Annotated in this window: 50 protein-coding genes and 1 rRNA gene; 28 read left to right on the top strand and 23 right to left on the bottom strand. The window is 67.8% G+C overall.

The features are described 5' to 3' along the window. The first annotated feature begins 34 nt into the window (after positions 1-34). The 4 genes from rrf to GOHSU_RS12930 all read left to right on the top strand — a co-directional run bounded on the left by rrf (position 35) and on the right by GOHSU_RS12930 (position 2,795). Positions 35-151 (top strand): 5S ribosomal RNA (gene rrf, locus GOHSU_RS12945). Positions 152-380: 229 nt separating this feature from the next. After that, entirely contained in the window at positions 381-800 is a 420-nt protein-coding gene (locus GOHSU_RS12940) for a hypothetical protein (RefSeq protein ID WP_155821243.1), read from the top strand. 44 nt (positions 801-844) lie between these two features. After that, the gene (locus GOHSU_RS12935; RefSeq protein WP_024332965.1) at positions 845-1,696 is read left to right on the top strand and encodes a hypothetical protein; all 852 of its coding nucleotides are present in this window, start codon (positions 845-847) and stop codon (positions 1,694-1,696) included. A gap of 334 nt (positions 1,697-2,030) precedes the next feature. Continuing rightward, positions 2,031-2,795, top strand: a complete 765-nt coding sequence (locus GOHSU_RS12930; protein ID WP_029760119.1) for a TetR/AcrR family transcriptional regulator — start codon at positions 2,031-2,033, stop codon at positions 2,793-2,795. On the opposite strand, the gene GOHSU_RS12925 is transcribed toward GOHSU_RS12930, so the two are convergent. The 3 genes from GOHSU_RS12925 to GOHSU_RS12915 are packed head-to-tail and all read right to left on the bottom strand — an operon-like array spanning position 2,699 to position 4,974. After that, a complete protein-coding gene (locus GOHSU_RS12925; RefSeq protein ID WP_005942464.1) occupies positions 2,699-3,922 on the bottom strand; it encodes a Dyp-type peroxidase in 1,224 nt (407 codons plus the stop codon). The two genes, GOHSU_RS12930 and GOHSU_RS12925, sit on opposite strands and share 97 nt — an antisense overlap. Then, entirely contained in the window at positions 3,919-4,434 is a 516-nt protein-coding gene (locus GOHSU_RS12920; protein WP_005942461.1) for a copper chaperone PCu(A)C, read from the bottom strand. Before GOHSU_RS12920 ends, GOHSU_RS12925 begins: the two co-directional genes overlap by 4 nt. A 42-nt stretch (positions 4,435-4,476) precedes the next feature. Then, complete coding sequence (locus GOHSU_RS12915) at positions 4,477-4,974, bottom strand: hypothetical protein (RefSeq protein WP_005942459.1); 498 nt, start codon at positions 4,972-4,974, stop codon at positions 4,477-4,479. A 121-nt stretch (positions 4,975-5,095) separates the two neighbouring features. Here GOHSU_RS12915 and GOHSU_RS12910 point away from each other — a divergent pair, with 121 nt between their 5' ends. The 10 genes from GOHSU_RS12910 (at position 5,096) to GOHSU_RS12865 (ending at position 14,621) form a co-directional block, all read left to right on the top strand. Next, on the top strand, positions 5,096-6,097 hold the full coding sequence (locus GOHSU_RS12910; RefSeq protein ID WP_024332963.1) for an oxygenase MpaB family protein: 1,002 nt from the start codon (positions 5,096-5,098) through the stop codon (positions 6,095-6,097). A 58-nt stretch (positions 6,098-6,155) separates the two neighbouring features. After that, entirely contained in the window at positions 6,156-7,013 is an 858-nt protein-coding gene (locus tag GOHSU_RS12905) for an ABC transporter permease (protein ID WP_005942453.1), read from the top strand. A gap of 4 nt (positions 7,014-7,017) precedes the next feature. Then, the gene (locus GOHSU_RS12900; RefSeq protein WP_005942451.1) at positions 7,018-8,040 is read left to right on the top strand and encodes an MlaD family protein; all 1,023 of its coding nucleotides are present in this window, start codon (positions 7,018-7,020) and stop codon (positions 8,038-8,040) included. Further along, on the top strand, positions 8,037-9,056 hold the full coding sequence (locus GOHSU_RS16920) for an MlaD family protein (RefSeq protein WP_005942449.1): 1,020 nt from the start codon (positions 8,037-8,039) through the stop codon (positions 9,054-9,056). The genes GOHSU_RS12900 and GOHSU_RS16920 overlap by 4 nt, the downstream gene beginning before the upstream one ends. Beyond that, positions 9,044-10,018, top strand: coding sequence for an MCE family protein (locus tag GOHSU_RS16915; protein ID WP_005942447.1), 975 nt, complete (start codon positions 9,044-9,046; stop codon positions 10,016-10,018). Before GOHSU_RS16920 ends, GOHSU_RS16915 begins: the two co-directional genes overlap by 13 nt. Next, positions 10,018-11,067, top strand: coding sequence for an MlaD family protein (locus tag GOHSU_RS12885; protein WP_024332962.1), 1,050 nt, complete (start codon positions 10,018-10,020; stop codon positions 11,065-11,067). The genes GOHSU_RS16915 and GOHSU_RS12885 overlap by 1 nt, the downstream gene beginning before the upstream one ends. After that, entirely contained in the window at positions 11,064-12,089 is a 1,026-nt protein-coding gene (locus GOHSU_RS12880; RefSeq protein ID WP_005942443.1) for an MlaD family protein, read from the top strand. Before GOHSU_RS12885 ends, GOHSU_RS12880 begins: the two co-directional genes overlap by 4 nt. Beyond that, positions 12,086-13,033, top strand: coding sequence for an MlaD family protein (locus GOHSU_RS12875; RefSeq protein ID WP_024332961.1), 948 nt, complete (start codon positions 12,086-12,088; stop codon positions 13,031-13,033). The genes GOHSU_RS12880 and GOHSU_RS12875 overlap by 4 nt, the downstream gene beginning before the upstream one ends. Positions 13,034-13,101: 68 nt before the next feature. Further along, a complete protein-coding gene (locus GOHSU_RS12870) occupies positions 13,102-13,803 on the top strand; it encodes a hypothetical protein (RefSeq protein ID WP_005942438.1) in 702 nt (233 codons plus the stop codon). Beyond that, positions 13,800-14,621 (top strand): MlaE family ABC transporter permease, encoded by an 822-nt coding sequence (locus GOHSU_RS12865; RefSeq protein ID WP_005942435.1) that lies wholly within the window; start codon positions 13,800-13,802, stop codon positions 14,619-14,621. Before GOHSU_RS12870 ends, GOHSU_RS12865 begins: the two co-directional genes overlap by 4 nt. Positions 14,622-14,649: 28 nt before the next feature. On the opposite strand, the gene GOHSU_RS12860 is transcribed toward GOHSU_RS12865, so the two are convergent. Then, positions 14,650-15,372 (bottom strand): TetR/AcrR family transcriptional regulator, encoded by a 723-nt coding sequence (locus GOHSU_RS12860; protein ID WP_005942433.1) that lies wholly within the window; start codon positions 15,370-15,372, stop codon positions 14,650-14,652. A gap of 83 nt (positions 15,373-15,455) precedes the next feature. Between GOHSU_RS12860 and mfd the strand changes: the two genes are divergently transcribed. Beyond that, positions 15,456-19,031 carry a transcription-repair coupling factor gene (gene mfd, locus GOHSU_RS12855; RefSeq protein WP_005942431.1) on the top strand — a complete coding sequence of 1,192 codons (3,576 nt, stop codon included), beginning with the start codon at positions 15,456-15,458 and terminating at the stop codon, positions 19,029-19,031. Between the two features lie 31 nt (positions 19,032-19,062). Here mfd and GOHSU_RS12850 read toward each other — a convergent pair whose 3' ends face one another. From GOHSU_RS12850 to GOHSU_RS12840, 3 genes are all read right to left on the bottom strand, one after another. Continuing rightward, positions 19,063-21,465 (bottom strand): DUF262 domain-containing protein, encoded by a 2,403-nt coding sequence (locus GOHSU_RS12850; RefSeq protein WP_005942429.1) that lies wholly within the window; start codon positions 21,463-21,465, stop codon positions 19,063-19,065. A 162-nt stretch (positions 21,466-21,627) separates the two neighbouring features. After that, a complete protein-coding gene (locus tag GOHSU_RS12845; protein WP_005942427.1) occupies positions 21,628-24,717 on the bottom strand; it encodes a DEAD/DEAH box helicase in 3,090 nt (1,029 codons plus the stop codon). A gap of 49 nt (positions 24,718-24,766) precedes the next feature. Then, positions 24,767-25,018 carry a hypothetical protein gene (locus GOHSU_RS12840; RefSeq protein WP_005942423.1) on the bottom strand — a complete coding sequence of 84 codons (252 nt, stop codon included), beginning with the start codon at positions 25,016-25,018 and terminating at the stop codon, positions 24,767-24,769. Between the two features lie 151 nt (positions 25,019-25,169). Here GOHSU_RS12840 and GOHSU_RS12835 point away from each other — a divergent pair, with 151 nt between their 5' ends. After that, on the top strand, positions 25,170-26,435 hold the full coding sequence (locus GOHSU_RS12835; protein WP_005942421.1) for a nucleoside triphosphate pyrophosphohydrolase: 1,266 nt from the start codon (positions 25,170-25,172) through the stop codon (positions 26,433-26,435). 104 nt (positions 26,436-26,539) lie between these two features. Here GOHSU_RS12835 and GOHSU_RS12830 read toward each other — a convergent pair whose 3' ends face one another. From GOHSU_RS12830 to GOHSU_RS12810, 5 genes are all read right to left on the bottom strand, one after another. Then, a complete protein-coding gene (locus tag GOHSU_RS12830; RefSeq protein WP_005942418.1) occupies positions 26,540-27,514 on the bottom strand; it encodes an alpha/beta hydrolase family protein in 975 nt (324 codons plus the stop codon). Further along, the gene (locus GOHSU_RS12825) at positions 27,514-28,377 is read right to left on the bottom strand and encodes an ABC transporter substrate-binding protein (RefSeq protein WP_162138716.1); all 864 of its coding nucleotides are present in this window, start codon (positions 28,375-28,377) and stop codon (positions 27,514-27,516) included. The genes GOHSU_RS12830 and GOHSU_RS12825 overlap by 1 nt, the downstream gene beginning before the upstream one ends. Positions 28,378-28,447: 70 nt before the next feature. After that, positions 28,448-29,572 carry an SRPBCC family protein gene (locus GOHSU_RS12820; protein ID WP_005942414.1) on the bottom strand — a complete coding sequence of 375 codons (1,125 nt, stop codon included), beginning with the start codon at positions 29,570-29,572 and terminating at the stop codon, positions 28,448-28,450. Further along, entirely contained in the window at positions 29,569-30,789 is a 1,221-nt protein-coding gene (locus GOHSU_RS12815; protein ID WP_024332958.1) for an oxygenase MpaB family protein, read from the bottom strand. The genes GOHSU_RS12820 and GOHSU_RS12815 overlap by 4 nt, the downstream gene beginning before the upstream one ends. Before the next feature lie 32 nt (positions 30,790-30,821). Continuing rightward, positions 30,822-31,430: a TetR/AcrR family transcriptional regulator gene (locus GOHSU_RS12810; protein ID WP_029760114.1), complete on the bottom strand. Its 609-nt coding sequence runs from the start codon at positions 31,428-31,430 to the stop codon at positions 30,822-30,824. A gap of 101 nt (positions 31,431-31,531) precedes the next feature. Between GOHSU_RS12810 and GOHSU_RS12805 the strand changes: the two genes are divergently transcribed. The 5 genes from GOHSU_RS12805 (at position 31,532) to GOHSU_RS12785 (ending at position 35,712) form a co-directional block, all read left to right on the top strand. Beyond that, on the top strand, positions 31,532-32,281 hold the full coding sequence (locus GOHSU_RS12805) for a lytic transglycosylase domain-containing protein (RefSeq protein WP_005942407.1): 750 nt from the start codon (positions 31,532-31,534) through the stop codon (positions 32,279-32,281). Positions 32,282-32,344: 63 nt separating this feature from the next. Next, complete coding sequence (eno, locus tag GOHSU_RS12800) at positions 32,345-33,622, top strand: phosphopyruvate hydratase (RefSeq protein ID WP_005942403.1); 1,278 nt, start codon at positions 32,345-32,347, stop codon at positions 33,620-33,622. Between the two features lie 163 nt (positions 33,623-33,785). Then, positions 33,786-34,271, top strand: a complete 486-nt coding sequence (locus tag GOHSU_RS12795; protein ID WP_005942400.1) for an FtsB family cell division protein — start codon at positions 33,786-33,788, stop codon at positions 34,269-34,271. Continuing rightward, positions 34,268-34,783, top strand: coding sequence for a DUF501 domain-containing protein (locus GOHSU_RS12790; protein ID WP_005942397.1), 516 nt, complete (start codon positions 34,268-34,270; stop codon positions 34,781-34,783). Before GOHSU_RS12795 ends, GOHSU_RS12790 begins: the two co-directional genes overlap by 4 nt. Next, positions 34,780-35,712 (top strand): Ppx/GppA phosphatase family protein, encoded by a 933-nt coding sequence (locus tag GOHSU_RS12785; RefSeq protein WP_005942395.1) that lies wholly within the window; start codon positions 34,780-34,782, stop codon positions 35,710-35,712. The genes GOHSU_RS12790 and GOHSU_RS12785 overlap by 4 nt, the downstream gene beginning before the upstream one ends. On the opposite strand, the gene GOHSU_RS12780 is transcribed toward GOHSU_RS12785, so the two are convergent. The 6 genes from GOHSU_RS12780 to GOHSU_RS12755 all read right to left on the bottom strand — a co-directional run bounded on the left by GOHSU_RS12780 (position 35,705) and on the right by GOHSU_RS12755 (position 42,238). After that, positions 35,705-37,039, bottom strand: a complete 1,335-nt coding sequence (locus GOHSU_RS12780) for a trimethylamine monooxygenase (protein WP_005942393.1) — start codon at positions 37,037-37,039, stop codon at positions 35,705-35,707. The genes GOHSU_RS12785 and GOHSU_RS12780 overlap by 8 nt on opposite strands. A gap of 66 nt (positions 37,040-37,105) precedes the next feature. Continuing rightward, positions 37,106-37,600 (bottom strand): DUF4395 domain-containing protein, encoded by a 495-nt coding sequence (locus tag GOHSU_RS12775; RefSeq protein ID WP_035740277.1) that lies wholly within the window; start codon positions 37,598-37,600, stop codon positions 37,106-37,108. A 140-nt stretch (positions 37,601-37,740) separates the two neighbouring features. Then, positions 37,741-39,549, bottom strand: a complete 1,809-nt coding sequence (recQ, locus tag GOHSU_RS12770) for a DNA helicase RecQ (RefSeq protein ID WP_428829742.1) — start codon at positions 39,547-39,549, stop codon at positions 37,741-37,743. A 14-nt stretch (positions 39,550-39,563) separates the two neighbouring features. Further along, a complete protein-coding gene (locus tag GOHSU_RS12765) occupies positions 39,564-39,794 on the bottom strand; it encodes a hypothetical protein (protein ID WP_005942387.1) in 231 nt (76 codons plus the stop codon). A 138-nt stretch (positions 39,795-39,932) separates the two neighbouring features. Next, positions 39,933-41,132 carry a fatty acid desaturase family protein gene (locus tag GOHSU_RS12760; RefSeq protein ID WP_005942384.1) on the bottom strand — a complete coding sequence of 400 codons (1,200 nt, stop codon included), beginning with the start codon at positions 41,130-41,132 and terminating at the stop codon, positions 39,933-39,935. Positions 41,133-41,161: 29 nt separating this feature from the next. Next, the gene (locus GOHSU_RS12755) at positions 41,162-42,238 is read right to left on the bottom strand and encodes a ferredoxin reductase (RefSeq protein ID WP_005942382.1); all 1,077 of its coding nucleotides are present in this window, start codon (positions 42,236-42,238) and stop codon (positions 41,162-41,164) included. Positions 42,239-42,381: 143 nt separating this feature from the next. Between GOHSU_RS12755 and GOHSU_RS12750 the strand changes: the two genes are divergently transcribed. The 4 genes from GOHSU_RS12750 (at position 42,382) to GOHSU_RS12735 (ending at position 46,493) form a co-directional block, all read left to right on the top strand. Further along, complete coding sequence (locus tag GOHSU_RS12750) at positions 42,382-42,999, top strand: TetR family transcriptional regulator (RefSeq protein WP_005942379.1); 618 nt, start codon at positions 42,382-42,384, stop codon at positions 42,997-42,999. Between the two features lie 4 nt (positions 43,000-43,003). Beyond that, complete coding sequence (locus GOHSU_RS12745) at positions 43,004-44,452, top strand: serine/threonine-protein kinase (protein WP_029760111.1); 1,449 nt, start codon at positions 43,004-43,006, stop codon at positions 44,450-44,452. A gap of 55 nt (positions 44,453-44,507) precedes the next feature. Continuing rightward, on the top strand, positions 44,508-45,464 hold the full coding sequence (locus tag GOHSU_RS12740; protein WP_005942375.1) for a serine hydrolase: 957 nt from the start codon (positions 44,508-44,510) through the stop codon (positions 45,462-45,464). Between the two features lie 138 nt (positions 45,465-45,602). Further along, the gene (locus tag GOHSU_RS12735) at positions 45,603-46,493 is read left to right on the top strand and encodes a serine hydrolase (protein WP_024332957.1); all 891 of its coding nucleotides are present in this window, start codon (positions 45,603-45,605) and stop codon (positions 46,491-46,493) included. A 15-nt stretch (positions 46,494-46,508) separates the two neighbouring features. Here the strand turns inward: GOHSU_RS12735 and GOHSU_RS12730 are convergent, their stop codons facing one another. From GOHSU_RS12730 to GOHSU_RS12715, 4 genes are read right to left on the bottom strand one after another with little or no spacing between them, the layout of a single operon-like run. Continuing rightward, positions 46,509-47,843 carry a dipeptidase gene (locus GOHSU_RS12730; protein WP_005942371.1) on the bottom strand — a complete coding sequence of 445 codons (1,335 nt, stop codon included), beginning with the start codon at positions 47,841-47,843 and terminating at the stop codon, positions 46,509-46,511. A gap of 38 nt (positions 47,844-47,881) precedes the next feature. After that, positions 47,882-48,637 (bottom strand): pirin family protein, encoded by a 756-nt coding sequence (locus GOHSU_RS12725; RefSeq protein ID WP_005942368.1) that lies wholly within the window; start codon positions 48,635-48,637, stop codon positions 47,882-47,884. After that, positions 48,634-49,116 (bottom strand): MarR family winged helix-turn-helix transcriptional regulator, encoded by a 483-nt coding sequence (locus tag GOHSU_RS12720; RefSeq protein WP_005942366.1) that lies wholly within the window; start codon positions 49,114-49,116, stop codon positions 48,634-48,636. The genes GOHSU_RS12725 and GOHSU_RS12720 overlap by 4 nt, the downstream gene beginning before the upstream one ends. After that, the gene (locus tag GOHSU_RS12715) at positions 49,113-50,090 is read right to left on the bottom strand and encodes a pirin family protein (protein WP_005942364.1); all 978 of its coding nucleotides are present in this window, start codon (positions 50,088-50,090) and stop codon (positions 49,113-49,115) included. The genes GOHSU_RS12720 and GOHSU_RS12715 overlap by 4 nt, the downstream gene beginning before the upstream one ends. A gap of 136 nt (positions 50,091-50,226) precedes the next feature. On the opposite strand from GOHSU_RS12715, the gene GOHSU_RS12710 reads away from it, so the two are divergent. From GOHSU_RS12710 to GOHSU_RS12700, 3 genes are read left to right on the top strand one after another with little or no spacing between them, the layout of a single operon-like run. Next, on the top strand, positions 50,227-50,622 hold the full coding sequence (locus GOHSU_RS12710; RefSeq protein ID WP_005942361.1) for a hypothetical protein: 396 nt from the start codon (positions 50,227-50,229) through the stop codon (positions 50,620-50,622). Positions 50,623-50,672: 50 nt separating this feature from the next. Then, entirely contained in the window at positions 50,673-51,452 is a 780-nt protein-coding gene (aqpZ, locus tag GOHSU_RS12705; protein WP_005942358.1) for an aquaporin Z, read from the top strand. Beyond that, positions 51,449-52,273: an alpha/beta hydrolase gene (locus tag GOHSU_RS12700; RefSeq protein ID WP_005942356.1), complete on the top strand. Its 825-nt coding sequence runs from the start codon at positions 51,449-51,451 to the stop codon at positions 52,271-52,273. The genes aqpZ and GOHSU_RS12700 overlap by 4 nt, the downstream gene beginning before the upstream one ends. Before the next feature lie 30 nt (positions 52,274-52,303). Here the strand turns inward: GOHSU_RS12700 and GOHSU_RS12695 are convergent. Continuing rightward, positions 52,304-52,660 (bottom strand): acyl-CoA dehydrogenase C-terminal domain-containing protein (locus GOHSU_RS12695; protein WP_005942353.1); only part of this gene is annotated, 357 nt, incomplete at its 5' end.

The raw sequence follows: 52,660 nt of genomic DNA, 5'->3' as shown, positions 1-52,660 counted from the left end.
AGGAACCAAGGTGCGGTGAATAGTTTCATAGAGTTACGGCGGCGATAGCGGAGGGGAAACGCCCGGCCCCATTCCGAACCCGGAAGCTAAGCCCTCCAGCGCCGATGGTACTGCACCCTAACCAGTGTGGGAGAGTAGGACACCGCCGAACACAACTTCGAAGACCCCCGTGAACCACGTTCACGGGGGTCTTCCGCATCCGCGCATAACGCTGCAGGGCCGGCCCTGAGGGGCCATCGATTCCTGGCGCTGCCGCTGGTTGTCGGTTCGCTGGCATACGGCCTCGTCCTACACGACGGGAGGTTAGCGGCGGACGTGGTGAAGGCTGCGAAGACGGTACTGGTTCTCACCTCCTTGTCTGCTCTCGTGGTGGCGTGTTCTTGGTACTGTCGGCGCTCGCCTTTCTGGCGGGCTTGGCCGTTGTTCGTCTGATCGCTGGGTGCTTTCAACCTCGGTGGCCGTTCGACTGGGCACCGGGAACGGTCGATTCGGACAGCGTGGCCGGGGCTTTGATGGAGGGCGTCGATGTCGATGATGCCCGGCGCCGGTTGTTGCGCTGGATCAACGCCGATCCGGGTGCGAAGGTGATCGACGGAACGCGGGTGCGGCGAGTCACCGCGGCGATGATCCCGACGGGAGCTGTCGAAACCGCTGTCGCCCAGGTGCTCGCGTCGGATCTGACGTTGCAGCGTTACGCCAGCGTGTACGGCGCGGCGAAAGCGGTGGGCATCCTCGATGCGGATCGGGGTTTCCCTACCAGTTCATCCCGGTTCTTCGAGGTCCGGGACCGCGCGCGGTGAAGCGCTACCTCAACGGAGTAGTCCGCCGAGCGATTGCTCAGAAGGTGGCCAATGCCGCGCACCTGGACACCGCCTACTTCGAGGCTGATTTCGGTGATGACGCCGCGACGACCGTCGGTATGCTGGGTTTTGATCCGACATCGATTCGGCCCGAGTTCGGACCGGTGTTCCGCCGGTGGACGGAAGTCGGCGGAATCCTGACGGACAGATTCAGGCGCTGCATTCAGCCCGACGGCTCCGAGTTCATCGAACTCGTGCTCTGGAGCGGCGATTTCAAGAGGGGTTTCGACCGCATACGGGTCTGCGAAGTCCCGGCGGGGTCCGTCGACGCGGCGGTGGTGTACGACGCAATTAGTGGCCGCTGCGACGAGGATGCCGCGATCTTTCAGGCCGGCGCCGCTGAATACATCGCCGCGAACCCCGGATACGACGATGCCTACGACAGGTGGGTCCAGGTGCAGCTCGTCCATCCCCGAATACTGGCCGATCTGGGACACGCGGCACCGGAGAGCAAGTGGCCACCGATCGGGGCACCGGCGGCACCGCACGGCGAGAGCGATGCACCCGCGGACGGCCGGCGCCGGGAATGGCGCGACGTGGCCCGGGGGCTGGGATTTCCGGTGATCGTCGTGCTTCCGGTTCTTCTGATGGGCGGTTCACTGATCTCGATTCTGTACGGAGTCGGGCTCTACAACGAGCCTGATTCGCACGGTCCCCCGACGGGAATGGTCGCCGCGGGGCCGGTCTATGCCGGGGGCGCCGTAATGATCCTGGCGATCGCCGCGGGGATGGCGGTCACCGGATGGTGGGACCGGGGTCGTAGCGGCAGACATTCGGGGGAGGTGCGTGCAACCATCCACGACCGGGGTTTCCCGGGCCGCCCCGACTTAGCGTGATCACCTCACCGATCGCCGAGGGCCCCTGCCGTCAGGGCCCAAGGGAGAACACGTGAGCATGATGAAGAAGCTGACGACCTCTACCGTGGCAGCACTCGCGCTGGTGGGTGCGCGGGTCGCACTGGCTGGAACCGTCGCCGGGCGCGCTGCTGCGGCAGACGGTAGATGACGGTCTCGGCCATATGCTCTCCCCGGCAGAAGGTTCCGTCGGCCGACCGGACGCGTTCGGCGTCCGGGAGCCAAGCTAGTGCCGGCGGCTCGGCTCGCCGGGTTCGAGCCGGTCCGCAGGTGCATGTCCGGGTGGTCGGCGGCGGAGCGACTCTAGACTGGTGCCATGGCATCAGTGAGCCGGCCCCGCGAGGCCGCAGAACAAGTGGCGCGGGCACCGCGGGCCCGGATGACCGGAGCCCAACGCCGGCTGCAGTTGATCGAGGTGGCCCGCGGACTGTTCGCCGAACGCGGCTTCGAAGGGACCTCGATCGAGGAGATCGCCCAGCGCGCCGGTGTCTCCAAGCCCATCGTCTACGAGCACTTCGGCGGTAAGGAGGGGCTGTACGCCGTCGTCGTGGACCGGGAGATGGAGACGCTGCTGGAGATGGTGACCTCGTCGCTGTCGAACAACAGGTCCCTGTACCGCATCCAGCAGGTGGCGCTGGCGCTGCTGACCTACATGGAGGAACGTCCCGACGGCTTCGCGATCCTGGTGCGCGGCGAGTCGACGGGCGAAGGTGTGGACGGCCACACCCGCTACGGCAGCTTGCTCAACGACGCCATCAGCCAGGTGGAACACATCCTTGCCGGCGACTTCGAACGCCGCGGGTTCGACCCGTCGCTGGCCCCGCTGTACGCGCAGGCCCTGGTGGGCATGGTGTCGGTGACCGCCCAGTGGTGGCTCGACGTCCGCGAACCGTCCAAAGAGGTCGTCGCCGCGCACCTGGTGAACCTGTGCTGGAACGGCTTGACGGGTCTGGACGCCGAGCCGGTACTGGTAGGCCCGGACAATCAGCCTCCCGCGGCCACCCCCGAAGCGGTGCCGACCGACGCCAGCAGCGAGGCCCCCAGCGGCGAGTCCTCGGTGGCCCCGGGCAGCAGCGCGTAGACCGCCGAACCGATCGGGACGGTCCACTCGTTGAGATCGTCGTGTTCGGCCAGCCGTTGCTGTGACGGCAGGAACTGCCGCACGGGATCGGCCTGCACGGTGGAGAAGATCAGCCCCGTCTCCCCGACGCCGTCATCGTAGTTGTAGGCCCGGCGCAGATACTGTTCGTGATCGGCACGACGACGGGCCCGGGCGATGTGCGAGGACGCCGGGATCACCGGAATACCGCCCTGCGTTTTCTCGAAGTCGGGCTCGTCGTGCTCGTGCGTCCCGGTCAGCGGCGCCCCGTTGTCCAGGGTGCGCCCCATCACCAGCTCGCGCGGGCCGCGGTCGAGCTCTTCCCAGGTGTCCATGTTCATCTCGATCCGGCGGATCACCATGGAACTGCCGCCGGCCAGCCAGGGCTGGTCGGCGCCGTCGTTCCAGATCAGCTCGTCGTCCCGCTGACGCGGCGGCTGCTCGGTGCCGTCGAGCTGACCGAACAGGTTGCGCTGGGTCTGGCTGTCGGGCTGGGTGCCGCGCGCGGTCCGGAAGCCGCGCTGGATCCAGGTGACCGGTGCGATGGTGCGTACCGCGGCCGTCAGAATCCGGGTGGCGTGGGCCAGGGTCACCGGATCATCGGCGGCGGTCACGAGCAGCAGATCGGTCTGTCCCCAGCGTTCCTGCAGCCGGTCGATGGAGAACGACGGCAACGGGGCCAGCCACGACGGGCGGCGGTCGGCCAGCGCCGCAGTGGCGAAGACCCGCGGTCCCACGCCGACGGTCACGGTCAGCCGCGACGGCGCCGTGGCCAGCTCGGGTTCGGGATCGGACAGGCCGGGTTCGCCGCGGGTAAGGCGGGCGCCGTCCTGCGTCCACAGGGTGAGGATGCCACCGAGGGTGCCCAGATCGTTCGGGTCCTTCAGGTTCAGACCGATGTAGTTGGCGTGGCTCTGCGGCGGGGTGGTGATCCCTGCCTGATGTGCACCGTAGAACTCCAGGGTCTGGCGCGCCGGTTCGGCGTCGTGCGAGGAACGCTCGACGCCGAAACCGACTGCGGCAGCACCGATGCCGGCGCCGGCGACGCCGGCGGCACCGGTGAGGAATCCACGACGCGAGATCCGGGGAGATCTACGCGACGCGGTCATGGCTGGTAGTTCTCCTGGTTCCCGGCGAAGTCGCGAGCCATGGCCCGGACCTTCTGCGTGCTGCCGTCGGCCATGCGCAGATCCACCTCGACGGTCTGGCCGGCGTTGATGGGACCCTTCAGGTCCATCAGCATGATGTGATCGCCGCCGGGTGCCAGCGTGAGGGTGCCGCGACCAGGGATGACGAAGCCGTCCTTCTTCTCGCGCATCACATTCTCGCCGCCGGAGACGGCCATCTCGTGTAACTCCACCTTGCCGGCGGCCGGGCTGGTGCCCGAGACCACGCGGACCTCGGAGTCGCCGGGATTGGTCAGGGTGGCGAACAGAGCGGTCATGCCCTCGGGAGCCGCCTTGACCCACTGGTCGGTGACCACCAGGCGATCCTGCTGCTGGGCGGCCGCCGAGTCGGCGGCGGGGGAACTGTCGGTGCTGCTGCAGCCGGTCAGGATCAGCAGCGGTGCGGCTGCGGCGACGATCGCGGCAGCCGGACGGAAGGTACGGCGTGTGGCCATGATGAAAGAACCTCTCAAGGGGTAGGTGAATGAATGTCGTGATCAGCCCGCGACGGGCGGAGCACGCATACCTACCGAGAGGCGGGGCGTCAGGTGATGGGGTACGTCGACGAGCGAGGCGACGCGGGCGGCCGCGGCCGGCCGGATGCGACGGTACCGGGGTGCGACGACGAGCTGGACCTGTGCGCAGACCAGACGCAGCAACCAGGCCGCGGCACACAGCAGCACCGCGGCGGCCGGCACCGCGGCCACATGCCAGCCGAGCATGGCGGCGGTGTGCACCTGATGATGGCCGGCGTGCGCGCCGATGACGGTGAGGACCCCGTGGGAGGCGGCCTGGCCGGCGACGAGCACCGCAGCGATGGCCAGCGGCGAATCGGTCTTCTGTGCCGACCGGATCGTGCCCACGCCGGCGGCGATCGCGCCGAGGATCAGCAGTTGCCCGATGTCGGGGACGAAGCCGCCGGCGACACCGTGCGCGGCGGCTCCCAGGATCAGCGAAACCACTCCGGCGAGCAGTCCGTTGGTCCGCGTGATCATGCCCTCAGCTTACGCGGTAACCTCGATCACCCTCGCGCCGACCAGCCGGTTCGACGACGCGGTGACCGATCGCTGTGATTCAACTCTCGATTTGATTGACACAGATGTAGGATCTTGTGTCATGACGCAAGAGATGATGGACCTGGGCACGGATGCGCCCGACCAGACCGAGATGCTCGGCCCCGACTCGGCGACGTGGCGCTACTTCGGCGACTGGCGCGGCATGCTGATGGGCCTGTGGTCGGGCTCCATGCAGAACATGCACCCGAAACTGGCCGCCGGTGTCTGGGAGTATTCCGACTTCTTCGACGAGCGCTGGGAGCGTCTGCTGCGGTCGATCTACCCGATCGGCGGCGTCGTCTTCGACCGCACCCCGGCCACCGGCAAGCAGGTCCGCGACTACCACCTGACGATCAAGGGCACCATGCCCGACGGGAAGCGCTATCACGCGCTGGACCCGGACGTCTTCTACTGGGCGCACGCCACCTTCTGGTACGGCAACGTCCGCTGCGCCGAGTTCTTCGGCCCGCCGATCACCGAGGCCGATAAGCGGCGGCTGTTCGAGGAGTCGCGCATCTGGTACTCGATGTACGGGGTCAGCATGCGGCCGTGCCCGGACACCTACGAGGAGTTCCTCGAGTACTGGGATCACATGTGCCGGCGGGTGCTGCGCGACCACGAGGCGGTGCGCACCGTCCTGGACATCACCACGCTGCCGCCACCGCCGTGGATGAAGGGCTGGATGCCGCTGTGGCTCTGGCGCCGCCAGATCGGCGGGGTCAATCGTCTGTTCATGTGGATCACCACCGGTCTGTACGACGAGCCGATCCGGGAAATGCTGGGGCTGACGTGGTCGGACTCCGACGAGCGTCGGCTGCGGCTGTTCGGCAAGGCGGTGAGCGCGGCGATGAAGCTGGTGCCGCCCCGGTACCGCCGCCATCCGCGTGCCCGCGACGGCGATGATCGTGCGGCCGGCCGGGTGCCGATGGACGCCCCGATTCTGGAGACTCCCAAGCGCAATCTGCCCTCGGAGGCCGAGCGTGACAACCCGATCCACTACTGCCCGGTACACGCCACCCGTCGCGCACAGTTGCCGTGGCAGTCGAACACGGTCAACGACTGAGAGTTTTGTGTTAGAAACGTTTTCGACATTGATGTCGAACAAGGCGGGGGTTGGCTAGGTGGGTATTCCGTCGACCTATGCGGCCGGACGGCTGGGCGTGCTGTGGCGCCTGGGAGAGCGGATCTCCGACGCACTGGCGGTGGTCGGACACTTCCTCACCTTCTGCACGGTCACCTTCGCCCGCATCCCGTCGGCGCTGCTGACCTATCGCCGCCAGACCATCCGCACGGTGACCGACCTGATGTGGGGCCGCGGTGCCCTGATCGTCGGCGGTGGGACCGCGATGGTGATGGCGGTGCTGGGCTTCGCCGCCGGCGGCACCGTCGCGATCGTCTCGCACGGCACGCTGAGCATGCTCGGGATGGGACCGGTGTCCGGGGCGGTGTCGTCGTTCGCGATCACCCGGGAATTCGCGCCGCTGCTGGCCGGGGTGGCCTTCGCGGTACAGGCCGGCTGCCGGATGACCGCCGAGATCGGGTCGATGCGCATCAGTGAGGAGATCGACGCGCTGGAGGTGGTTGGGGTGCGCTCGATCTCGTTCGTGGTCTCCACCCGGATGATCGCCGGACTGCTCACCACGATCCCGATGTTCCTGATCTGCGTGGTCGCCAGCTATCTGAGTGCGGCGTGGATCGTGGCGCTGCAGGGCGAATCCAGCGGCGCCTACCGGCACTACTTCGACCAGTTCGCCGCCCCGGCCGATCTGCTGTTCGCCTTGATCAAGGTGGCGGTGTTCGTTCTGGCGGTGACCCTGATCCACTGCTACCGGGGCTATTTCGCCACCGGCGGGCCCGAATCGGTGGGCACCGCCTCGGGCCGGGCGATCCGGGCCAGCCTGGTGACCATCGGGGTTCTGGACCTGCTGATGACCGTCCTGTTCTGGGGGATCAGTTCCCCGTTCGTGTTCCGGGGATGAGGGCATGATCAACTTCCGGGCGCCCGGGATGGCCGCCGACCCCGGCGTCTTCCGCCAGCGGGCACTGATCTTTCTGGCCGTCCTGGCGGTGCTGGTGCCGCTGGCGGTGTGGGTGACCAAGGTCGCCTCGCCGGCCAAAGCACACCTGACCATCCGCGCCGACTATGTCGCCTCGGGCATCGTGCCTGGTTCTGCGGTGGTGATTCACGGCGCCGAACTGGGCACCCTCGAGCAGGTCTCGGTCCCCGCACCCGGACAGTTCGCGCTGCACCTGGTGCTTGACGACGGGGTGCTCGGGCCCGGCGGACTGGTCACCGCCCGCACCGACGTCACCTATGCCCCCAAGAACCTGTTCGGGATCAGCGCGATCGTGCTGGATCCGGCACCGGGCCACCCGCTGGCCGACGGCAGCGAGCTGGCGCCGGCGTCGACCACCGATGCGACTCTGACAAGCCTGTTGCGCCAGCTGACCGATCTGCAGAACGACGCCTTCGACCCGCACATGGGCGAGATCCTGGCCACCGCCGGCCGCGCCGTCCGCGGCTTGGCCCCGGTCGCCGGGATCGCCGGAGAGATCGGCAAAGCCCTGGCCGACACCCAGAGGATCGCCCCGCGGCAGAGCCTGCCGCTGTTCAGCCGGCTGGTCACCCAGCTCTCGGAGGGCAGCGCCACATTCCTGCCGGCCTTCGAAGAGCTGCTGGCCTGGGAACCGCCGCGCCGCGAGGGCTTCCAGGAGGCCATGTACAACGGGCTGCTGGTCACCTCCACCCTGATGGCCGACGACCTCGATGAGCTCAGCGGACCGCGCGGACTCACCGCGCTGTCGGACTGGCTGCCCCCGGCAGCGGCGGCGATGAACTGGATCTCCCGGGCCTTCCCGGGCTCGCGCGCCAACGGAGAGGACGTCGCCGAACTGATCGGCCGGCTGGAGAAGGCACTGGCCGACGGCCCGGGCGGGCCCCGCCTGCGGGTGGACGTGATGCTCGCCTCGGTACCGGGTGTGACCGCAGCCTTGGGGGCCCGATGACCAACGTTCGCCGCGCCTCCCTGCTGCTGCTGGTGTTCACCGTCCTCTGCGTCAGCGGAGGCAAACTGGTCCTGAGCGCCATCGACCGCCCGCTGGCCGGCCCGGCCACCGCCTACACCGCCGACTTCGACAACGTCGCCGGTCTGCAGGTCGGCAACGATGTCCGCTCGGCCGGCGTCCGGGTCGGCAAGGTGACCGGTATCGGAGTCCATCGGGACGAGGATCTATCGATCGCCCGCATCGAATTCGACGTCGACGATCCGGCGGCGCTGCGCGAGAACACCCGCCTGGCGATCCGCTACCTCAACCTGACCGGGGTGCGCTACGTGGATCTGCAGCAGACCCAGGACGGGACGGCCGAGCCGTCGCCGGGCAGACACATCCCGCTGGACCGCACCACCCCGTCGTTCGACATCACCCAGGTCTTCAACGGGCTGGCGCCGGTGTTCGCGACCCTGTCGCCCGAGGATGTGAACCGCTTCTCCGAAAGCATGCTCGCCGTGGTCCAGGGCGACGGCAGCGGCATGGGGGAGATGCTGCGTTCCCTGACCACCGTCCTGGAGTTCGCCGACGACCGGGCCGCGGTGATCGACCGGCTGGTGAACAACCTGAGCGAGATCTCGACAGTGGTCGACGGCCGCTCGGAGTATCTGAGCCCGATCATCGACTACCTCGCGCGATTCGGGACCGTGGTGACCCGGGTCGGCCCGGGGCTGCGGTCGCTGGCCGACTCCAGCGGCGTGGCCGCCGTGGAGGTCAACCGGCTGCTCACCGCCGCCGGCTTCCGCAAGGGCAGCGAACCGATCCTGTACGAGCTGCTCGACCCCGTGCTGCCGCTGGCGCAGTCGATGCTCGAGGTCCTCACCACCCTGCCCGGGGTGCGCAACGCCCTCGATCAGGCACTGACCCCGCAGGCGGTGCCGACCCAGGCCGACTGCTCCAAGGGTCGGGCCGAACTGCCGCCGACCCTGGCGATCTTCATCAAAGGCAAGGAGCTGACGCTGTGCCGACGGTGAATCATCAACTGCGCTGGGGACTGGCCGGGATCGCGCTGGTGGTCGTGATCGCCCTGGTGAGCGTGGGCCTGTACGTGTTCACCCCGGGCCAGTACCGGGTGGTCGCCCAGTTCGCCGAGGCCGGACAGATCCGGGTCGGCGACAACGTGCGGGTGGCCGGTGTCCCGGTCGGCTCGGTCAAGAAGCTGACCCTGGCCGGCACGCACGTCGACGTGGAACTGGCGGTGCAGCGCGGCACCTTCATCGGGGACGAGTCGATCGCCGACATCAAGATGCTGACCATCGTCGGCGGCAACTACGTCGACATCACCTCCATCGGGTACGAGCAGCTGCCGGCCGGCGAACCGATCCCGGTGGAGAGCACCTCGGTGCCCTACAGCCTGATCGAGACCTTCCAGACCCTGGCGCCCAAAGTGGACCGCATCGACGGTCGCCCGGTGCGCGATCTGCTGATCGATCTGGACCAGGGGCTGGCCGACAATCCCGGGTCGCTGTCGGGCACCATCGAGACGCTCTCGTCGATGCTGACCAATCTGCAGCGCCGGCAGGACGAGTTCGGCGGCATGCTGGCCACCGCCGCCGAGTACTCGCAGAGTCTGACCGCCAGCAGCGACGTCCTGGTGACCCTGGCGCAGAATCTGAGCGCCTTCCTGTCGGAATACATCACCTTCGGGCAGCGGCTGAACGTCTCCCTGGAGGGACTGGCGTCGATGCTGTCGCGGATGGGCGGGGCGGCGGCCGCGGTGCGGGCCGACCTGGATCCGCTACTGGCCAAGATCGATGTGCTGGTCGAACAGTTCACGCCGTTCCTGGAGCAGGGCCCCGACCTGATCGGACAGGGCCGTGACCTGATCCGGCGACTGGAGGGGATGGTCGCCGACGACGGCGGCCTGCTGATCGACCACTCGGCCCTGGTATTCGCCGCCGACCTCTGCGTGCCGATCCCGGGGGTGAAGTGCTGATGCTAACGCGGATCCTGGGCTCGCGCTGGCTGGTCAGCGGCACCGTGGTCGCGGTCCTGCTGGCCTTCGCCGTCACCCTGACCGGGTTCTCGCGGTTCACCGTCTCCTCGACCGAATACTGCGCCGAGTTCGCCGACGCGGTGGGGGTGTTCCCCGGCAACGCGGTCACCCGCCGCGGAGTCACCGTCGGGCAGGTGCTGGCCGTCGAATCGCGCGAGGGCACAGCGCGGGTGCGTTTCTCGGTCGAGGGCACCGATCCGCTGCCCGCCCAGATCCGCGCCTCGACCGTGGCGCCGTCGGTGATCGCGGTGCGGCAGGTCGCGCTGATCGGCGACGACGAGGACGGGCCGACGCTGGATCCGGCGACCTGTATCGGCCGCGACGCCACCAACACGCCGCTGTCGATCTCGGCCTCGCTCAACGCCCTGTCCGGACTGGCCGGGGAGATGACCGGCTCGGGGAACCTCGACGATCTGCGGCGGGTGGCCGGGGCGATGCGTTCGCTGGACCGCGAACTCGACGGCACCGGCCCGGTGCTGAACGCGCTGATCCGGCAGCTGGCCGAACCGGCGAAGACCCCGATCACCGGTGCGCTGACCGATACGGCGGTCCTGATCGACAACATCGCCGAGATGGCCACCGGTCTGGACGAGAACTGGGAACTGCTCACCTCGTTCATCACGATGAGCAGCCCGGTCCTCAAACCGCTGGTCGCACCGATGATCGATCACATCGGCGAGATGGCGATGGCCCTGCCCGATGTGATCGTCCTGCTGGCCGACCTGATGCGGCGCTACGGCGACTTCGCCTGGCCGCCGCTGGAGGTGGTGGTCTCGCTGGTGGATCTGATCTCGAAGAACCTGACGGCCACCACCGATCTGCTGGCCGCCACCCCGGTGCTGTCGCGGGCGTTCACCACCGGACCCGACCAGCAGTCGCTGGGTCTGCGGATCCGCTACAAGGGGCCCACCGCGGTGACCCGGGCCGGTGGCAAACCGGTGCGGATCGATGCGGTGGCGATGGTTCTGCAGATGACGGGAGCACGATGAAACGCACAGTGTTCACCGGTCTGGTGGCGGTGGCCGCGATCGTGCTGCTGCTGGGCCCCAGTTCCTGGTTCTCGGCCCAGTCGCTGCCGATCCCGGGCGCCGCCGGTGACGGTGCCACCGTCTTCGCCGAATTCGACACCGTGGTCGGGCTGCCCGACCACTCCAAGGTCGTCGTCGACGGGGTGGAGGTCGGCCGGGTGGAAGGCACCCGCCTGCGCGGCGAGAGCGCCGTCGCCGAACTGCGGGTGACACCGCAGACCCGGATCTGCCGCACCGCGGCGGTCGAACTCAAGCAGGACACCCTGCTGGGCGATACCTACGTGGCGGTGACCAACCCGGACTGCCCGGCCGCGGCGAGGCTGGCGCCGGGGGCGACGCTCCCGCGCAGCGCCGTCCGCCCACCGGTGCAGGTGGAAGAGCTGATGGTCTCGCTGGCCAACTTCCTGGGCAGCGGAGCCCTGCCGCAGCTGGGCAACACCTTCGCCTCGGTGCTCGCGCAGCTGCCCGCCGATCCGGCCGAGGTGCGCCGTGCCGAAGCGGTCGCCGTGGACACCCTGCGGGCCTGGGCCGACGACACCGACGGTCTCAACCGGATGCTCACCGGCCTGGGCGGCGTCGTCGAACGGCTCGCCGATATGCGTGGTTCGCTGGACTATCTGCTCAGCCCCGAGGGTGTGCACCACATGCGGACCGTCACCGACGCCTCGATGATCCTGGACCTGCTGGTGGGCGTCGAACGCACCCTGCGCAACGCCCTGCCGGCGGTCCCGCTGCTCACCGCGGCCACCCGGCTGATCGGTGAGGTGACCATGCCGCTGGCGTTCCCCGGATGGCCCAACGCGACCATCCGCGATTCCAATCCGGCCCGGCTGCTGGAGTTGCTGCGCGAGAGCGTGATCCCGGCGCTCAAACAGGGACCGGCGCTGGACATTCGCTCGATCGCTGTGGCGACCGGCACCTCCGACCGCGACCTGGCCGATCAGATGGTCAAGGCTTTCCGGATGCTGGGGATGACCCGATGAGAATGAGTGCGCTGCGCGAAGCGCTGGGCAATACGATCGCGTTCCTGCTGGTGATCGCCGCCTGCGGGGCCTACCTGGCCATCGACGTCTACCACGCACAGCCGTGGTCGTCGCCGCGGACGCTGACCCTGCGGGTGCAGGACAGCTACCTGGTGCTCGACGGCACCCCGGTCTACCTCGACGGCGTCAAATCCGGCCGGGTCGCCGACTCGCGCACCGTGACAGGCGGCGCCGAGCTGGTGCTGGAATATCCGGCGGACCAGTCGATCCCGGCGGACTCGGTGGTCGAGATCGAACTGCAGTCGGCACTGGGGGAGCCGTACGTCAACGTGATCCGGCGGGCCACCCACGGCCCGGCGCTGCCCGACGGCGCCGCCCTGGATACCGATCAGGTGGCCGAACCCGAATCCATTCCGGGGGTCTTCGAGAACATCTCGGCGCTGTCGCAACTGGCGGCCGCCGATCCGCTGGCCGGGGTGTTCCACACGGTGCGCCAGGCCCTGGACGGTAACGCCACCGAGTTCCGGCAGATCAGCGACGGCACCCGGCTGATCGCCTCGATGCTGATGTCGCGACGGGCCAAGATCGCCACCATGTTCACCAGCACCCAGAATTACGGCGCACAGCTGGAGCAGCTGGTGCGGCCTCTGCCGCAGTTCACCGCCGGAATGTCGACGGTGCTCGAATCGTTCCTGGCGACCCTGGTGGCCGGCGAGAGCCTGATCGTCGACGGCCGGCTGTGGCCGAATGTCACCGAGGCGATCCACCCGTTCCTGTCGACCCTCAACCCCTACCTGGCGCAGATCCTGCCGAAGATCCCGTCGCCCGGCATCGACGCGGACCTGTTCGACCAGTTGCCGACGATCAACGTCAGCACCCTGCTCGACCACGCCCTGGCGATGTTCGGCGAGGACTCCCTGCGCGTGTACCTGGAACCCAAATGACCTCGACGAACCACATGGCGACGAACCACATGGCGACGAACCACATGACGACGAAAGAGACCCCTCCCGTGACCGACGACAAGCCGAAGCCGACGCCTGACGAGGACTCCACTGCGACGGACGAAGCGGCAACGGACAAGCCGGCGACGGAGAAGCCGGCGACGGAGAAGGGCCGCCAGCTCACCGTCTCGGTGCGCGCGCTGGCCGTCGGCGTCGTGGTGGCCCTGGTGTGTGCGGCGCTGGGCGTGCTGATCTGGCAGACGGTGTCGGCGCGCAGCGAACTGGCCGATCTGCGGTCGCAGGAGGCCGACAGCGCCAAGGCCGAGGAGATCGCCGGGGCGTATGCGGTGGCCGCAGCGACCCTGGACTACAAGGACCTGACGCCGTGGGTGGCGTCGATGAAGGAGGGCGTCAGCCCGGAGCTGGCCAAACAGTACGACTTGATCGGTTCGACGATGGAGCAGGTGCTGACCCCGCTGCGCATGCAGACCACCGCCGAGTTGGTGCTGGCCAAGACCACCGACGTCTCCGGTGACCGGTTCCGGGTCGAGGCGGTGGTCAACGTCAACACCAAGACCATCCAGACCCCCGGCGGCGGCATCACCACCGCGGTGTACGGCATCGTGCTCGACCGCGCCGACGACTGGATCATCACCTCGGTGGGCGATCCCACCTCGGCGGTCGGCGCCCAGATCGGCGAGAATCCCGACCCGGCGCCGGCCCCCGTTCCCGACCCGCAGCCTGCACCCGAGCCGGAGCCCGGCAGATGACCGATTCGGCCCGCGCCGTCCTCACCGAGAACCTCGACCGCAACGCCGTCGACCCGGTCCGGACCTTCGGGCGCACCTGCAAGCTGGCCGCCGAGGCGACCGGGCAGTTGCTCACCGGCCCGTTCCGGGGGCGGCTGCAGGTGCGCGAGACCGTTCTGCAGGCGTGGTTCCTGGTCAGCGTCACCGCGATTCCGGCGCTGCTGATGGCGATCCCGTTCGGCATCATCGTGACCGTTCAGATCGGCAACATCATCAACCAGCTCGGCGCCGAGTCGCTGCTGGGCGCCGGCAGCGGTATCGCGGTGATCCAGCAGGCCGCCCCCTTGACCTCCGGACTGCTGCTGGCCGGGGCGGGAGCCTCGGCGATCGCCGCCGACCTGGGCGCCCGGACGGTGCGCGAGGAGGTCGACGCCATGGAGGTGATGGGCATCGATCCGGTCAACCGGCTGGTGGTGCCGCGCCTGCTGGCCTCGCTCATCGTCGCCCCGTTGCTGACCCTGTTCATCATCCTGATCGGCGTGCTCGCGGCCTTCTATCTGGCCGTCGCCGTGCAGGGGGTGGGGCCGGGCAGCTACCTGCAGTCGTTCAGCGCGTTCTCCTCCCAGCGCGATGTCCTCCTGGCGCTGGGCAAGGCCGTGGTGTTCGGGTTCATCATCGCGATCGTGGGCAGCCAGCGCGGACTGGAAGCCAAGGGCGGACCCCAGGGAGTGGCCAACGGGGTGACGGCCACGGTGGTGATCTCCACCGTGGCGATCATCGGCGTGAACTTCTTCATCACCGCCCTGTACGAGACCTTCTTCCCCATGCAGGTCGGCTGACGGGGCAGGTCGGCTGACGGGGCGGGCCCTAGGCGGGCCGGCCGGAGGCGTGCGGCTCGTCGGTCAGCTGCAGCGTCCTGATCCAGATGTCGCTGAGCAGCGGTTCGGCGCCGGCGGCCGGTACCGGTTCGCCGTCGACGAACCACCAGTAGCACTGGTAGGCGGTCATCGAGATCAGCGAGGCGGCCGTGGCCACCGGGTCCAGGTCCGCATCGGCGTAGCCGTCGTCCTGCCAGGCGCGGATGCGGCGCGCCACCCGGTCGATGTGCGCCCGGCGACCCATGCGCCGGTACTGCGAGGTCCGTTCGTCGCTCATCGCCGAGTTCTCCAGCAGGCCGTAGAGGGCGGCGTTGGCCTGATACAGCTCGACGAACCGCCGGTTGGCCGCGCGCAGACTCTCCCTCGGGGTGCTGCCCGGCTCGTCGGCGGTGGAGCCGATCGTCGCGATGATCTCCTCGCCGCTCTCGTCGACCAGCGCGTGGAAGGCGTCGATCTTGGATTCGAAATAGGTGTAGAAACTGCCGCGCGCGACGCCGGCCTCGTCGACGATCATGCGCACGGTGGTGCCGTCGTATCCGGTGCGTTCGAACACCCGCCGCGCGGCGGCCAGGATCTCCCGCCGGCGGGCCCGGCCGCGTTCGGTGCCCCGGCTCGGATGTGCTTCCCGGCGCTGAGCGGCGGTGCCGACCGGCTCCCAGCCGCCCCGTGTGCGAACGCCCTGCTGAACAACCTGCCCGGTGTGTTCTGTCATCGGCCTACTCGCCCCCTCATGCTCCTGCCTTCGAGCCTAGGCGAGGGCCGCCTCACATCGGGCGGCGCACTAGAATCGTCCGGGTGTCGATCACTCCCTCGCTGTCCGGGCTGAACATCTATGCGACGGGCGCAGGCGCCTTCGCCGAACTGGCCCGGCGTACCGACGAACCGCGGCTGGAGCTGACCGCCCCGGACGCGGCCCGGCCGTTCATCGTCGCGACGCTGACCGCCGCGGCCGCCGCACCGCTGCTGGTGGTCACCGCCAACGGCCGCGAAGCCGACGACCTGACCGCCGAGCTGGGGGAGTTGCTGCCGCAGGGGGCCGGTGCGGTGGCCCAGTTCCCGTCGTGGGAGACGCTCCCGCACGAGCGCCTGTCGCCCAGCGCCGACACCGTCGGCCAGCGGCTGGCGGTGCTGCACCGGCTCGCCGATCCCGGTGAGGATCCGCTGGCGGTGGTGGTCACGACGGTGCGGTCGCTGATCCAGCCGATGGCCCCGGGACTGGGTTCGTTGCGCGCGGTCACCCTGCGCGAGGGGATCGAGGTGCCGTTCGACGGTCTGGTGGAGCAGCTGGTCGAGATGGCCTACGAGCGCGTCGACATGGTCGGGCGCCGCGGCGAGTTCGCCGTGCGCGGCGGCATCCTGGACGTGTTCCCGACCACCGCCGACTATCCGGTGCGGGTGGAGTTCTGGGGCGACGAGGTGACCGATCTGCGGGCCTTCTCGGTCGCCGATCAGCGCACGCAGCCGGAGATCGAGACGGCCGAGGTGATGATCCATCCGTGCCGCGAGCTGGTGCTCACCGAGCAGGTGCGCAGCCGCGCGGCCGAACTGGCCGCCGGCACCGACGATCAGGCGCTGGCGGAGATGCTGACGCAGCTGGCCGAGGGCATCCCCGTGGAGGGGATGGAGGCGATGATCCCGGCCCTGGTCGACGGCGAGATGCAGTTGCTCACGCAGGTGCTGCCCGAGGGCACCCGGGTGCTGGTGCTCGATCCGGAGAAGGTGCGCACCCGTGCCGCCGATCTGCAGCGCACCGGCGCCGAGTTCCTGGAGGCCTCGTGGAACGCCGCGGCCCTGGGCGCCAGCGCCCCGGTGCAGGCCGACTCGGTGGATCTGCAGGCCAGCGCCTACCGCCCCGTCGGCGAGGTGCAGGAGGCCACCATCGCGGCCGGGCGGTCGTGGTGGACGGTCAGCCCGCTGTCCTCGGGCAGCGGACAGGAGCTGGAACTGGACCTGGCGCCCGGTCCGGCGCCGCACGGGGACGAACAGGAGATCGCCGCGCTGCTGACCGGACTGCGGGCGCAGCTGGCGTCGGGGTCGCGGGCGGCGGTGGTGGCCGCCGGCCGCGGCACCGCCACGCGCTTCGTCGAACGTCTGCGCGAGGCCGAGGTCCCGGCGCGGCTGATGGACGACGGCGCCGAACCGCCGGCCGATGCGGTCGCGGTCTATCACGGCACGCTGCGCCACGGCCTGGTGGTGCCGCAGGACCAGGGTTCACTGGTGATCGTCACCGAAGCCGATCTGACCGGGGCCCGCGTGGCCGGGGTCCGTGACGGCCGCCGGCTGCCGGCCAAACGGCGCAATCAGGTCGACCCGCTGGCGCTGACCGCCGGGGACATGGTGGTGCACGACCAGCACGGCATCGGCAAGTTCGTGGAGATGATCGAACGCGTCGTCGGCGGTGCGCGGCGCGAATACCTGGTGATCGAGTACGCGCCGGGCAAACGCGGTCAACCCGGCGACCGGCTGTACGTTCCGATGGACTCACTCGACCAGCTGTCCCGGTACGTCGGCGGCGAACAGCCGTCGCTGAGCAAACTCGGCGGCAGCGACTGGGCCAACACCAAACGCAAGGCGCGCAAGGCGGTGCGCGAGATCGCCGGGGAACTGGTGCAGCTGTACGCCGCCCGGCACGCCGCACCCGGCTTCGCCTTCAGCCCCGACAGTCCCTGGCAGCGGGAGATGGAAGACGCCTTCGACTTCACCGAGACCGTCGACCAGATGACGGTGATCGGCGAGGTGAAGACCGATATGGAGAAGCCGGTCCCGATGGACCGGGTGATCGTCGGCGACGTCGGCTACGGCAAGACCGAGATCGCGGTGCGGGCGGCGTTCAAGGCCGTGCAGGACGGCAAACAGGTCGCCGTGCTGGTGCCCACCACCATCCTGGCCGGTCAGCACCTGCAGACGTTCACCGAGCGGATGGCCGGCTTCCCGGTCAAGGTTGCCGGGCTGTCGCGGTTCACCTCGCCGGCCGAATCGAAGAAGATCCTGGCCGACATGGCCGACGGCGAGGTGGACATCGTGATCGGCACGCACCGGCTGCTGCAGACCGGGGTGGTGTGGAAAGACCTGGGGCTGGTGATCGTCGACGAGGAGCAGCGCTTCGGCGTCGAACACAAGGAACACATCAAGTCCCTGCGCACCCACGTGGACGTGCTGACCATGTCGGCCACACCGATCCCGCGCACCCTGGAGATGTCGATGGCCGGGATCCGTGAGATGTCGACCATCCTGACCCCGCCGGAGGAGCGCCACCCGGTGCTCACCTATGTGGGCGCCTACTCGGAGAAGCAGGTCGGCGCGGCTATCCGGCGCGAGCTGCTGCGCGACGGCCAGGTCTTCTACGTGCACAACCGGGTCTCCACCATCGACAAGATGGCCAAGGACCTGGCGCGGCTTGTGCCCGAGGCCAAGATCGCCGTCGCCCACGGGCAGATGCCCGAGGAACTGCTGGAGAAGACGGTCGAGGGCTTCTGGAACCGCGACTACGACGTGCTGGTGTGTACGACGATCATCGAGACCGGTCTGGACATCTCCAACGCCAACACGCTGATCGTCGACCGCGCCGAGAACCTGGGCCTGAGCCAGCTGCACCAGCTGCGCGGCCGGGTGGGCCGGTCGCGTGAACGCGGCTACGCGTACCTGTTCTACAGCGACGGCAAACCGCTGACCGAAACCGCTTACGACCGGCTGGCCACGATCGCGCAGAACAACGAGCTCGGCGCCGGTATGGCCGTAGCGCTCAAAGACCTGGAGTTGCGCGGAGCCGGCAACGTGCTGGGAGCCGAACAGTCCGGGCATGTCGCCGGCGTCGGCTTCGACCTGTACGTGCGGTTGGTGGGCGAGGCCGTGGAGGCCTACCGCGCCGCCGCCGACGGCGAGGCCATCCCGCAGCAGGAGACCAAGGAGGTCCGGATCGACCTGCCGGTCGACGCGCACATCCCGGTGGAATACGTCGAAGCCGACCGACTGCGCCTGGAGGCCTACCGCAAGCTGGCCTCGGCGGTCAGCGACGACGACGTCGACGAGGTGATCACCGAGCTGACCGACCGCTACGGTGAACCGCCCGTCCAGACGCAGCGTCTGGCCGCGATCGCCCGACTGCGGCTGCGCTGCCGCGAACGCGGCATCACCGAGGTGACCCCGGCCGGCGACTCAGTACGGTTCGCACCGCTGCCACTGCTCGACAGCGAACAGGTCCGCCTCGCACGCCTGTTCAAGGGCGCGCACTACCGGGCGACCACGTCGACGATCACCCTGCCGATCCCGCGGTCGGGTGGCATGGGTTCACCCCGGTTGCGCGACGACGAGCTGATCGACTACCTGGTGTCGTTCCTGACGACGCTGAAGCCGACTCCGCTTGCTCAGTGATCCTTCGTGGATGAGCAGTAGCTACAGGTGACTACGTGAGTGCCTCCAGTAGTCGCGCAAGTGAACCGTCAAGCAGTCGCGAGTGGACCTGACCGGGCATCAGAGGCTCGACCTGGAGAAGAAGGGATAGAGCAGCCAGCAGATGCTCGTCGTCCGCAGAGTCTATGAAGTCGGCCGTCATCACCTCTGGGACGCTACGGCCGTCTAACTGGTGTTGAGGGTTGTCAACAGTGAACGTTCTTGCAGATTGTGCGAATTCGTTCCGGATGTCCGATGTCGCTTCGCTTGTCGCTGAAGTGTTTTCGAATTCGCTAAACGGTGCCACGAATTTGGTAATTTCGGCATAGCGTCCGACAGGCGGATCTGCGTCGTCGAACTCTTTAGTGGCGGGTTTCGCGCCAAGCACAAATAGCAGATCATCCGGGTCCAGTCCGAGATGTGCAAAGACTCTCCGGAGAATAGCAACGCGAGCATCGGTTGTATTGTGCGTATTGATATGCAACCCGGGGACAACTTCAGAAAAGTACTTCGGTGAGGAAGTGCCGAGGCTCAGTCCCGATTCGTCTACTGCCAGCGCAAAGATCCGTTCACGGTGGTCGGCCAGAAGCTCCCGGACCACCTGAATAACAGTCTCCGCCCAGCTTGCGACGGTTCTGTGTGAGCTCCCAAGTTCAAACGCCGAAATTGTTCGCCCTGTAAATGAACCATCGTCACTCATTGGTTCTGTTGGCATTGGCTCCACCGCCAACTCGAAATCCGTTTCTGGCATAGGCCAGTACCCCAGTGCGGCGGAAGCTAAGCGCTTGCTTCTCGTTCGAAGCTGTTCGACGCCCCAAGAATCCGACTCCCGCATCTCCTTGTTTAAGCGGTAAGGAGTTGCATCAAAGCCGTTTTCGCATGATTTCTTTTCGTTAAACGACGAGTTTGAGTAGCTGGAGTTGTAGCCTGTCACGGTCAGATTGCCAATTCTATTCAGCCACGTAGAATGAATCTCGTCCGCATCCGACCCGAGGCTATTCCTCCAAGAGTTGGTCAAAGTTCGGGGCATGACGTGCTCAGTGCTAAGGGTCTGATATTCGAGTCTTCTCGCGATATCGACTCCGTCGCTTGAGTCTGTGTTCTCGAGGCATTCGAAAACGTACCCTCGCATTGTCGGCGGTATCTTGTAAAAATTTCTGCTTTCAAACGCCTCTCGAAATTCATCGTCGCGGGGAAAGCGCCCGGATCCGGTCTCGCGCCGGGTGAGTAGGTAGGTCAGAACATCGACGAAGTGTGCTTCGTTGCTTACAAGCTTGGCGACGTCACCGTAAAGTGTCGCGAAGATCTTGTTCAGTCCATGTGTAGGAACCTCGCACGTAAATCTACGGAAGAGATACACATCGATGATTGTAATTATCCTGTGAAGATCCTCTCCTGAGATTCGCCCCTCTTCGAAGTCAGCGAGTACGGGCATGAGAAACGGTAGCGCAACGTCGCGACGCATCAGATTGAACCGTGTGAGTCGTTGATCAGTGCCGGCGTGGCCCGTATTTGAAGACTCGATCTGTTTCGAAAATTCGGAATACGCACGCATATCGGCGAGGATGTCATCGATGGGCCGACCGGAAGACTTCTGATAGGCGCGAAACGTATCGTACAATCTGTCGCGACGGGGTGTCTTGCGGGTCCTCGAGATTAGGTAACTTCGAATGAAGGTGTCGGTTTCATAGTCGACGTTCTCCTCTACTCTGTTCCAGTAATTCTCGTAAAGCAGTTCCTGCTTTTTGGCAGGAAGGCCCATCAGGACAATATTCCGAATTTTATCCGCTTCGCTGAGCTCAAGGCCGGTGGAATTCAGGCTTTCGAAGATTCTTTGAGGGTCATCCTGCTTTTCGAGGTCAAGGACCATTACCTCAAGTCTTTGAATGGCATCCCACAGTTGGTCGCCAGTTAACTCGCCTTCGGCGATCCTGGACATAAAGTATCGATAGTTGGCTGTGACATTCGAGTCCTCGAGAAGTGCTTCGTCTCCACTGAGGAGGCGTCGGTACGCGTCGTTGTCGTTCTTAACCGGTTTTAGTTTGAACTTGGCTTCCTGGCCTTGATCGGCTAGTTCTAGATAGTTACTTCTTATCTTTGGTCCGAGGCGTGGGTCCTTTTTGGAGGTGACAATCCCGGATGAAAGTGAATTGACGAGCGCTAGCATCAGAAGACTTGTGGTCGTGAGGCGCTGCTGGCCGTCGATGACGACGTATGTAAATGAGTCCTCTGGGTTACCGACGACAGCGCCGAAAAAATGTGTTTCACGATTGGTCCGAGTCAACTCGACAAGGTCATCATAAAGGCGACGACATTGTGATTCTCCCCAGTCATAGTTTCGTTGATAGACGGGGATGAGCAGTTGCTTGCTATTGCCGTCGAAGACGGAGTAAATCCGTCGGATGTTGCCCTTCACTGGAGTCCTTCGTGCTCGAGCTCATATTTTAGTTAGACCGTACTGGATGGCTCCGACGACATGTCAAAGGCTGATCGACTCGGGCTGGAAGAGCGGAGCGATGTTGTGTAGGAGGTGCGTCCGGTGTGCGAGCTGGGGACAGTCTAAACCTCATGGAGGGTGCTATCCGCTGGCAGTCTTCGCTTCGTTGAACAACTCGGCCGGCATGGGATTATCCAGGCGCCATGTGATGGCGATGGGGCGCTCACCCTCGTGGCTGACGATGGTGGCCGGGCCCAGGAACGTGAATGGCATGGGTCCCAAGTCGTCGGTTTTGTGCGTGCGTGCAAACAAGAGCACAGTGCTTCCGCCGGTGACGTAACGCCGGCCAGTTGGAGAGTCCAAGCTGGTCGTCGACTGTGATTCCCAATGGAACAAGGTGCGGCTGATGGGATAGTCGCGATACATAGTCGAAGGTGAGAACCCAGCCTCGGACTTCACCAGGGTCACCAGCAGTACGTCGACATCCAGGTGCTTGAGATGTTTGACGCCTTCGCGAAAGTAGGAAGGCGGCGAGGCCAGGGTTGCTTCGCCGAGCGCCGCCAGAATCTCTTCACGGTTATAGCGTGCGTGGATACGAAGAGGTACTTCAGACAGACGCTCGGGGAGCGGCAAGGTGGCGGTGCGACTGTCCGCGAACGCGATGTCTGTGATGCTGGCGATTTCCTCTGGGATGAGGGCTTCGTTGCGCACGAGGGTGAGGCCTTCGGCGTAGCTCGCTAGGCTGCCGCCGGTCGGCCAGAGGTTGAAAATAAGCATGCGGGCAACGGTTTGCTCGAACGGGGAGAGCTCATCGTAGTCGATCGGGTGAGGGCCGATGAGCTTATTGAAAACGCTGACGCGGATGGGGTCATCGACGTGGGCAAAGGCCCGCATCCGTTTGGCAAGTTGTTGCTCGAGCTCGGTGGCGTCGCCGGCGTGGATCCCTGCGGCACGCTGCAGTTGAGTCCACGATCCGCGATTGCTGCCTGGCTTCAGGACGTCGGATAGTCCGAAGCCGGTGTCCTCGAGGTACTGCCGGAGGGATGTTCCACCGGTATTGCGGAGGTCGGTAACCATGTCGCGCCAGCGTGCACGTAGTTGCTGCTTCAGATTCGTGAGAACGGACTTCTGGGACTGTTCATCGAACACAATTCGGCAACCCGGCGGGACGAACGGGAACTCGTTGCTGGTGTCGGTTTCGAGGTCACGTCGCTTCCGGCCGGTCATTGCATGCAAGCGCAGGTCCCAACGGAACTCGTCGCGTTGCGCTCCGACGAAGTCCAAGACGGTGAGAACTGGCTTGTCGGGAGTTGTTCGAAGGCCTCGTCCGAGCTGTTGCAGGAAGACGGTCACGCTTTCGGTGGGGCGAAGCATCAAGATGGTGTCGACCTCTGGGATGTCGAGCCCCTCGTTGAAGACATCGACAGAGAAGAGGATGTTCACGTCGCCCTTCCGCAGCGCGGCGACAGACTGCTCTCGCTCGCCTTGCGGGGTTGCTCCGGTCACGACGTCTGCAGTGATCCCGGCTGCATTGAAACGATCGGACATGTATTTGGCGTGTTGTACCGAAACACAGAAGCCCAATCCGCGCATCTGGTGAGGATTGATCAGCTTGTCGCGCACAGCATGCAGGATGACGCGGGCCCGCGAGTCGTCGGCGGTGTAGAGGCGCTCCAACTCGGCGGCTTCGTAGGCTCCCCGACGCCAGGTCAGCTGAGTGAGGTCGGTTCCATCCGCGATGCCGAAGTAGTGGAACGGACAAAGTAACTCGGCAGCGAGCGCATCCCAAAGGCGCAACTCTGTTGCGATCCTGCCGCCGAAGAACTGGCGAACGTCGACTCCGTCTGCTCGCTCTGGTGTAGCGGTGAGTCCGAGCAGCTCATCGGGCGCAAGGTGCTCTGTGATTCGTCGATAGGTGCCGGCTTGCGCATGATGAAACTCGTCGATGATGACGACGGAGAAGTGGTCCGGTGGAACGTTGTGAACCCCGTACGACGTGAGGGACTGAACGCTGGCGAAGACGTGGTCCCAACGTTCGGGGCGGTGGCCGTCAACATAGAGCTCACCAAAGTTGGGATCGGACAGTACCTCACGGAAAGTCCGGAGAGCCTGAGTCAGAATCTCGCGCCGGTGGGCAACAAAGAGCAGCCGAGGTGTATGCCCGGCTTCGCGTGAAAGATGCCGGTAGTCGAGTGCCGCGAGGACTGTCTTTCCTGTACCGGTCGCGGCTACCACCAAGTTCCAGTGACGGTCGTGAACGGCGCGCTCAGCCCAGATGTCTTCGAGCATTGCCTGCTGGAAGGGGTAGGGGCGGACTTCCAGTCCCGACAAATTGACGGTGAGGTTCGTGCTGCTGGTTTTCCCTGCTGCCTCAGCGAGTGCATCGTCCAGGCGGTCGCGGTCCCGGCCCGGATCATATTCCTCGAACGAAGGGTCTTCGTTCCAGTAGGTGTCGAAGGTCGACTGGAATCGGTCAAGCAGGCTCGGCGTTGCGACTCGCGACAGACGCACGTTCCACTCCACACCATCGATCAGCGCCGCGTTGGAGAGGTTCGATGAGCCGATGTAGGCGGTGTCGAAACCGCTGCTACGTCGAAACATCCAGGCCTTGGCATGCAGTCGAGTTCGAAGGGCGTCGTACTGGACCATCACCTCGGCACCGTAGTCGTTAACGAGCCGATCCAGTGTCTGTCGCTCGGTGGAACCGAGATACGTGGTGGTGATGACTCGCAGTCGCTTGCCGGTAGCAGCTAACTCCCTGAGCTGGGGTTCGAGTAGGCGAACGCCGCTCCAGCGGATGAAGGCGCAGACCAGGTCTACTGAGTCTGCGGAGGCCATTTCAGCAGGTAGTTCATGCCCTATCGACGGCTCTCCGTTTCCCGCGTTTGTGAGGAGCGCAACTTCTGACAGAGGTGTGGTTGGTCGGACTGATGTGCGGTCATGGGCCCCCGGTGCGCTCTCCCTGTGCAGTCGCAACAGCTGCCTGGGTGGACGGGAGATGTTCTCGTGTGGAGCATCGAGTAGTTGGATGACTCTGTTCGCCACCGCAATGCGATCATCGGCGTCCTTGAGTGCGGTCAGGTGCTGGGCCACGATGTTGCCCACGTGGCGGGCAAAGACGTGAGGCTGATCGATCTTCTCGACATCCCCAAAACTGGCGAGAAGATCCGTTTCCTGCAAGCTCTGGCGCACGCGCTCGGTGACGAGCTCCTCGAATATCCCCTCGTGCATGGTCACAGTCTGGCATCTCGCCCTCTTGGTAGTGGGTAAGGGACGATGCTCAGCACCCCCAGGCGAACTCGACACCGACCAGCTCTGGTTGCGAGTCACACACCGTCACCTCGGCGAAGTATGCGGCGTCCTTGTCGATGGCCTTCCCATCTCCCGTATGCGGAAAGACGTGGTCATCAGCCCACTCGTTGAGCTCTGTCGGAGTGGCAATGGGAGGGGGTGGGGCCATGAGGGTTTCTAGTTGGACATGCGGTTCATCGTCGTAAACATCGACGAACCTGAACGTGATCGGCACAGTCATGGCGCACATACTGCTTCGCAGCTCCGACAACCGCACAGCGTATTGGCTGCCACGAGCGCCCGATGGGTATTGAAGCCTTGTTGAACCTCCTGGCTGACATCTGCCACCAAGTAAGGTTCATGCCGAGCTGTTTCGACTCGGAGGTGTCCCTATGCCCGTGATCCTGCTGGATCCTGCGCTGCCCGATCTGATCCCGGTGCGTGCGGTCGCCGCGATGACCGGCCACGTGTACGTCACCGAGGACGTGAACCCTTCGCTGCTGTGGAATCTGCCGTCGTACGAGTTCGCCGGCATCGGCAGCGATCTGCCGTTCGGCGCCGTGGTTCTGTCGTCCGACAGAAACCATCCTGTTGTGCGCCAGCAGCTTTCGCGTGGCGACGAGTTGATCGCCGGCGACACGGTACCGGGTACCAGGTTGCTGGCGGCGGTCGCGCTGATGGACCGGTTGCGGCGCACCGGCCCGTGGGAGGGCAGGCAGACGCACGACTCGCTGCGGCGCTACCTCCTGGAGGAGGCCTACGAGCTGCTCGACGCCATCGACGGCAACGACTCGGCTGAGTTGCAGTCCGAGTTGGGCGACCTGCTGTTGCAGGTGCTGTTCCACGCGCGGATCGCCGAAGACGCCGCCGACGGCTCCTTCGGTATCGACGACGTCGCCCAGAGCTTCATCGACAAGGTGTCCTACCGCACACCCGGGGTGCTCGCGGGTGAGCACGCGGATCTGGAACGGCAGATCCGCGAGTGGGAGGAGCGCAAGGCCGCCGAACGCAACCGGGGGAGTGTCCTCGACGGAATCGTCACAACCCAACCGGTGCTGGCACTGACCCAGAAGCTCTTCGAACGACTCGCCAGCGCCGACTTCCCGCGCGACGCGGTGAGTCCGTCGCTGACCCGGATCGACATCCCGTTCCGCAAGCACGCCCGCGATAGCGCCGAAGATGTGCAGCGGCGCGCGGTGCTGAGCCTGATGAATCAGGTCTACGAGGCCGAGCGGGACGCTGCAGCCGACGGTGTGGTGCCGCGCCACGAGAGTGTGTGGCGCAAGTATCTGGGGATGTCGTACGACGAAGACGCCGACTCCGACTCCGACTCCGACTCCGACTCCGACGCCGACGTCGCAGATCAGCCCGCCGCGGACGACGACCACGAGCACACCAATCCGTGGGCGCAGGAGTGGACTAACGGCGGCGCCGCTCCCGGGGCCACGCACGACATCCGGCACGACTTCGACCACGAATACGACCACGAGCAGGGGGCCGCGCGTTTCCCCGAGGTCGAGGACTTCCCCGGTCCGCCACCGCCGATCGCCACCGTCGACGCCGATCCGATCGGCGCCGGCGAGCGTGAGATCGAAGTGGTCTACGGCGAAAAGGTGCCGCGGATGGTCGTCCGCAGCGAGTGGGACGACGAGGACTGACGCGGACCCCGCGCGTTGTGCGGTACGCGGGTGGCTGCTGCTCGTCCGTGCGTCCTGGAAGCGGTCAGGTTTGGCCCTGCCGGCGTCCGGTCGTGCCAGCGGGTTCAGTCGTGCGCGCGCTGAGCGGCGCGGCTGACCGTCTCGATCACCCGCATGAACTCCGGCCGGGCCGGGTCGACGATGGAGACGTGGTTGGCGCCGTCGAGCAGGACGAAGGTGCCCGCTCCGCCGGCCCGGTGGACCGCGTCGACGTAGTTGCGGGAGACCACCGCCGGCACCACGTGATCGTTGCCGCCGGCCATCGCGATGATCGGCGTATCCGGGTCGATGTTCTGGATCGGGTCCACCGAGGTGTAGCGCTGCGGCACCTGGTCGGGGGTGCCGCCGAGCGCCCTGACGATGTTCTGATCGCCCATCGACACCGCCGTGCGCATATCGAGGGGGCCGGCCAGGGAGACGACGCTGGTGGGCCGGTACTTCGGTTTCGCGCCGACCTCGTCGTCGTCCAGCTTGTGGCGGGTACCCGCCCACATCGCCAGCTGGCCGCCGGCCGAATGCCCCACCACCACCGCGTCGGTCAGGTCGATCGCCGGATTGTCCCGGCCGATCTCCGGGAGGTAGTCGATCGCGGCGGCCACATCGGCGAAGGTCTGCGGGTAGCCGCCGCCGGAACCGACCCGGCGGTATTCGACGTTGGCCACGGCCAGGCCGCGTTCGGCCAGGCGCCGGGCGAAGGTCACGAAGACGTCCGCGCCGATCTGCGATTGCCAGGCACCGCCGTGGATCAGCACCACCAGCGGCACCGAACCGTCCGGCAGATCGTCGCCCTTGGGCAGGAACAGGTCGACCCAATTCTGGTCGTTGTCGCCGTGCCCCTGCGCGACCGGATAGGCGTATCGCTTGGCATCGATGTTCGACGAGGCAATCACCTCGGCGAAGGCCTCCGGTGCCTCCTCGGCGGCGATCGGAGTGGGCGGCGGCTCGGCGGTCCCGCTCTCGGTGGTCGAGCAGCCCGCAGCCAGCGCGACGGTGGCGACCGCGGCGACGGCGGCGAGCCACCGGCGGTGTGCGGCGGCCATCAGCTGGTGGCCCCGTTGATCAGGGAGGTGGTGATCAGCCCGCCCTCCAGGCCCCATTTCTGCGCGATCTGCGCCAGCTCGCCGTCGTCGATCAGCCGTTGCACCGACTGTTGCAGCACCGGCCCCAGGGACGATCCCTTGGCGACCGCCAGCCCGTACGGCGCGGTGTCGAAGGCGGCGCCGACCGGGGCGACCCGGTCCTGCGAGGTCCTCGCCAGGTACAGGATCGCCGGGGAGTCGGCGGAGACCGCATCGACCTGCTGATCGGCCAGCGCCTCGACGGCCTGCGCGATCGTGTCGAAACCGACGATCTCGATGGCCTCCTCGCCGACATCGGTGCAGGCGGTGCTCTTGGCGGGCAGTTCGGTGGTGAACTGGACGGTGCCGCGTTCGGCGCCGACGCGCATGCCGCAGGAGTCGGCCGGGTCGACGGTGGCCCCGATGCGCGCCGCCCACTGGGTACCGGCGCTGAAGTAGGTCACCATGTCGACCTGCTGCTGGCGGGCGACGGTGTCGAACAGGCCGCGCACCGCGAGGTCGTACTCGCCGCCGACCACTCCGGGCAGCAGCTCCGGGAACGGCCCCTGCTGGAAGTCGGTCTGCACGCCCAGCTCGGCGGCGATCGCCTCGAGCAGATCGACGTCGAAACCGGTCAGCCGATCGTTGCCGTCCCGGAACTCCATCGGCGGGAACGGGGAGCTGGTCCCGATGACGAGCCTGCCCGAATCGCGCACCTTGGCCGGCAGCTCGGACCGCACGGCGGCCGGACCCTCACCCGAATCGCCGGACGAACACGCGGTCAGCGCCGCCACCGGCAGAATCACCGCCGCGGTCAGGGCTGCCCACCGTCGTCGCCATCGCATGCCCACCATGATCGAGGATCGGTGGTGTGTTCGCGGACGTATGGCCGATCCGCGCAGGCTTGCGCGCTGATCAGCGCACGCTGACGGCAGCGGCGGCCGAGGCGAAGGCCGTCAGCCGCTGCCGGCCCACGTGAAAGCCCTGGCGGCCCAGCAGATCATCGCGGACCTGCGGGTGGACCCGGGTGGCGATCGGCGTCCACCACGGTTTGTGGCTGCGCGGCAGCTCGGCCAGCAGCCGGTCCGAGGCCGCGCTGAACACCGGTGCCAGCCGCAGGTAGTCGGGCCGGAACTCGCGCAGATCGCGGTCGGGGTAGCGGTCGCGGTGCACCTGCGCCAGCGCGCGCGGGAGGTCGTCGTCGATGTGGGCGCTCACTCCGGCCAGCAGCCCGCGGATCACCGGCCGCTCGGGATGGGCGCGATCCTCCCGTTCGCACAGCGACCAGGCACGCTGCCAGGCCGCGCTCGGGGTGTCGCCGTCCTCGTAGCGCTGCAGATTCTCGGTATAGAACCGGTCGAAGACGGGGATCAGCGCCAGCAGCCAGTCCGGATTGCGCAGCCCCTGAACGTTGAGCATCTCGGTGGTCACGTACTGGTACACCCGGGCGAACCACACCTTGGGATCGTCGTCGGCGGCGAACCGGTCGGCGATCGCGGTCTGCCCGCGCAGTGCCTGCACCGCCGGAACCCGCAGTGCCGCAAGCTCGTCGGCGGTCGGTGCCCCGGGCCGGTCGGCCGCCGGTCCGGGGTCCGGCACGTCGGCCTCGGCCGCCGCGATCCTCTCCAGGGCGTTCAGGGATTCGCCGACCTGCCGGCCGATCACACGAGCGAGCACCCGGGACAGTCCGCCGGCCACCTGCAGCCGCACCGTCCAGGTGAGTCGGCAACCGCGGGGCCGCGCCTCCAGGCGCTGCTCCCCGCGATGCTCGAGCAGCAGCGGCCCGCCGTCGTACACCCGGTAGACGAACCGGTACGGGTACTCGGTCAGCTCGACCACCTCGCGCAGCCGGGCCCGGCCGCGGGGCAGGGTGACCGTCCGCAGGGCGCCGACCGCGTCGGGCCGCTCGCCGATCCCGTTGTCGGACAGCCTGATCGGGGCGGTGGACCAGCGGTTCATCTGCGCCGGGTCGGTGAGCAGCCGCCAGGCGGTGGCCGGCGAACAGTCCAGATCGCGGATATGGCTGAACGAGGCGCTCACGCCACGGTATCCAGGGTGTCGGTGTCGGCCCGGTGGTAGCGCTTACCCAGGTCCACCTTCGACAGGTCCAGGCCGAGCCGGGAGGTCACCAGGCGCAGTTCGCGCCGGGCGACGGTCCGGTCCGAGCCGAGCAGGCCGAGGCCGCGCAGCAGTTCGCGGGAGCGGACCATCGGCCGGGCCAGCACCACCAGATGGTGCAGCGGGGTGGGCCGCAGACCGATCGCCACGGCCACATCCGGTTCCACCCAGCGGGCCGAGACGGTGGCGAAGACGGTGCGCAGGAACGGCCGGGTCAGCGTGTGCAGTGCCGCATTGAGTGGTCCGGGCAGTCCCAGATCGTGGCGGAAGCCGTCGTCGAGCAGCGCCTTGACCAGCACGCGCGCCTGCTCGTCGGGTTCCATCTGGAAGTCGATCGCCAGCTGGTAGATCGCCGTGGCGTCGTCGAAGTTGGCCGGCAGGCGCGGATCCTGGACGCCCATCACCGAGCCGATCCACCGCCACAGTTGCGTGATGGCCTCGAGTTCGGCCGGTGAATAGCGCAGCCCGAGGTCCTTGGCGACCCGCAGCGGCAACGCCAGAAAGCCGGAGGTGATGGTGAACTGGCTGTAGGTCTGGTTGATCGGCACACCCCAGGCGGCCACGTCCCAGCCCTGCCGCGCCACCAGATGGTGGCGGACCATGGCGTGCACCAACCGGATCCGCACCGTCTCCACCCAGCCGGGAGCACCGATCTCCATCATGTCCGGCGCCGTCGCCAGCGCGACCCAGCGGGCGGTGGAATAGACGCGGTCCCAGGTGCCGGTGGTCAGCCGGCCGGTCTCCACCAGCGGCCGGGTGAAACCGCGGGCCTGGTAGCCGTAGATCAGCGACTGGTACAGCGTCGACGACTGCAGGGAACCGAAACGCCACCAGGCGGCCGCACCGGCCCGCACCATCGCCGCGTCGTACCAGGGCGGCGGCGTGGTGACCGACTCGAGGAAGGCGGTCAGCGCCGGCGGCAGACCCTCGGTGTCGAAGGGGGTGTCCAGGGCGCCGACGGTCTGCTCCCACGTGCGGTCCCCGAGAGCGAAGAACTCGGCCACCACGGCATCGGCGAGGTGATCACCCACCATCAGACCTTGCGCCATCTGGTCCACGCGTTCGGGAAAGCGGGCCCGCATCTCGGGCCAGTTCCGTGCGCCGGTGATACGTGCTGCTTCTGCTGCCGTCGGCCCCATAAAAGACAGTGTGTCTATTTGTGGTCGCGGAGTCAACGATCTCCGGTGCCGGAGAATCCCGACCAGATCAGCGTGGTCAGATGGTCGACCAGTTCCTCGCGGGTCACCGTCTGGGTCCGCATCCACCAGCGCACCGCCGAGGAGACCGCACCGATCAGCCCCTGCGCCCAGGTGGCGGCCGGTGCCGGATCCAGACCGCGGGCGGTGAACCCCGCCTCCAGCACCGCCGTCACCGCGGCGGCGCCGTAAGACTCCTGGTGCGCGGCACCCTCGCCGCGCTGATCCAGCAGCCGCGCCAGCTCAGGGTTCTCCTCGAACCAGGCGGCGAGGATGTCGACGGCGGCCCGGGTCTGCTCGCGCGGGCTCGCATCGAGGGTGGCGGCCGCCTGCAGCCGGGCGACGATGGCCTCCGAATGCCGGCGGGCCAGCGCCGACAGCAGTGCCTCGCGGTCGGCGAAGGCGGCGTACACGGCCGACCGGGTCAGCCCGGCGAGCGCGGCGACCTGAGTCAGCGTCATCTGCGCACCCGAGGCGGCGATCGCCTCCTCGGCGGCGTCGAGCAGCAGCTCCCGGCGGGCCGCCGGATCCACGCCGGGACCGCGCGGTCGTCCACGTCCGCGCCGGGAAGATGTGCCGCTCACCGGGTCGAGCCTACCGGTGAGATCTGCCACGGGAACCGATCGGCGGTTTGCGGCGTTACCCCCTAGGTGTGGCAGTCTCGCCGCCAAAGGAGGTGACCGTGATGTCGGGGATGAAGGCTGTGCGCCGCGGGGTGCTCGCGCCGCTGGCGCTGATCGCCGGTGCGGTGGCCACCACGTCGTGCTTCCCGCTGCCCTGGGACAAACCGGACATCCCCCAGGACATGCCGCCGGGTCCGGGGATCCAGCAGCCCTACATCGACATCAACGCCCCCGGCCGCACCGCCGACGCGATGCGCGAGTGGGCGCAGCCGATCTCCGAGGCCACCGGCATTCCGCTCACCTCGCTGGAGGCCTACGGCAACGCCGCCGAGATCCAGCGCCAGCAGCACCCCGAATGCGGGATCTCCTGGACGACGCTGGCCGGGATCGCCGGGGTGGAGAGCAAACACGGTCAGCATCGCGGCTCCGATGTGGCCGCCAACGGTGATGTGCACCCGCGTATCCGCGGGATGGCGCTCGACGGCACCAATGGGAACATGGAGATCAAGGACACCGACGGCGGCCGCCTCGACGGCGACGCCGTCTACGACCGGGCGATGGGCCCGTTCCAGTTCATCCCCGAGACCTGGCAGCGGTTCGGCGTCGACGCCAACGGCGACGGCATCGCCGACCCGGACAACATCGACGATGCGGCCCTGTCGGCGGCGCGCTACCTGTGTGTCTCGGCCGGCGGCGATATGACCACCCCGGAAGGATGGAAGCGGGCGATCCTGACCTACAACAGCTCCATGCCGTACCTGATCCGGGTGCGCAACCACGCCAACGCCTACGCGATCAACGTTCGTTACTGAGGCGTGCAGGCCATGGCTTAGGCTTGTTGCGGTAAACACAACTTCGCGAATGGGGCTGGCACAGTGGCAATCATCGAGCAGGTAGGCGCGCGGGAGATCCTGGATTCGCGCGGAAACCCGACCGTCGAGGTCGAGGTCTTGCTGTCGGACGGCACGTTCTCGCGGGCAGCGGTTCCCTCGGGCGCCTCCACCGGTGAGCACGAGGCCGTCGAACTGCGTGACGGCGGCGACCGTTACGGCGGCAAGGGCGTCACCAAGGCGGTCAACGCCGTGCTCGACTCGCTGGCCCCCGAGGTGATCGGCGAGGACGCCGACGATCAGCGCATCGTCGACCAGATCCTGATCGACGCCGACGGCACCCCCGATAAGGGCCGCGTCGGCGCCAACGCCACCCTCGGCGTGTCCCTGGCCGTCGCCCGGGCGGCCGCCGAATCGGCCGGACTGCCTCTGTTCCGCTACGTCGGCGGCGCCAACGCGCACCTGCTGCCGGTACCGATGATGAACATCATCAACGGCGGCGAGCACGCCGACAACGGCATCGACTTCCAGGAGTTCATGATCGCGCCGATCGGTGCGCCGAGCTTCACCGAGGCGATGCGCTGGGGCACCGAGGTGTACCACTCGCTCAAGTCGGTGCTGCACAAGCAGGGCATGAGCACCGCGCTGGGTGACGAGGGCGGCTTCGCCCCGAACCTGCCCAACACCGAGGCGGCCCTGGCGGCGATCGCCGAGAGTGTGGAGAAGGCCGGTTTCACCTTCGGTTCGGACATCGCCGTGGCCCTGGACACCGCTTCCACCGAGTTCTACCGGGACGGGCTGTACCAGCTCGAGGGGAAGGGCCGCACCGCCGACGAGATGGTTGAGATCTTCCGCAAGCTGATCGCCGAGTACCCGATCGTGTCGATCGAAGACGGGCTGGCCGAGGACGACTGGGCCGGCTGGGCGACGCTGACCGAGGCCGTCGGCGATCAGGTGCAGCTGGTGGGCGACGACCTGTTCGTCACCAACCCCGAGCGTCTGGCCGAGGGCATCGAGAAGGGCATCGCCAATGCGCTGCTGGTCAAGGTGAACCAGATCGGCACCCTGACCGAGACCCTGGACGCGGTCACCATGGCGCACAATGCGGCCTACGCCACCATGATGAGCCACCGTTCCGGCGAGACCGAGGACACCACCATCGCCGACCTGGCGGTGGCCTGCGGCAGCGGTCAGATCAAGACCGGTGCGCCGGCCCGCTCGGAGCGCGTGGCCAAGTACAACCAGCTGCTGCGGATCGAAGAGGGGCTCGGTGACGCGGCTCGCTACGCGGGCGCCGAGGCGTTCCCGCGTTTCCGCGCATGAGCGTGATTAGCTAGAAGGTATGACCACGAGCGAGTCCGGGCGAGGCGGCCGGGCGCGGACGTCGGGACGGCCCGGACCCTCCCGATCGACGCGCCCCGCTGTCCGGCGACCCCGGACTCGCTCGCCTGCTCTGACCGGGACCGGATCGACCGAGCCCGGATCGGTGCAGACCGTCGATCCGGCACCGGCCGTCGACGACGCACCCCGCGAGCAGGCCGTCGACGAGCGGCCCGCGGCCCGGTCGCTGCCGATGCCCAAGGTGCTGCACCGGCTGGCCTCGGTGAACTCGCGCAAGGCCCTGACGGGACTGGTGGTGCTGGTGCTGCTGGCCCTGACGCTGGCGGTGCCCACACGCACCTACCTGTCCCAGCGCGCCGAGTTCAACCGGCTGGCCGCCGAGAACGCACAGCTCGAACGCGAGGTGGCGCACTATCAGCGGCGCGTCACCGAACTGAACGACCCGGCCTATATCGAGAATCAGGCCCGCGAGCGCCTGCAATACGTGATGCGCGGGGAGAAGCCGCTCGTGCTGAGCTACCCGGCCCGCGAGAAGGAAGCCGCGGCACAGCAGCAGGCCCGCGAATACGAAGCCAATCCCTGGTACCAGAATCTATGGGATGCGGTGTCCACACCGCCGGAGGACAAGTGAGCATCGACCCGTCCGTACTCGAGGTGATCGCCGGTCAGCTCGGCCGGCAGCCGCGGGGGGTGCTGGAAGTCAGTTACACCACCCCCGACGGAAAGCCCGCCGTGATCAAGACGGCCCCGCGCCTGCCCGACGGAACCCCGTTCCCGACGCTGTACTACCTGACCGATCCGCGGCTGACCGGAGCCTGCAGCCGCCTGGAGTCGGCCGGGGTGATGCGTGAGATGAGCGCCCGGCTGCTGACCGATCAGGAACTGGCCGACGGCTATCGCGCCGCCTACGACAGCTACCTGGCAGAACGCGATGCGATCGAATCGCTGGGCACCGACTTCGCCGGCGGCGGCATGCCCGATCGGGTCAAGTGCCTGCACGTGCTGGCCGCCCACTCGCTGGCCAAGGGTCCCGGAGTCAATCCGCTCGGCGACCAGACGGTGGCACTGCTGGCCGACCGCGAGGGATTGCGCGGTATCGCCGTACCCGCCGACTGGCCGGCCTTGATCCAGGAGCAGGCGTGACCCGGGTGGCCGCAGTCGACTGCGGCACCAACTCGATCCGGCTGCTGATCGCCGAACAGAACGGTGACGGCACCCTGACCGAACTGGCCCGCGAGATGGTGATCGTGCGGCTGGGCGAGGGGGTCGATGCCACCGGCGACTTCAAACCCGAGGCGATCGAACGCACCCGGGCGGCCCTGGCCGGGTTCGTCACGCAGATGCGGGACTTCGGCGTGCAGCGTGTCCGGATGGTCGCCACCTCGGCCACCCGCGATGCGGGTAACCGCGAGGAGTTCTTCGCGATGACCGCGCAGTTGCTCGGCCAGGTGGTGCCCGGCGCCGTCGCCGAGGTGATCTCCGGCGACGAGGAGGCGGCACTGAGCTTCACCGGCGCGGTCTCGGGTCTGAACCCGGCCGACGGTCCCTTCGTGGTGACCGATCTGGGCGGGGGAAGCACCGAACTGGTCACCGCCGACGCCGCCTACTCCGCCGACGTCGGCTGCGTCCGGGTCACCGAGCATTCGCTGCACGACGATCCGCCCACCGCCGCGCAGGTCGACGATGCCCGCGCCTTCGTGGCGCAGCGGCTGGCCCCGGCGTTCGAGGGGGTGCCGGTGGCCGGGGCGCGCACCTGGGTGGGGGTGGCCGGCACACTGACCACGCTGGGCGCGCTGGACCTGGGGCTGGACGAGTACGACCCGGTGGCGATCCACCTGTCGCGGCATCGTCTGGCCGACATCGAGCGCATCTGCGCTGAACTGGTCGCCGCACCCCGGGAGACACGAGCCGCACTGGGGCCCATGCACCCGGGGCGCGTCGATGTGATCGCCGGCGGGGCGCTGGTGACGGCGGCGCTGGCGCGCGAGCTGGCCGCCCGCGCCGGAATCGAGGAACTCGTCGTCTCCGAGCACGACATCCTCGACGGCATCGCCGCCGGGCTGGTCAGCTGAGGTAGCGCTCCAGGCTGTCGTCGAGCTCCTTCATCCACGGCGTGTGGTGCGGGATGCTCTGCGTTCCGGTCATCACCGAGGTGTAGGTGTAGTCCCGGTAGTTCATGATGTCGGCGGCCTTATCGCGCATCCACGCCAGGAAGATCTCCACCACACCGTCGACGTCGAACGAGGGATAGTCGGTCCGGTCGATCAGGTCCTGGACGTAGTCGCCCTGGAAACGGATCTCGTCGTCGTAGTCGGCGATCGCCTCGAAGCGTGCCTTCCAGCGGGCCATCGACTCGGCGCGCTCGGCCGGATCCGGCATCGGGATGCGGCCCAGGATCATGTCGCGGACGTACCAGGCCTGTGCGTCGAACATGTTGAACGTGAACCACTGGTCCTGGGCGCCGACGTAGAACAGCTTCGGGTTGGCGTCCCACACCACACCCTTGTACAGCCCCTCGGGGTAGACGTTGTTGGGCGAGTCCAGGCTCAGCTCTTCGGGCAGGAACGGATACTTGTGCAGGTATCCGGTGCAGAAGATCACCGCGTCGACCTCCTTGGAGGTGCCGTCGGCGAAGTGGGCGGTCTCGTTCTCGAACCGCACCACCGACGGGCGCTCCTCGAAACGGTCCGGCCAGTCGTAGCCCATGGGGCTGGTGCGGTAGGACGCGGTCACCGATGCCGCACCCATCTTGTAAGCCTGGCTGCCGATGTCCTCGGCAGAGTAGCTCGAGCCGATCACCAGCAGGTGCTTATCGCGCAGCCCTTCGGCGCCGCGGAAGTCGTGTGCGTGCATCACCGGACCACCGAAGGTCTCGATGCCCGGGAACGACGGGAAGTTCGGGAACGAGAAGTGGCCGCTGGCGACGATCACGTAGTCGAACTCCTGCGAGGAGTCCTTTCCGGTCGGCAGGTGGGCGCTGGTGACGGTGAACTTCTCGGTGTTCTCGTCGTAGCTGACCCAGCGCACGGCGGTCTCGAAACGGATGTACTGGCGGACCTCGCTGCGGGCGACCCGGCCGGCGATGTAGTCCCACAGCACGGGGCGGGGCGGGTACGACGAGATCGGCCGGCCGAAGTGCTCGTCGAAGCTGTAGTCAGCGAATTCCAGGCCCTCCTTGGGGCCGTTGGACCACAGGTTGCGGTACATGCTGGAGTGGACCGGCTCACCGTACTCGTCCAGTCCGGTGCGCCAGGTGAAATTCCACTGGCCACCCCAGTCGGACTGCTTCTCGAAGCACACCAGATCGGGAACATCTTCTCCGGTTTCACGAGCCGCTTCGAACGCCCGCAGAACCGCCAGACCACTGGGTCCGGCACCGATAATCGCTACTGAAGACAAGGGCAAACCTCCTCTATAGGCGGTCTGACCATATCAAATTGTGAAACATGCCCGTTTCCGTCGGTGTCAGAGGGCGCAATCCACGCAGGTGTCCGGGGACACCACGCCCCAGCGCTGCAGGTACCCGTAGGCCACGCAACCGAGGCAGAATCCGAAGGCGAATTCCAGGAACGCCGCGCCGATCAGGGCGCCCACCACGATCTGTGCGGCGAGCCCGTAGCCCAGCAGCGACAGCACCAGAGCGGTACCGGAGAACGCCAGTCCCACGGCCTGGGCGAAGCGCTTCGGCGGGCCGGCGACGATCTTCTCCCGGCGGACCACCTGCGGCACGATCACGTGCACGGCCAGCCGCCCGAACGGGGAGTAGCGGGGCCCGCCGGCCACCCGCAGGGCGAAGCCGGTCGCCAAGATCGCGTACAGCCACCACTGGTTCACCGCGATCGCCGCGGCGGCGAGCACGATCACCAGCCCGGCGGTGGAGCGGGCGGCGTAGTCGTTGACCGGATCGGGGAAGGCGAAGGCGCGCTGCCAGGCCGATGCCGGTGCGGCCGGAACCGAGATAGTGTTATCGACCTGCGAGAAGACGTTCGTCACCTGTGCCTCCGATTTCGGCGAACGATTTACTGTACGTCCGGTTCCGCCCGGCGACCCACAATTGTGCTCAGCATGATTTGAACCCGCCCGCGCGGGCCGGAAGGGGGTCAGGCGGCGGCGAACTCGGCGATCACCGCGAGCACGTCCGAGCCGTACTTGTCGGCTTTGGCCTGACCGATACCGGAGACGGTGAGCAGTTCGGCTTCGCTGGTGGGCCGCAGCTGGGCCAGTGCCTCGAGGGTCTTGTTGGCGAAGACGGTGTACGCGGGTGCGTCGGCCTCCTTGGCCACCGCGGCGCGCCAGCGGCGCAAGGCCTCGAACAGGGCACCGTCGTCCCCGGACAGTCCGGTGTCGGTGCGCTTGGCGCCGCCGGAGCGGGCCGGACGGGTGCGTTCGGGTTCGGTGCGGAAGGTCACCGGCAGGTCGCCGCGCAGCACCGCCGCCGAGGATCCGGTCAGGGTGAGCACCCCGTACTCGCCGTGCGGGGCCAGATGGCCCTGGGCGATCAGCTGCCGGAAGACGCCCTGCCACTGCTGGGCGGTCAGTTCGGTGCCGATGCCGAAGGTCGACAGACGTTCGTGTCCGTGCTGCTGGGTGCGGTCGTTCGGTTTGCCCAGCAGGATGTCGATGAGGTGACCGGCGCCGTAGCGCTGCCCGCCGTATTCGCGGTCCAGCCGCCAGACGGTGCTCAGCGCCTTCTGGGCGGCGACCGTCCCGTCCCAGGTCTGCGGCGGATTCAGGCAGGTGTCGCAGTTGCCGCACGGGGCGATCTCCTGGCCGAAGTAGCGCAGCAGCTGCTGCCGGCGGCAGGTCGCCGTCTCGCACAGGGCGAGCATCGCATCGAGCAGCCGGCCCTGGGCCATGCGGTGGGCCTGGTCGCCGTCGGACATGTCGATCAGCCGTCGCTGCTGCACCACATCGGCCAGACCGTAGGCCATCCACGCCACCGACGGCAGTCCGTCGCGTCCGGCGCGGCCGGTCTCCTGGTAGTAGCCTTCGACGCTCTTGGGCAGATCCACGTGGGCCACGAAACGCACATCGGGTTTGTCGATCCCCATGCCGAAGGCGATGGTCGCCACCACCACGACGCCGTCCTCGCGCAGGAACCGCCGCAGCGTCGCCTCGCGGACGGCCGGATCCATCCCGGCGTGGTACGGCATGGCGTCGATGCCGTTGTCGGACAAGAACTTCGCGATCTTCTCCACGCTCTTGCGGCTGAGCGCGTAGACGATGCCGGTCAGCGCAACGCCGTCCTCGAAACCCTCGGTGCGGATGAACTCCAGCAGCTGCTGCTGCACCCGGTTCTTCGATTCGATCCGGTAGGTGATGTTGGGCCGGTCGAAGCTGGAGACGAAGTGCCGCGCCCGCTCCAGGTGCAGCCGCTCGGTGATCTCCCGGTGGGTGCGATCGGTGGCGGTGGCCGTCAGCGCGATGCGCGGCACCTCCGGCCACAGCTGCGCGAGTTCGCCCAGGGCCAGATAGTCGGGCCGGAAGTCGTGGCCCCACTGGGAGACGCAGTGCGCCTCGTCGATGGCGATCAGGCTGAGCCTTCCGCGCGAGAGCAGTTCACGGGTGCCGGTGCCGCTGAGGCGTTCGGGGGCGATGTACAGCAGCTCCAGCTCGCCGGAAAGGAAGGCCTCTTCCACCTCGCGGCGTTCGTCGAAGCTCTGGGTGGAGTTCAGGTAGGCCGCACGGACGCCGAGTTGCTGCAGTGCGCCGACCTGGTCGGCCATCAGGGCGATCAGCGGAGAGACGACGATCGCGCAGCCCTCGCGCACCAGGGCCGGGATCTGGTAGCACAGGCTCTTGCCGCCGCCGGTGGGCATCAGGACCACGGCGTCGCCGCCGCCGATCACCTGCTCGACGATCGCGGCCTGGTCACCGCGGAAGTCGTCGTAACCGAAGACGGTGCGCAGGACCTGCTCTGCGGTCAGTGCGCTGCCCCGCCGTCGGTAGAGGTGTCGTCGTCGGATCCGGCGTCCAGTCGGGCCTGTTTGGCGGCCTCGCGCATCTCGAAGCCGTCGCTGATCAGATCGCCGACCTCCCGGGTGACGTCCACGACGGCGGTGGTGATGATCGAGGCGATCGACCCGACGCGGTGCGCGGTGTTCTGCACGGCCTCCTGCAGCATGTCCTTGTTGCGTTCGATCTTGCCCACCACGATGACTCCTTCTGCGTGTCGGTCCCGACGATACCGACCCGGCCCGCCCAGGACTACAGGGCCCGTTCAGGACAAACCAGGGCCCGGCCGGGACGTGACGTCCGCGGCCGGGCCCTGGGGATGATCGTGCGCCTGAGGTCAGGCGATCTTCTGTGAGCGGGTCGCCTTGGCGTCCTCACCGTGCCGCTCGATGTTGAGCACGACGTTGTTGTCGTCGCGGGTCATGAAGTTCGGCAGCGACAGCTTGGCGATCTTCGACCAGGTGGAGCCGAGCTGATGGCGCAGCGAACCGGTGTTGTACGGCAGGTCGTACTTCTCGCACAGCGCCCGGACCTCCTTCGCCATCTCCGGGTACCGGTTGGCCGGCACATCGGGGAACAGGTGGTGTTCGATCTGATGGCTCAGGTTGCCGCTCATGATGTGGAAGAAGTCGCTGCCCTCGATGTTGGCCGAGCCGAGCATCTGGCGCAGGTACCACTCGCCCTTGGTCTCGTTCTCGGCCTCCTCCTTGGTGAAGGTCTGCGCGCCGGTGGGGAAGTGGCCGCAGAAGATGATCGAGTACGCCCAGACGTTGCGGATCAGGTTCGCTCCGGCGTTGCCGATCAGCGTGGTCAGGAAGAACGGACCGGTCAGCGCCGGGTAGATGACGTAGTCCTTGGCGACCTGCTTGGAAGCCTTGTTCCACATCCCCTTGACCAGACCCTTGATGTCGGTCCACTTGCGCTTGCCGGCCAGGACGTTCTCCACCTCCAGGTCGTGCAGCATGACGCCCCACTCGAACAGCAGCATCAGGGCGGTGGCGTAGCCCAGGTTGCCCAGGTAGTAGGGGTTCCACTTCTGGTCGCGGGCCATGCGCAGGATGCCGTAGCCGATATCGCGATCCTCGTCGAGCACGTTGGTGAACGTGTGGTGCAGGTAGTTGTGGCTGTGCTTCCACTGCTCACCGGGCACGACGTTGTCCCAGTCGAACTGGCGCGAGTTGTAGGTGTCCTCGCGCATCCAGTCGTACTGTCCGTGCATCACGTTGTGGCCGATCTCCATGTTGTCCAGGATCTTGGCCGCACCCAAGGCGGCGACCCCGGCCAGCCACACCGGCGGGAGGAACGGGACGTACATCGCCGCGCGGCCGGCGAACTCGAGCTTCCGCTGCGCGCCGATGATGCCGTAGATGTAGTCGCGGTCGGCCTGGCCGAGGGAGTCCACGACGCGGGTGCGGATCGCGTCGAGTTCATTGCCGATCTCTTCGACCTGGGCGGCGGTCAGGTTGACCTCGACCACCTCGGCGTCGCGGCCCCGCTTCGTGGCGGTGGGGAAGTAGTCGGTGATGTTGATGGCCATGTCAGTGCTCCTGAAGGTCTCGGGGTGGGTCAGAGTTCGATGTCGACGTCGCCGACGGGGGCGTTGACGCAGATCTGGATCGGCTGATCGGCCTCGGAATCGAGTTCGCCGGTCAGGATGTTGCGGGTGCAGCCGGACCTGCGCACCGAGGTGCACGAGAAGCAGATACCCATCCGGCACCCGTATTCCGGGCTCAGGCCGGCGGCCTCGGCCTGCTCCAGGATGGTGCGGCCGTCGTTGCTGCTGGACAGGTCCGATTCGGTGTAGGTCACGGTGCCGGTGATGGGCTGGTTCGGGTCGATCACCGGGGAGGTGTCGACGGTGAACGCCTCGCTGTGCAGCCGGTCGCTCAGGCCGCGGTCGGCCATGTCGTCCTTCACCGCAGCCATCAACGACGCCGGGCCGCACAGGAACACCTGTGCACCGTCGGCATCGGCCAGTCCGTCGAGGTGGGCCGGGGTGAAGTGCTCACCGTCGGCACCGCGGGTGTAGCGGAACCGGACGTCGACGTTGTCGACGGAATTCGCCAGTGCGGTGAGTTCCGCCGCATACGGAACGTCCTGCGGATCCCGGGCGTAGTGCACCAGGGTGACGGGTTTGGTGTGTCCCTCAGCCACCAATGTGCGCAGCATTGAGATGACAGGTGTAATGCCGCTGCCGCCGCTGACGAGAACGGTGTGCTCCGGGCGCTGTGCCGGTAGAACGAACTCGCCGGCTGCGGCGCTCAGGCCGACGACATCGCCGACCTGCAGCTGCGAGCGCAGGTGTTTGGAGATGAAGCCGTCGTCGTGTGCGGTGACCGTCAGTTCGATGGTCCCGTCACCGTTTTCGGCGTTGGCCGGGGAGAAGAACCGGCGATGACGGACGCCGTCGACAACGGCGCTGACCTCGATATACTGGCCTGCGGTATGTCCTTTCCACTGGCGGGTGGGTGTCAGGGTCAGGGTCACGGTCCGGTCGGTCTGCAGTTCGCGCCGGAGCACCTTGGCGCGGGTCTCGCGCCAGGTGAGCATCGGGTTGACGAACTCGAGGTAGCGGTCGACGGGGTAGGGGGTCGCGGTCGCCTCGACCAGATTCTCAAGGAGGCCTGCGAGTCGGCGTGCCATGGTGTGTCTCCTTCGGACTGAACGTTCCGGCGGGGCTGTCGCCGTATTGAGTGAACGTGTGTACACCAAGAACAATGACACATGGCGAAACGGCGATGCAAGGGCGCGGGGCTGTGTTGACGGTCACCGCCTAGACTGGTGCGGTGGCTGGATCACGAGCGGAGAAGAAGGAGCAGACCCGGCAGGCTCTGCTCGACCGCACCATCGAATTGGTGCACGACCGTTCATTCGGCAGTCTGTCGCTGCGCGAGGTCGCCCGCGGTGCGGGCATCGTGCCCACCGCCTTCTACCGGCACTTCGCCTCGATGGAGGATCTGGGCATCACGCTGGTCGAGGACTCCATGCGGGTGCTGCGGCGTGCCCTGCGGGAGGGGCGGCGGGATCTGGCCAAGAGCGGGATGCCGATCGCGCGCGAATCGCTGGCGATCCTGCAGCGTCATGTGCACGCCGAGCGGGCCAAATTCCAGTTCTTGGTCCGGGAGCAGCACGGCGGTGTCGCCGAGGTGCGCCGGGCCATCGACACCGAGCTGCGGCTGTTCTCCCGCGAACTGGCGATCGACCTGGCCCGGGTGCCGGCGCTGGCGCAGTGGGAGGCCGACGATCTGGAGGTCGCCGCCGACCTGATCGTCTCTATCATGATGACCACCGTCGCGGATCTGCTCGACGGGGACGGCCGGCCGGCCACCGAGGACGCATTGATACGGCGTGCCGAGAAGCAGTTGGTGATGGTGCTGCTCGGCATGGGGGAGTGGAGGACGTGACGTGATGCACGACAGGGTGGGTACCCAGTTCGGTCCCTACCGCCTGGACGGCCTGATCGGCCGCGGCGGGATGGGCGAGGTCTATCGGGCCTACGACACGGTGCGCGACCGGAACGTGGCACTGAAACTCCTGGGCGGGTCCGGGGTGGACGACGGGACCTTCGCCGAACGCTTCCGCCGCGAATGCCAGCTGGTGGCCCGGCTGGGTGAGCCGCACATCATCCCGATCCATGACTTCGGGGAGATCGACGGCACGCTGTACCTGGACATGCGGCTGGTCGAGGGGGAGAACCTGCGCCAGGTGCTGGTGCGCGAGGGCACACTGGCGCCCGAACAGGCCGTCGACATCGTCGAACAGGTGGGTGCGGCACTGGACGCCGCCCATGAGGCCGGAGTGGTCCACCGTGACGTCAAGCCGGAGAACGTGCTGGTGACGCCGACCGGGTTCGCCTATCTGGTGGACTTCGGTATCGCTCACGACGGCACCGATTCGGGGCTGACCAAGACCGGTACGGCCATCGGTTCGACGGCTTATCTGGCCCCCGAACAACTCGACGGCGCCCCCGTCTCCTCGGCCTCGGACGTCTACTCGCTCTCGGCGGTCCTGTTCGAGCTGCTCACCGGCCGGCCGCCGTTCCAGGGCGAGACCGTCAGTGCGGTGATCAAGGCGACGGTGCTCAATCAGGTCCCCGACGTGACGGCGCTCAATCCGGCGCTGCCGCCGACGCTGAATCCGGTGCTCGCGCGCGGGCTCGCCAAGGATCCGGCGCACCGGTTCGCCACGGCGCGGGAACTCGGGGTCGTCGCGCGGCAGGCCCTCAGCGCCGAGGCCCCGACCTCTTTCACCGCGGTGCCGCCCGCGGCGCCCGGGCCGACCCAGGCCTTCGCCGATCAGACGATGATCGCTCCCTCCGGGCCCCAGTACTACTCCGGTCCCCAGCAGTACTCGGGTCCCCAGCAGTACTCGGGACCCCAGTACTACACCGGTCCGCAGCAGTACACCGCACCGCAGTACGCCCCGGAGAAGTCCGGGTCGGCGCTGACGGTGCTGCTGGCTGGTCTGATCGGGCTGCTGGTCGCCGCGCTGATCGGTCTGGGGGTCTACTACCTGGCTTTCAACAACAGCGACGGGGATGGTGCCGCGGCACCATCGACCACGACGATGACCAGCGTCGTACCGCGGTCACCGGCCGAGCAGCCGCAGGCCGCAGGTCCGCCGGCCGGGGCCGCGGTCTGTGCGGACGGGGTCGCGGTGGGCACCTCGGTCACCACCTGCCCGTTCGCGATCGAGGTGCGTCGTGTCTATCTGAACTCCGGGGCGATGGGCGAGGCCCGGGGGATCGTCGCGCGCAGCCCGGTCACCGGCGGCAGCTACGCGATGTCGTGCTCGCCGTCGGGGTCGGGAGTGGTCACCTGCCGTGGCGGCGACAACGCTGTGGTCCACATCTACTAGCCGCCGAAGGGTCGGTCGGTCTCGTTCCGGCCCGATCGATGAGGAGTCGAATCTGATGATGCGTACGCATCGACATGCCCTGCGCACCGGGGCCGCAGCTTTGATCGCGGCGGCACTGGGTGCCGGAGCCCTCGGTTGCGGCAGCGGTGACACCGCTGCCCCGATGGTCACCGAGGTCGTGACAGTGACCTCCGGGGCGCCGTCCGAACAGGCCTCGGCGCCGTCGTCGGGGTCGGCGAAACCGTCCGCCCCGGCCGGCTCCGGCGGCGCCCCCGCCCCGGCCGGAAGCAGGGGCAACGCCGCCAAACTGACGGCGGCCTTCGAGACGCTGAGGCCGACGTTGTCCCAGCCCGTCGGAATCTCGATCGCCCCCGTCGGCGGCGGTGCGGTGATCAGTCTGGGCGATCAGGCGCCCCGGGTGGCGTGGTCGACCATCAAGGTGCCGCTGGCGCTGGCCGCCGAACGCCAGAACGGCGTCTCCGGTGCCGAGACCGGCGCCATCGTCAGCTCCGACAACGCGGCGGCCGAACAGCTGTGGTCCTCGCTGGGCAGTCCGGAAAACGCTGCCGCGGCCGTCGAGGCGGTGCTGCGTGAGGGCGGCGATAAGAACACCACGGTGCCCTCCGAGAGGCTCCGCCCCGAGTTTTCGATCTTCGGTCAGACCCAGTGGTCGCTCAACGACGCCGCCGTCTTCACCGCTCACCTGCCCTGCTTGCCCGGCGCCGGCCACGTGGTCGAGCTGATGGGGCAGGTGGCCGCCAACCAGCAGTGGGGTCTCGAGGTGATCGAGAACCGGGCGACCGCGGTCAAGGGTGGCTGGGGCCCAGCCAGCGACGGCAGCTATCTGGTGCGCCAGATCGGGCTGCTAACGCGCAAAGACGGATCGCAGACCGCATTCGCGCTGTCGACCTTCGCTGCCGGGTCGACTCTGGACACCGGCATCGCGGCGCTGAACCAGGCCGGCCGGTGGATCGGCACGCAACTGGCGGCCCTGCCCGCCGGTAGTTGCTGAGCCGGACGGGCGGCGACCGGCGGCGTCGTCGATAACGCCCCGGCCACGACCGCGTCTCGGGATGTCGTCGCCGCTTGGCGGGCCGGCGACCCAGCCCTACTGTTACTGATGTTGCTCAAGTGAACTGTAGGGGCGGGTGTGTCGTTGGTGCGACGGTTTCTCATCGGGATGGGCAGTGCTGTCGTTGTCACTACCGCGGTGCTCGCCGGCAGCGGCACGGCGCAGGCCTTCCCGCTGCCCGGCGGTGAATTCCTGCCGAACGGCAGCCTGGGAGCCCCCGTCGTCCCGAAGGCCGAACTGGACAAGAGCTTCCGGGCGCTGACCAAGGCGATGGCCAAGAACCTGCCCGGCCGGGTCGGCGTGGCGATCACCCCCGTCAACGGCGATACGCCGACCTCGTTCGGGTCGCTGAAGACCGCGCGCGCCTGGTCGACGCTGAAGGTGCCGGTGGCCATCGCCGCCCAGCGCAAACTCGGCCCGGCGGTGTTGGCCGAAGAGACCAAGTCGATCGAACTGTCCGACAACGAGGCCGCCGAAGCGCTGTGGGGCGCACTCGGCGGCGGAGCGGCGTCGGTGGATGCGGTCACCGCGGTCCTGCGTGAGGGCCACGATGTGCGCACGCGGGTCGACTCCGAGCTGACCGACAGCTACCCGGGCCTGACCCGGTGGGATCTGACCGATCAGTCGATCTTCGCCGCGCATCTGCCCTGTCTGCCCGGCACCGGCGAGGTGATCGGGCACATGCGCAATGTCGGCCCCAATCAGCAGTGGGGTGTGGCCCGCCCCAAGGGTAAAGGGGTCAGCGCCGCGGTCAAGGGCGGCTGGGGTCCGGCGACCGGGACCGGCGGCAAGAACGTCGTGCGCCAGCTCGCGGTGGTCTGGACTCCCGCCGGGGCGTACGGGGTCAGCCTGGCCGCACTGCCGGCCAGCGGCTCGCTGACCGACGGCAACGCGATGGTCACCCGGGTGGGGCAGTGGCTGCTGCGCAACATCGGCAAGTTCCCCGCCGGCCGCTGCCCGGGGCTGTGACGGCGGCCCGTCCGATCAGTAGCTGCTGAGCAGGATCGCCTCGGTCAGTGCGGTGCGCCGCAACTCCTGCGGGTCGACGCTCTCGTTCGGTGCATGAATGGCGCACCGGGGTTCCTCCACGCCCAGCAGGGCGATCTCCGCGTCCGGTACCGCCTCGGACAGTACGGTGCACAGGGGAATCGAGCCGCCCTGACCCGAATGCACCACCTGGGCGCCGTCGTAGGCCTGGGACATCGCGGCGGTCAGCACCGCATAACCGGGTCCGTCGGTGGCCGCGGCGAACGGGGCGCCGGCGGCATCGGAGCTCACGTCCATCTCGCAGTTCCAGGGCAGCCGGGCGCGCAGGTGCTCGGTCAGAGCCCGGTAGGCCTGAGCCGGATCGATGCCCGGTGGGATCCGCAGGTTCAGCAGCGCCGCGGCGGACGGGATGATCGCCGCGGCGCACTCGTCGATGCGCGGTGCATCCACCCCGATCACGGTGACGGCCGGGCGGGCCCAGCACATGTCGGCGGGACTTCCCGACCCGAGTAGATCCACGCCCGGCAGCACCCCGGCATCGCGGCGGAAGCGCTCGGCCGGGTACGGCGCGCCGGTCCAGGTCTGATCGGCGGTCAATCCGTCGATCACGGTGTCCCCGTGCGCATTGCGCAGGGTCGACAGCGCCGCGATGAGAGCGGCCATCGCATCGGGGGCGGCCCCGCCGAACTGGCCCGAATGCACCGCCCCGGCCAGGGCCCGCACCTGCACCCGAACGTTGACCACCCCGCGCAGACTCGTGGTCAGGGTCGGCACCCCCACGGCGATGTTCCCGGTGTCGCCGATCAGGATCAGATCCGCATCGAACAGCTCGGGCCGCCGGCGCACCAGATCCTCCAGTCCTTCGCCGCCGGCCTCCTCGGACCCCTCGACGACGATGCGGACGCCGCACGAGGCCTCGTCCCCGACGGCCCGCAGGGCGGTCAGGTGGGCGACGAGGTTGCCCTTGCAGTCGGCCGCACCGCGGCCGTACCAGCGTCCGTCGCGTTCGGTCAGCGTGAACGGCGGGCTCTCCCAGAGGGATTCGTCGCCGGCCGGCTGCACGTCGTGGTGGCTGTAGAGCGCTACGGTGCGGCTGCCCGCGGGCCCCGGCCGGAACCCGACGATCGCCTGGGAGCCGTCGCAGGTGTCGATCACCTCGCAGTCGAAGCCGAGTTCGGTGAACTTGGCGGCCACCCAGGCGGCCGAGGCGGTGTTGTCGGTGCCGTCCGCCCCATGCACGGAGGCGAAGGCCACCGATTCGGCCAGATCGTTGCGGGCGGCGGCCATCTGCGCCTGGACGCGGTCGGCCAGCGTGCGTGCTGGAGTGCTCATGACCTCCACGCTAGCCGCGGCGGGCTCGACGCCGGACGCTAGAGGCCGAAGGAGGCGTGCATCTCCCAGTAGAGCACCTCGGCGCCGGGCTCGGCGGCGGTCACCGTCAGCTCACCGGCGTCGATGGTGCGCAGCGCATCGCCGTCGTACAGGGTGCCGATCCCCTCGACCTCGACGGGACCGCCGACGACGAACAGGTGCCCGAACGGGGCGTCCGGCAGCCGCACCGGCCGGCCCGGCTGCGGGCGGGCCACATGCAGGGCGGCGAACCGGTTGGCGATCACGAGGGCAGCACTGCCCTGGTGCCGGGCGAGCCCGGAGGCCACGACCACCGGGCCGCCCGGCGCCAGAGCGGCGGTGAAGTCGCGGTCGGCGTGATCGGGTGGCAGTCCATCGGTGTCGGGGGCCACCCACATCTGCACCACGCGGACCCGGCGGCCTTCGCTGCGGGTGGCGGCATTGCCTTCCGAATGCGTGATGCCGCGGCCGGCGCGCATGTACCCCAGAGTGCCCGGGTGCAGCACCTCGCGGTGTCCGCGCGAATCCTTGTGCGCCACCGCACCCTCGACCACCCAGGTCAGGATCTCGGTGTTGCGGTGCTGGTGGGCGTCCAGTCCCTCGCCGGCGGCGACGACATCGTCGTTGCTGACCAGCAGCACCCCGTGGGCGTTGCCGAACAGGTCGTAGTTCCCGGTGGCCGGGAAGCTCTGCCGGGAGTCCAGCCACTCGTTGGCCCAATGATGGCGGTCGGCGGCCCGGATCAACCGGGTGGCCGTGGTCGCGGGGCGGGTCATGGTCGTTCCTTGTCGTCGAGGCGGTGGTCGATCTTGGTCATGATCGCCGCCAGGGTCCGGCCGTCCTCGGGGGTCAGGACGTCGTAGAAGATCTGCTGCACCAGGTCGAAGTGGCCGCGCCCGGCGGCGGCGAAGGCGGCGTGACCGGCATCGGTGAGGATGGCGTAGCTGCCGCGCCGGTCGGACGGGACCGGTTCGCGGCGCAGCCAGCCGCGCCGGCACAGCACGTCCACCTGGTAGGTCAGCCGGGAGGCGGAGAAGACCATGCGGGCGGCCAGGTCCTTCATCCGCAGCCGCTGCTCGGGTGCCTCGTGCAACAGGAGCATCACGTGATAGTCCGACAGCGACATCTGCGCGTCGGTGCGCAGTTGATCGTCGAGCGCGCCGGCGACCCGGGTGCTGGTCTCGATGAACAGCCGCCAGGCCGCCTCGCGCTCGTCGTTCGCCACCGTCGGTGCGGCGGGCCGGGCCTGCGTCATCGCCGGGCCACGTGCGGCATCAGCGCGTCGTCGGGGATCACGCCCAGGCGTCCGGCCTGGAAGTCCTCGATCGCCTGGGCCAGCTCCTGACGGGTGTTCATCACGAACGGACCGTACTGAGCCACCGGCTCGCGCAGGGGTGCACCGCCCAGCAGCAGCACCTCCATCGCCGGCCGGTGCGCCTCCTGGCCGTGGGCGTCGGCGGACACGGTGATCCGGTCGCCGGCGCCCAGAACGGCCAGCTGCCCACCGGTGATCGGCCGCTGCTCGGGGCCGACGGTGCCGTTCCCGGACAGGACGTAGACCAGCGCGTTGAAGTCGGTGCGCCACGGGACCGACAGCTGGGCGCCCGGGGCGATGGTCGCATGGGCGAAGGTGATCGGGGTGTGCGTCGATCCCGGACCGGCATGGCCGTCGATCTCGCCGGCCACCACGCGCACCAGGGCGCCGCCGTCGGTGGAGGCGACCAGGGCGGTCTGGCCGCCCTCGAGGTTCTGGTACTGGGGTGGCAGGAACTTGTCCTTGGCCGGCAGGTTGACCCACAGCTGGATGCCGTGGAAGGTGCCACCGGACTCGACCAGCTCGGCCGGCGGGGTCTCGATGTGCAGGATCCCGGCGCCGGCGGTCATCCACTGGGTGGCGCCGTCGGCGATCAGGCCGCCGCCTCCGGTGGAGTCCTGGTGCGCGAACAGGCCGTCGATCATGTAGGTGACGGTCTCGAAGCCGCGGTGGGGATGCCAGGACGTGCCCTTGGGTTCGCCCGGTTCGTACTCCACCTCGCCCATCTGGTCCATGTGGATGAAGGGGTCCAGGGCGGCGGCCGGCACCCCGGCGAAGGCGCGCACGACGGGGAAGCCCTCGCCCTCGTAGCCGCGCGGGCCGGTGGTCAGCGAGGTGACGGTGCGTTCGGTGTCGGTGGCAGCGGCGGGTGACAGCCGGGGCAGGGTCAGCGTGTCTGCGGTGATGGCGGGCATGGCGTTCTCCTTTGCACTCCCGAACCCGGGATTGTTCAGATTTGAAGTATCTCATCCGGTGTAACGCAGCGCAATCGAGACCTATTCCCAGGGCCGTTCGCGCCCGGAAAGGCCGGTACCGGTCATAATCAGGTGTATGGCGATCAATCCCATGAATGACCGGACCGGCCGGGAACGGCAGCGACTGCGCAAACTGGCGCAGGCAGCGATGAATGCGGACCAGACCGTCGGCCAGGTCGAGGGGATCCTCGGCGATATGGGGCCGGTGCTGGGCGCGCTGTCGGATTCGCTCGGCGATCTGGACGGGGCCATCGGGAACTTCGAGGACACGCTGGTGCGGCTCAACGGCTCGCTGGACAACGTCGATGTCACCATCGAGCGGATGTCGGGGGTGGTGACCAGACTCGAGCGCGTCGTCGGCCAGCTGGAGGTCATCGTGTCGCTGGGGGAGACCCTGCTGCGGCCGATCGGTGCGCTCGAATCCGCCGGACGCGGCGTGGCCGGTCTCATCGGGTTCGGGGACAAGCGCTGATCCTGGCCATAGGATCACAATGCTCGTTCACGACCACATGAGGAGATTCGGTGAGGACTGATTCCATCGCGGCCAAATGGCTTGCGGAGCTGTTCGGCACGTTCTGGCTGGTGTTCGGCGGTTGCGGCAGCGCCGTATTCGCCGCCAAGGTTCTGGTCGACGGCGACGGTGTCGTCGGCAGCTTCAACATCGGTATCGGCTTCGTCGGGGTGGCGCTGGCCTTCGGTCTGACGGTGCTGACCATGATCTATGCGGTGGGCTGGATCTCCGGCGGGCACTTCAACCCGGCGGTGACCATCGGGGCGGCCGCCAGCGGGCGGTTCCCGTGGAAAGATGTGCCCGGCTACTGGATCTCGCAGGTGATCGGCGGTCTGCTGGCCGGTCTGGCGATCTACGTCATCGCCAGTGGTCAGCCCGGCTGGGAGGCCACCGGCAATATGGCGGCCAACGGCTACGGTGACAACTCGCCGGGCCTGTACAGCATGGCCGCGGTCGCCCTGGCCGAGGTGATCTTGACCGCGTTCTTCGTGATCATCATCCTGGGTGCCACGCACGGCCGGGCCCCGGTCGGCTTCGCCGGTCTGGCCATCGGTCTGGCCCTGACGCTGATCCACCTGATCTCCATCCCGATCTCCAACACCTCGGTGAACCCGGCCCGCTCGACCGGCGTGGCCTTCTTCAACGGCGCCGGAGCACCCGGGCAGCTGTGGCTGTTCTGGCTGGCGCCCCTGGTCGGCGGCCTGATCGGCGGCGTCCTGTTCCCGCTGCTGTGGGAGAAGACCCCGTTCGCGCGGCCGGACATCATCGGCGAAGCCGAGCCGGTGCAGTGAGCGGCGCATCGCAACGATCCCTGCGCGGTGCACGCGGCCGCACGATCGTCTACGACGTCTATCAACCCGACGGCGACGCCGTGGCGGTGGTGGCGCTGGTCCACGGACTCGGCGAGCACGCAGGCCGGTACACCCACGTCATCGACCGGCTGACCGCGGACGGCTACGTGGTGATCGCCCCCGATCACGCCGGACACGGCCGCTCCGACGGCAGACTGCCCAGCGTGCACGAACTCGGCGATCTGGTGGTGGACCTGCACCGGGTGATCGGCAGTGTCGAACGCGCCGGGCTGCCGCTGTACATGATCGGGCACAGCATGGGCGGGGCGGTGGCGCTGACCTATGCACTGGACTACCCGGACGAGCTGACCGGCCTGATCCTGTCCGGTCCGGCGGTGATGCCCGGCGACGATCTGTCACCGCTGATGATCAAGCTGGCGCCGGTGCTGGGCCGGCTGGCACCGTGGCTGCCGGGGGCGGACCTGCCGGTCTCGGCGGTCAGTCGCGACCCGGCGGTCGTGGCGGCCTACGAGGCCGACCCGTTGATCTGGCACGGGAAGATCCCGGCCGGTCTGGGCGGCTCGATGCTCGCGGCGATGGCGACCTTCCCGCAGCGGCTGCCGAGTCTGCGGGTGCCGACCCTGGTGTTGCACGGCGGCAGTGACGCCCTGACCAATCCCGAGGGCACCCGCCTGGTGGGGCGGCTCGGCGGCGGTGAGGTGACCACCAAGATCTATCCCGGGCTGTATCACGAGATCTTCAACGAACCCGAGCGCGACGAGGTGCTCGACGATGTGATGGCCTGGCTGGCCGACCACTAGAGCCGGCCGACCACTAGAGCCGGTCGGCCACTAGAACCAGTCGGGTTCGGCGTCCAGGGCCGTACGATCGCCCGCGCCGACCAGCGCCAACTGCGGCCCGGTCTTGGGCAGTTCGTAGCCGAAGAAGTACCGGGCCGCGGCGCGCTTGCCGTCGTAGAACGCGCCCTGGCGATCGCCCACGGCCAGCAGCTGCTCCAGCCACATCCACGCCACGACGATGTGCCCGGCCCCCTCCAGGTACGCCGTGGCATTGGCCAGTGCCTGCGCCGGATCGCCGTCGGCCCAGGCCGCGGCGGTGACCTGGACCAGCTGCTCGAGGGCGGCGCTCAACTGCGCGGCGTAGGCGGCGGCGTCCCCACCGGCGGCGCGCCCGCGGCGGGCGGTGTC

It is taken from the genome of Gordonia hirsuta DSM 44140 = NBRC 16056 (assembly GCF_000333015.1).
GTDB classification, from domain to species: domain Bacteria; phylum Actinomycetota; class Actinomycetes; order Mycobacteriales; family Mycobacteriaceae; genus Gordonia; species Gordonia hirsuta.
This window is presented reverse-complemented; position numbering and strand designations above follow the sequence as displayed.

Bases quoted from the DNA above. Each gene is read 5' to 3' on its own strand.
- GOHSU_RS12715 (WP_005942364.1), bottom strand. From the start codon at position 50,090: ATGCCCGCCATCACCGCAGACACGCTGACCCTGCCCCGGCTGTCACCC.
- GOHSU_RS12910 (WP_024332963.1), top strand. From the start codon at position 5,096: ATGACGCAAGAGATGATGGACCTGGGCACGGATGCGCCCGACCAGACC.
- GOHSU_RS12720 (WP_005942366.1), bottom strand. From the start codon at position 49,116: ATGACGCAGGCCCGGCCCGCCGCACCGACGGTGGCGAACGACGAGCGC.
- GOHSU_RS12925 (WP_005942464.1), bottom strand. From the start codon at position 3,922: ATGACCGCGTCGCGTAGATCTCCCCGGATCTCGCGTCGTGGATTCCTC.
- GOHSU_RS12725 (WP_005942368.1), bottom strand. From the start codon at position 48,637: ATGACCCGCCCCGCGACCACGGCCACCCGGTTGATCCGGGCCGCCGAC.
- GOHSU_RS12745 (WP_029760111.1), top strand. From the start codon at position 43,004: ATGCACGACAGGGTGGGTACCCAGTTCGGTCCCTACCGCCTGGACGGC.
- GOHSU_RS16920 (WP_005942449.1), top strand. From the start codon at position 8,037: ATGACCAACGTTCGCCGCGCCTCCCTGCTGCTGCTGGTGTTCACCGTC.
- GOHSU_RS12825 (WP_162138716.1), bottom strand. From the start codon at position 28,377: ATGCGATGGCGACGACGGTGGGCAGCCCTGACCGCGGCGGTGATTCTG.
- GOHSU_RS12915 (WP_005942459.1), bottom strand. From the start codon at position 4,974: ATGATCACGCGGACCAACGGACTGCTCGCCGGAGTGGTTTCGCTGATC.
- GOHSU_RS12835 (WP_005942421.1), top strand. From the start codon at position 25,170: ATGCCCGTGATCCTGCTGGATCCTGCGCTGCCCGATCTGATCCCGGTG.
- GOHSU_RS12730 (WP_005942371.1), bottom strand. From the start codon at position 47,843: ATGAGCACTCCAGCACGCACGCTGGCCGACCGCGTCCAGGCGCAGATG.
- GOHSU_RS12755 (WP_005942382.1), bottom strand. From the start codon at position 42,238: ATGGCACGCCGACTCGCAGGCCTCCTTGAGAATCTGGTCGAGGCGACC.
- GOHSU_RS12830 (WP_005942418.1), bottom strand. From the start codon at position 27,514: ATGGCCGCCGCACACCGCCGGTGGCTCGCCGCCGTCGCCGCGGTCGCC.
- GOHSU_RS12930 (WP_029760119.1), top strand. From the start codon at position 2,031: ATGGCATCAGTGAGCCGGCCCCGCGAGGCCGCAGAACAAGTGGCGCGG.
- GOHSU_RS12865 (WP_005942435.1), top strand. From the start codon at position 13,800: ATGACCGATTCGGCCCGCGCCGTCCTCACCGAGAACCTCGACCGCAAC.
- GOHSU_RS12885 (WP_024332962.1), top strand. From the start codon at position 10,018: ATGCTAACGCGGATCCTGGGCTCGCGCTGGCTGGTCAGCGGCACCGTG.
- GOHSU_RS12845 (WP_005942427.1), bottom strand. From the start codon at position 24,717: ATGCACGAGGGGATATTCGAGGAGCTCGTCACCGAGCGCGTGCGCCAG.
- GOHSU_RS12760 (WP_005942384.1), bottom strand. From the start codon at position 41,132: ATGGCCATCAACATCACCGACTACTTCCCCACCGCCACGAAGCGGGGC.
- GOHSU_RS12740 (WP_005942375.1), top strand. From the start codon at position 44,508: ATGATGCGTACGCATCGACATGCCCTGCGCACCGGGGCCGCAGCTTTG.
- GOHSU_RS12815 (WP_024332958.1), bottom strand. From the start codon at position 30,789: ATGGGGCCGACGGCAGCAGAAGCAGCACGTATCACCGGCGCACGGAAC.
- GOHSU_RS12920 (WP_005942461.1), bottom strand. From the start codon at position 4,434: ATGGCCACACGCCGTACCTTCCGTCCGGCTGCCGCGATCGTCGCCGCA.
- GOHSU_RS12710 (WP_005942361.1), top strand. From the start codon at position 50,227: ATGGCGATCAATCCCATGAATGACCGGACCGGCCGGGAACGGCAGCGA.
- GOHSU_RS12880 (WP_005942443.1), top strand. From the start codon at position 11,064: ATGAAACGCACAGTGTTCACCGGTCTGGTGGCGGTGGCCGCGATCGTG.
- GOHSU_RS12805 (WP_005942407.1), top strand. From the start codon at position 31,532: ATGTCGGGGATGAAGGCTGTGCGCCGCGGGGTGCTCGCGCCGCTGGCG.
- GOHSU_RS12875 (WP_024332961.1), top strand. From the start codon at position 12,086: ATGAGAATGAGTGCGCTGCGCGAAGCGCTGGGCAATACGATCGCGTTC.
- GOHSU_RS12900 (WP_005942451.1), top strand. From the start codon at position 7,018: ATGATCAACTTCCGGGCGCCCGGGATGGCCGCCGACCCCGGCGTCTTC.
- GOHSU_RS12840 (WP_005942423.1), bottom strand. From the start codon at position 25,018: ATGACTGTGCCGATCACGTTCAGGTTCGTCGATGTTTACGACGATGAA.
- GOHSU_RS12860 (WP_005942433.1), bottom strand. From the start codon at position 15,372: ATGACAGAACACACCGGGCAGGTTGTTCAGCAGGGCGTTCGCACACGG.